At 33.6% G+C, this 57671-nt stretch carries 60 protein-coding genes and 3 tRNA genes (1 of these 63 only partly in view); 35 read left to right on the top strand and 28 right to left on the bottom strand.

All coding sequences use genetic code 11. The features are described from left to right. Positions 1-39: 39 nt before the first annotated feature. From GR162_RS01890 to GR162_RS01870, 5 genes are all read left to right on the top strand, one after another. Entirely contained in the window at positions 40-1248 is a 1209-nt protein-coding gene (locus GR162_RS01890; protein ID WP_160780782.1) for an NAD(P)/FAD-dependent oxidoreductase, read from the top strand. 6 nt (positions 1249-1254) lie between these two features. Then, entirely contained in the window at positions 1255-1902 is a 648-nt protein-coding gene (locus tag GR162_RS01885; protein ID WP_160780781.1) for an HAD family hydrolase, read from the top strand. 3 nt (positions 1903-1905) lie between these two features. Beyond that, positions 1906-2478 carry a Crp/Fnr family transcriptional regulator gene (locus GR162_RS01880; protein WP_160780780.1) on the top strand — a complete coding sequence of 191 codons (573 nt, stop codon included), beginning with the start codon at positions 1906-1908 and terminating at the stop codon, positions 2476-2478. Between the two features lie 62 nt (positions 2479-2540). Next, complete coding sequence (locus GR162_RS01875; protein ID WP_160780779.1) at positions 2541-3215, top strand: MBL fold metallo-hydrolase; 675 nt, start codon at positions 2541-2543, stop codon at positions 3213-3215. A gap of 73 nt (positions 3216-3288) precedes the next feature. Beyond that, positions 3289-4029 (top strand): hypothetical protein, encoded by a 741-nt coding sequence (locus tag GR162_RS01870; protein WP_160780778.1) that lies wholly within the window; start codon positions 3289-3291, stop codon positions 4027-4029. Between the two features lie 17 nt (positions 4030-4046). On the opposite strand, the gene GR162_RS01865 is transcribed toward GR162_RS01870, so the two are convergent. Beyond that, positions 4047-4523, bottom strand: coding sequence for a TspO/MBR family protein (locus GR162_RS01865; protein WP_160780777.1), 477 nt, complete (start codon positions 4521-4523; stop codon positions 4047-4049). Positions 4524-4679: 156 nt separating this feature from the next. Between GR162_RS01865 and GR162_RS01860 the strand changes: the two genes are divergently transcribed. The 6 genes from GR162_RS01860 (at position 4680) to GR162_RS01840 (ending at position 9820) form a co-directional block, all read left to right on the top strand. Further along, the gene (locus GR162_RS01860) at positions 4680-5762 is read left to right on the top strand and encodes a diphosphomevalonate/mevalonate 3,5-bisphosphate decarboxylase family protein (protein ID WP_160780776.1); all 1083 of its coding nucleotides are present in this window, start codon (positions 4680-4682) and stop codon (positions 5760-5762) included. Between the two features lie 46 nt (positions 5763-5808). Continuing rightward, the gene (locus GR162_RS22100) at positions 5809-6024 is read left to right on the top strand and encodes a hypothetical protein (protein WP_202393901.1); all 216 of its coding nucleotides are present in this window, start codon (positions 5809-5811) and stop codon (positions 6022-6024) included. Positions 6025-6074: 50 nt separating this feature from the next. Next, the gene (locus GR162_RS01855; protein WP_008466414.1) at positions 6075-7013 is read left to right on the top strand and encodes a mevalonate kinase; all 939 of its coding nucleotides are present in this window, start codon (positions 6075-6077) and stop codon (positions 7011-7013) included. A gap of 65 nt (positions 7014-7078) precedes the next feature. Then, the gene (locus GR162_RS01850) at positions 7079-7669 is read left to right on the top strand and encodes a DUF502 domain-containing protein (RefSeq protein ID WP_160780775.1); all 591 of its coding nucleotides are present in this window, start codon (positions 7079-7081) and stop codon (positions 7667-7669) included. A gap of 59 nt (positions 7670-7728) precedes the next feature. After that, positions 7729-8685: a geranylgeranylglycerol-phosphate geranylgeranyltransferase gene (locus GR162_RS01845; RefSeq protein WP_160780774.1), complete on the top strand. Its 957-nt coding sequence runs from the start codon at positions 7729-7731 to the stop codon at positions 8683-8685. A gap of 226 nt (positions 8686-8911) precedes the next feature. After that, a complete protein-coding gene (locus GR162_RS01840; protein ID WP_160780773.1) occupies positions 8912-9820 on the top strand; it encodes a pseudouridine synthase in 909 nt (302 codons plus the stop codon). Positions 9821-9884: 64 nt separating this feature from the next. Here the strand turns inward: GR162_RS01840 and GR162_RS01835 are convergent, their stop codons facing one another. Both GR162_RS01835 and GR162_RS01830 read right to left on the bottom strand, forming a co-directional pair. Next, a complete protein-coding gene (locus GR162_RS01835) occupies positions 9885-10487 on the bottom strand; it encodes a DUF937 domain-containing protein (RefSeq protein WP_008466405.1) in 603 nt (200 codons plus the stop codon). Between the two features lie 284 nt (positions 10488-10771). After that, positions 10772-11272 carry a DUF456 domain-containing protein gene (locus GR162_RS01830; protein ID WP_160780772.1) on the bottom strand — a complete coding sequence of 167 codons (501 nt, stop codon included), beginning with the start codon at positions 11270-11272 and terminating at the stop codon, positions 10772-10774. Between the two features lie 153 nt (positions 11273-11425). Between GR162_RS01830 and GR162_RS01825 the strand changes: the two genes are divergently transcribed. Further along, a complete protein-coding gene (locus GR162_RS01825; protein WP_160780771.1) occupies positions 11426-11911 on the top strand; it encodes a hypothetical protein in 486 nt (161 codons plus the stop codon). Positions 11912-12019: 108 nt separating this feature from the next. Here the strand turns inward: GR162_RS01825 and GR162_RS01820 are convergent, their stop codons facing one another. After that, the gene (locus GR162_RS01820) at positions 12020-13123 is read right to left on the bottom strand and encodes a glycosyltransferase (RefSeq protein ID WP_160780770.1); all 1104 of its coding nucleotides are present in this window, start codon (positions 13121-13123) and stop codon (positions 12020-12022) included. Continuing rightward, positions 13120-14064 (bottom strand): lysylphosphatidylglycerol synthase domain-containing protein, encoded by a 945-nt coding sequence (locus tag GR162_RS01815; protein WP_160780769.1) that lies wholly within the window; start codon positions 14062-14064, stop codon positions 13120-13122. The genes GR162_RS01820 and GR162_RS01815 overlap by 4 nt, the downstream gene beginning before the upstream one ends. A 138-nt stretch (positions 14065-14202) precedes the next feature. Between GR162_RS01815 and GR162_RS01810 the strand changes: the two genes are divergently transcribed. The 8 genes from GR162_RS01810 to GR162_RS01775 all read left to right on the top strand — a co-directional run bounded on the left by GR162_RS01810 (position 14203) and on the right by GR162_RS01775 (position 20627). Then, positions 14203-15945: a WG repeat-containing protein gene (locus GR162_RS01810; RefSeq protein ID WP_160780768.1), complete on the top strand. Its 1743-nt coding sequence runs from the start codon at positions 14203-14205 to the stop codon at positions 15943-15945. 5 nt (positions 15946-15950) lie between these two features. Beyond that, on the top strand, positions 15951-16505 hold the full coding sequence (gene ruvC, locus GR162_RS01805) for a crossover junction endodeoxyribonuclease RuvC (protein WP_008466394.1): 555 nt from the start codon (positions 15951-15953) through the stop codon (positions 16503-16505). Positions 16506-16577: 72 nt separating this feature from the next. Beyond that, positions 16578-17723 carry a radical SAM family heme chaperone HemW gene (gene hemW / locus GR162_RS01800; RefSeq protein WP_160780767.1) on the top strand — a complete coding sequence of 382 codons (1146 nt, stop codon included), beginning with the start codon at positions 16578-16580 and terminating at the stop codon, positions 17721-17723. 79 nt (positions 17724-17802) lie between these two features. Continuing rightward, positions 17803-18552: a cyclase family protein gene (locus GR162_RS01795; protein WP_160780766.1), complete on the top strand. Its 750-nt coding sequence runs from the start codon at positions 17803-17805 to the stop codon at positions 18550-18552. A 168-nt stretch (positions 18553-18720) separates the two neighbouring features. Next, positions 18721-19122, top strand: a complete 402-nt coding sequence (locus tag GR162_RS01790; protein WP_129746074.1) for a GNAT family N-acetyltransferase — start codon at positions 18721-18723, stop codon at positions 19120-19122. Further along, positions 19119-19469, top strand: a complete 351-nt coding sequence (locus tag GR162_RS01785) for a DUF4260 domain-containing protein (protein WP_119789099.1) — start codon at positions 19119-19121, stop codon at positions 19467-19469. Before GR162_RS01790 ends, GR162_RS01785 begins: the two co-directional genes overlap by 4 nt. Positions 19470-19475: 6 nt before the next feature. Next, on the top strand, positions 19476-19835 hold the full coding sequence (locus GR162_RS01780) for an MmcQ/YjbR family DNA-binding protein (RefSeq protein ID WP_008466385.1): 360 nt from the start codon (positions 19476-19478) through the stop codon (positions 19833-19835). Between the two features lie 81 nt (positions 19836-19916). Then, the gene (locus GR162_RS01775) at positions 19917-20627 is read left to right on the top strand and encodes a PH domain-containing protein (protein ID WP_160780765.1); all 711 of its coding nucleotides are present in this window, start codon (positions 19917-19919) and stop codon (positions 20625-20627) included. Between the two features lie 137 nt (positions 20628-20764). On the opposite strand, the gene GR162_RS01770 is transcribed toward GR162_RS01775, so the two are convergent. Beyond that, positions 20765-21865, bottom strand: coding sequence for a DUF4407 domain-containing protein (locus tag GR162_RS01770; RefSeq protein WP_091128499.1), 1101 nt, complete (start codon positions 21863-21865; stop codon positions 20765-20767). A gap of 239 nt (positions 21866-22104) precedes the next feature. On the opposite strand from GR162_RS01770, the gene GR162_RS01765 reads away from it, so the two are divergent. Both GR162_RS01765 and GR162_RS01760 read left to right on the top strand, forming a co-directional pair. Further along, on the top strand, positions 22105-24915 hold the full coding sequence (locus GR162_RS01765; RefSeq protein WP_160780764.1) for a TonB-dependent receptor: 2811 nt from the start codon (positions 22105-22107) through the stop codon (positions 24913-24915). A gap of 75 nt (positions 24916-24990) precedes the next feature. After that, positions 24991-26049, top strand: a complete 1059-nt coding sequence (locus tag GR162_RS01760; protein WP_160780763.1) for a phytase — start codon at positions 24991-24993, stop codon at positions 26047-26049. Positions 26050-26175: 126 nt separating this feature from the next. On the opposite strand, the gene pckA is transcribed toward GR162_RS01760, so the two are convergent. Continuing rightward, positions 26176-27780, bottom strand: coding sequence for a phosphoenolpyruvate carboxykinase (ATP) (gene pckA / locus GR162_RS01755; protein ID WP_066032973.1), 1605 nt, complete (start codon positions 27778-27780; stop codon positions 26176-26178). Positions 27781-28081: 301 nt separating this feature from the next. Continuing rightward, a complete protein-coding gene (locus GR162_RS01750) occupies positions 28082-28468 on the bottom strand; it encodes a DUF423 domain-containing protein (RefSeq protein WP_008466361.1) in 387 nt (128 codons plus the stop codon). Positions 28469-28655: 187 nt separating this feature from the next. Here GR162_RS01750 and GR162_RS01745 point away from each other — a divergent pair, with 187 nt between their 5' ends. Next, a complete protein-coding gene (locus tag GR162_RS01745) occupies positions 28656-30020 on the top strand; it encodes a saccharopine dehydrogenase family protein (protein WP_160780762.1) in 1365 nt (454 codons plus the stop codon). A 110-nt stretch (positions 30021-30130) separates the two neighbouring features. Here the strand turns inward: GR162_RS01745 and GR162_RS01740 are convergent, their stop codons facing one another. The 7 genes from GR162_RS01740 to GR162_RS01715 all read right to left on the bottom strand — a co-directional run bounded on the left by GR162_RS01740 (position 30131) and on the right by GR162_RS01715 (position 35404). Beyond that, complete coding sequence (locus GR162_RS01740) at positions 30131-31354, bottom strand: energy transducer TonB (RefSeq protein WP_237421271.1); 1224 nt, start codon at positions 31352-31354, stop codon at positions 30131-30133. Continuing rightward, the gene (locus GR162_RS01735) at positions 31351-31725 is read right to left on the bottom strand and encodes a BlaI/MecI/CopY family transcriptional regulator (RefSeq protein ID WP_008466353.1); all 375 of its coding nucleotides are present in this window, start codon (positions 31723-31725) and stop codon (positions 31351-31353) included. Before GR162_RS01735 ends, GR162_RS01740 begins: the two co-directional genes overlap by 4 nt. Beyond that, positions 31722-32684, bottom strand: coding sequence for a DUF6624 domain-containing protein (locus tag GR162_RS01730; RefSeq protein ID WP_160780761.1), 963 nt, complete (start codon positions 32682-32684; stop codon positions 31722-31724). Before GR162_RS01730 ends, GR162_RS01735 begins: the two co-directional genes overlap by 4 nt. Before the next feature lie 19 nt (positions 32685-32703). Next, on the bottom strand, positions 32704-32895 hold the full coding sequence (locus GR162_RS22210) for a hypothetical protein (protein WP_370516226.1): 192 nt from the start codon (positions 32893-32895) through the stop codon (positions 32704-32706). Beyond that, complete coding sequence (locus tag GR162_RS22200; protein ID WP_237421270.1) at positions 32883-33134, bottom strand: hypothetical protein; 252 nt, start codon at positions 33132-33134, stop codon at positions 32883-32885. The genes GR162_RS22210 and GR162_RS22200 overlap by 13 nt, the downstream gene beginning before the upstream one ends. Before the next feature lie 192 nt (positions 33135-33326). Next, a complete protein-coding gene (locus GR162_RS01720) occupies positions 33327-33782 on the bottom strand; it encodes an energy transducer TonB (protein WP_160780760.1) in 456 nt (151 codons plus the stop codon). Positions 33783-34015: 233 nt separating this feature from the next. After that, entirely contained in the window at positions 34016-35404 is a 1389-nt protein-coding gene (locus GR162_RS01715; RefSeq protein ID WP_008466344.1) for a dipeptidase, read from the bottom strand. 110 nt (positions 35405-35514) lie between these two features. On the opposite strand from GR162_RS01715, the gene GR162_RS01710 reads away from it, so the two are divergent. After that, positions 35515-35596: transfer RNA gene (locus GR162_RS01710), tRNA-Leu, on the top strand. A 75-nt stretch (positions 35597-35671) separates the two neighbouring features. On the opposite strand, the gene GR162_RS01705 is transcribed toward GR162_RS01710, so the two are convergent. The 3 genes from GR162_RS01705 to GR162_RS01695 form a co-directional block, all read right to left on the bottom strand. Next, positions 35672-36616 (bottom strand): helix-turn-helix domain-containing protein, encoded by a 945-nt coding sequence (locus GR162_RS01705; RefSeq protein WP_160780759.1) that lies wholly within the window; start codon positions 36614-36616, stop codon positions 35672-35674. Between the two features lie 127 nt (positions 36617-36743). Beyond that, entirely contained in the window at positions 36744-37319 is a 576-nt protein-coding gene (locus GR162_RS01700) for a DUF4468 domain-containing protein (RefSeq protein ID WP_160780758.1), read from the bottom strand. Between the two features lie 251 nt (positions 37320-37570). Further along, a complete protein-coding gene (locus tag GR162_RS01695; protein ID WP_160780757.1) occupies positions 37571-37804 on the bottom strand; it encodes a hypothetical protein in 234 nt (77 codons plus the stop codon). An 87-nt stretch (positions 37805-37891) separates the two neighbouring features. Here GR162_RS01695 and GR162_RS01690 point away from each other — a divergent pair, with 87 nt between their 5' ends. From GR162_RS01690 to GR162_RS01680, 3 genes are all read left to right on the top strand, one after another. Beyond that, a complete protein-coding gene (locus tag GR162_RS01690) occupies positions 37892-38122 on the top strand; it encodes a helix-turn-helix domain-containing protein (protein ID WP_160780756.1) in 231 nt (76 codons plus the stop codon). A gap of 24 nt (positions 38123-38146) precedes the next feature. Further along, entirely contained in the window at positions 38147-38620 is a 474-nt protein-coding gene (locus GR162_RS01685) for a YcxB family protein (RefSeq protein ID WP_160780755.1), read from the top strand. A gap of 314 nt (positions 38621-38934) precedes the next feature. Further along, positions 38935-39726, top strand: a complete 792-nt coding sequence (locus tag GR162_RS01680) for a hypothetical protein (RefSeq protein WP_160780754.1) — start codon at positions 38935-38937, stop codon at positions 39724-39726. 108 nt (positions 39727-39834) lie between these two features. Here the strand turns inward: GR162_RS01680 and GR162_RS01675 are convergent, their stop codons facing one another. Then, entirely contained in the window at positions 39835-40497 is a 663-nt protein-coding gene (locus tag GR162_RS01675; RefSeq protein WP_160780753.1) for an HAD family phosphatase, read from the bottom strand. A 129-nt stretch (positions 40498-40626) separates the two neighbouring features. Between GR162_RS01675 and GR162_RS01670 the strand changes: the two genes are divergently transcribed. After that, positions 40627-41247 (top strand): hypothetical protein, encoded by a 621-nt coding sequence (locus tag GR162_RS01670; RefSeq protein WP_160780752.1) that lies wholly within the window; start codon positions 40627-40629, stop codon positions 41245-41247. A 304-nt stretch (positions 41248-41551) separates the two neighbouring features. On the opposite strand, the gene GR162_RS01665 is transcribed toward GR162_RS01670, so the two are convergent. From GR162_RS01665 to GR162_RS01645, 5 genes are all read right to left on the bottom strand, one after another. Then, a complete protein-coding gene (locus GR162_RS01665; protein ID WP_160780751.1) occupies positions 41552-43135 on the bottom strand; it encodes an MFS transporter in 1584 nt (527 codons plus the stop codon). Between the two features lies 1 nt (position 43136). After that, on the bottom strand, positions 43137-44186 hold the full coding sequence (locus GR162_RS01660; RefSeq protein ID WP_160780750.1) for an HlyD family secretion protein: 1050 nt from the start codon (positions 44184-44186) through the stop codon (positions 43137-43139). Positions 44187-44307: 121 nt separating this feature from the next. Further along, positions 44308-45600: a TolC family protein gene (locus GR162_RS01655; protein WP_237421269.1), complete on the bottom strand. Its 1293-nt coding sequence runs from the start codon at positions 45598-45600 to the stop codon at positions 44308-44310. Positions 45601-46108: 508 nt separating this feature from the next. Beyond that, positions 46109-46933 carry an AraC family transcriptional regulator gene (locus GR162_RS01650; protein ID WP_160780748.1) on the bottom strand — a complete coding sequence of 275 codons (825 nt, stop codon included), beginning with the start codon at positions 46931-46933 and terminating at the stop codon, positions 46109-46111. A 133-nt stretch (positions 46934-47066) separates the two neighbouring features. Continuing rightward, complete coding sequence (locus tag GR162_RS01645; protein ID WP_160780747.1) at positions 47067-48008, bottom strand: helix-turn-helix domain-containing protein; 942 nt, start codon at positions 48006-48008, stop codon at positions 47067-47069. 274 nt (positions 48009-48282) lie between these two features. Here GR162_RS01645 and GR162_RS01640 point away from each other — a divergent pair, with 274 nt between their 5' ends. The 3 genes from GR162_RS01640 to GR162_RS01630 all read left to right on the top strand — a co-directional run bounded on the left by GR162_RS01640 (position 48283) and on the right by GR162_RS01630 (position 49843). Then, on the top strand, positions 48283-48741 hold the full coding sequence (locus GR162_RS01640; protein WP_160780746.1) for a hypothetical protein: 459 nt from the start codon (positions 48283-48285) through the stop codon (positions 48739-48741). Between the two features lie 97 nt (positions 48742-48838). Then, positions 48839-49438: an HdeD family acid-resistance protein gene (locus GR162_RS01635; protein WP_160780745.1), complete on the top strand. Its 600-nt coding sequence runs from the start codon at positions 48839-48841 to the stop codon at positions 49436-49438. A gap of 75 nt (positions 49439-49513) precedes the next feature. Next, complete coding sequence (locus tag GR162_RS01630) at positions 49514-49843, top strand: hypothetical protein (RefSeq protein ID WP_160780744.1); 330 nt, start codon at positions 49514-49516, stop codon at positions 49841-49843. A gap of 182 nt (positions 49844-50025) precedes the next feature. Here the strand turns inward: GR162_RS01630 and GR162_RS01625 are convergent. The 4 genes from GR162_RS01625 to GR162_RS01610 form a co-directional block, all read right to left on the bottom strand. Continuing rightward, a tRNA-Asp gene (locus tag GR162_RS01625) sits at positions 50026-50099 on the bottom strand. 627 nt (positions 50100-50726) lie between these two features. Continuing rightward, positions 50727-50800 (bottom strand) — tRNA-Asp (locus tag GR162_RS01620). A gap of 86 nt (positions 50801-50886) precedes the next feature. After that, positions 50887-51813, bottom strand: a complete 927-nt coding sequence (locus GR162_RS01615) for a DUF58 domain-containing protein (protein ID WP_160780743.1) — start codon at positions 51811-51813, stop codon at positions 50887-50889. Next, entirely contained in the window at positions 51810-54377 is a 2568-nt protein-coding gene (locus GR162_RS01610) for a M1 family aminopeptidase (RefSeq protein ID WP_160780742.1), read from the bottom strand. Before GR162_RS01610 ends, GR162_RS01615 begins: the two co-directional genes overlap by 4 nt. A gap of 152 nt (positions 54378-54529) precedes the next feature. Between GR162_RS01610 and GR162_RS01605 the strand changes: the two genes are divergently transcribed. The 4 genes from GR162_RS01605 to GR162_RS01590 all read left to right on the top strand — a co-directional run. After that, entirely contained in the window at positions 54530-54880 is a 351-nt protein-coding gene (locus GR162_RS01605) for a hypothetical protein (protein ID WP_160780741.1), read from the top strand. Between the two features lie 450 nt (positions 54881-55330). Beyond that, positions 55331-55762, top strand: coding sequence for a DUF4625 domain-containing protein (locus GR162_RS01600; RefSeq protein ID WP_160780740.1), 432 nt, complete (start codon positions 55331-55333; stop codon positions 55760-55762). After that, positions 55759-56229 carry a DUF4625 domain-containing protein gene (locus GR162_RS01595; protein WP_160780739.1) on the top strand — a complete coding sequence of 157 codons (471 nt, stop codon included), beginning with the start codon at positions 55759-55761 and terminating at the stop codon, positions 56227-56229. The genes GR162_RS01600 and GR162_RS01595 overlap by 4 nt, the downstream gene beginning before the upstream one ends. A 10-nt stretch (positions 56230-56239) precedes the next feature. Next, a protein-coding gene (locus GR162_RS01590; RefSeq protein ID WP_237421268.1) for a TonB-dependent receptor crosses the window boundary here: on the top strand, positions 56240-57671 show its 5' portion. It continues 776 nt past the right edge of the window; 1432 of the gene's 2208 nt are visible here — the first part of the coding sequence; it begins with the start codon at positions 56240-56242; the stop codon falls past the right edge of the window.

Raw genomic sequence — 57671 nt, 5'->3', positions numbered from 1 at the left:
TAGTGCCAATTCGTGAAATTAGTGGCAGAAAAACAAAATATGATTAAAAATTTAGACATCATCATCGTTGGCGGAGGCGCTGCCGGTTTTTTTACCGCAATTAATATTGCAGAGAAAAATCCGAAACTGAAAATCGCTATTTTAGAAAGAGGAAAAGAAGTACTTTCTAAAGTCCGCATTTCTGGTGGCGGACGATGCAACGTGACACACGCTTGTTTTGAACCCAACGAATTAGTGAAATTTTATCCAAGAGGCGAAAAAGAACTTCGTGGGCCTTTTCACCAATTTTGTTCTGGCGATACAATTGAATGGTTTGAAAAACACGGTGTTGAATTAAAAATCGAAGAAGATGGCAGAATGTTTCCTGTTTCCAATTCGTCGCAAACTATAATCGATTGTTTTTTAAAAGCAACAGAAAAATTAGGCATAAAAGTACTTACAGGACAAAGCGTTCAATCGATTTTCAAAAAAGAAAACCACTGGAAAATTGATACGCAAACTGATAATTATGCTGCCGAAAAATTAATTATGGCAACAGGAAGCAATCCAAAAATATGGGAAATGCTTCAGGAACATGGACACGCAATAATAAGTCCTGTCCCTTCCCTATTTACTTTCAACATCAAAGATCCAAGAATTAAAGAATTACCTGGTGTGGCAGCTCAAGTTACTGTCAACGTAAAAGATACTAAATTGGAATCTACAGGACCTTTGTTGATTACTCATTGGGGAATGAGTGGACCCGCCATTTTGAAACTTTCGGCTTGGGGCGCACGTATTCTGCACGATAAAAATTATCAGTTTAGCATTTTTGTAAATTGGTTAAATGATGTCGATTATGAAGATGCTGAAAAAATCCTAAAAGACTTAAAACAGGAACATGCTAAAAAAGCCGTTTCCAAAAAATCTCCTTTTGACTTCCCAAATCGTTTATGGGAAAGTTTGGTTTTGGCTTCGGGAATTGATTCCGAGACTAAATGGGCTGATTTGTCTAAAAACCAATTGCAGAATTTGGCTTCACAACTCACAAAAGCCGAATTTAAAGTCAACGGAAAAAGCACTTTTAAAGAAGAATTTGTAACGGCGGGCGGAATCGATTTAAAAGAAATCAATTTTAAAACCATGGAAAGCAAAATTCACGAAAACCTTTATTTTGCTGGCGAAATTGTCAATATCGATGCCATAACAGGAGGATTTAATTTTCAGAATGCTTGGACAAGCGGGTTTATTCTGGCTCAAAATATTTAATGCAACATGAAATTTAAAGGAATTATTTTCGATTTAGACGGAACTTTGGTCAACTCATTGCACGACATTTCAGATGCGATGAATAAAGTACTTACCGCTTTAAATTATCCTACACATACTTACGACACCTATCAATATTTTATAGGGAGCGGTTTACGAAATCTGGTTAGCCAAGCTTTACCCGCTACTAATAGTTCTGATGATGAAATCGAAAGTTGTTTTGAATGTATGGTTGATGAATATACTAAAATCTGTACGCTTAAAACAAAACCTTATGATGGAATTGTGGAGTTGTTAGAAAACCTGACTTCGCAAAACATTAAAATGGCAGTTTTCTCTAATAAAGCCGATGAATTGACGAAGAAAATAGCCTCAGAAATATTTCCAAATCATTTTGATACAGCGGTTGGTTTGAGTACAGAAGAACTTAAAAAACCAAATCCGTTTGAAGCAATCGAAATAAGCAAAAAATGGAATTTAAAACCCGAAGAAATTCTTTTTGTCGGCGATTCTGATATTGATATGAAAACCGCAGTAAATGCGAATATGTTTCCTGTTGGCGTTACTTGGGGTTATAGAACTGAAGAAGAATTGAAATATAGTGGAGCAAAAGTGGTAATTAATAATGCTTCTGAGTTAATCGAGATATTATAAATCGTGAATTCGTCATTACAAAAACAAATACTCGCAATCGCTTCGTTTTCTGAAAATGAAATCGGAATAATTGATTCTTTTTTTGAATATGAAAAGTTTACGGCTAAGGAATTCCTTTCTGAAATGGGAAAAATCAGCAATAAAATCTTTTTTATTGTTGAAGGTTTAGCGCGAGTTTATTATCTGAAAGATGGAAAAGAAATCACGACGTATCTAAGCTGTGATGAAGGTTTTATTGCTTCGTATTCCAGTTTTATCAATCAGACGCCATCTTTCGAAAATATTCAATGTATTGAAGATTGCGAAGTGCTTTCAATCACTTCCGAAAAAATGCAGTTTTTGTATAGTGAAATTCCAAATTGGGAACGTGTCGGAAGAATTCTCGCCGAGCAGAATTACCTATGTATGGCAGATCGCGTTTTAAAATTGCAGATGATTCCTGCCAAAGAAAAATACCAGACTTTTTTAGCTTCGGCTCCAGCCAAAATAATCCAGCGAACGCCTTTAATTTATATCGCTTCATTTCTCGGAATTACTCCAGAATCGCTTAGCAGAATCCGTCAGGATATTTCTTAACATTTATCAAGTGAGTTGAGAAACGGAATTCAAATCTTTGCCAAAAATAAAATTTGAAAAAGATGAAGAATATTGCCAAAGACGTTTACCAAATTCCATTATTTCCTAGAAATTCTATCAATTGTTATTTGATTGAAGATGTTTTAATTGACGCAGGAATCAGAACTTCTGCAAGTAAAATATTTAAAGCAATTAAAGACAAAACCGTAACCAAACATGCACTTACGCATGCACACGCCGATCATCAAGGAAGCTCCAAAGAAATCTGCGAAACCCTGAATATTCCGCTTTTATGCAGTGAACTTGATAAAGAATTTGCTGAAAACGGAAATGTAACTACAGAATACCAGAATCCGAATCATATTATTTCAAAACTTCAGAAAAAATTTTGGGCAGGAAGAGGACATTCTGTTTCTCAAACTTTAAAAGAAGGCGATCAAATTGGCGGGTTTACGGTTATTGAAACTCCTGGACATTCAAGAGGCCATTTGTCGTTTTTCAGAGAAAAAGATGGTGTTTTGATTGTGGGCGATGCCATGTTAAATATGGATTTGCTTACTACAAAGGTCGGCTTGCATGAACCTCCTCACCTATTCACAACAGATCAAGAAATCAATAGAAAATCGATACTAAAATTGACGTCATTACAACCTAAAATATTATGTTTTGGACATGGTCCTGTTTTATTTAATAATGGTGAATTAGAAAAATTCAAAAACTCGATTTTGTTTAATTAACAAGAATTTACAGATTCCGTAAGTTTTCGTTAAGACTATTCTAATAATTTTACTCTCAACTAATTAATCCTATATGAGAGTAAAATTACTTACTACAATTTCTATTTTCACTTACCAGATCAGCATTTCTCAAACCGAAAAAGTATTGAACGGAAAAGTGCTTTCGCAGAATATTCCGCTTAATAAAGTAGAAGTAATTAACAAGACAGCTCAAACCAGCACCAGAACAAATGAGCTTGGCGAATTTTCGATTCTGGTTCGTCCAAAAGACAGCCTGTTGTTTTTCTCAAAAGATTACTTTTTTAAAAGGCTTAAAATTTCTCAGGAAAATATAGATCAGAACAACATTGTGATAAATATGATTCTGAAACCTGAAGAATTGGATGAAGTTTTAATTACAAGTATAAAATTTCCAAAAATTAATACTCCCCAAGAAGTTTCAGACTCAATTGCGTTATTGAAAGCTTCTCAAAGTTTAGAAAAATATACTGGTGTATATGACGGATCTATTGCTAATGGAATGAATTTTATGGCAATGGGGAAAGGTCTTGTAGGCTTATTTAAGAAAGAAGATGCCACAAATAAAAAATCCAAAAAGAAAACTCCTGAATTAGACTTCAAAACATTTGCGGAATCAACTTGTCCATTAGATTTTTTTACCAAAGACTTAAAATTAACTCCTGATGAAAAAGCACTTTTTCTAGATTTCTGTGAGGCAGATCCGCAATCAAAAATTATTTTAAAACAGAAAAATTTACTTTATACAATGGACTTTTTAATTGCTAAAAACGAAGAATTTAAGAAGCTGAAATAGAAGTCTTGAAACAAAATCTATTTATTCAGCCACCAAATACTGGCATTTAAAACTGTCGCAAACCCAACCCAAGCTAGGTATGGAATAAGCAAATAACCTGCTGTTTTATTGATTTTGATAAATTTCAAATACGTTTCGTAAATCATCAGCCATAATAGGATAATTTCAATTAAAGCCAGCATCGGATTTTTTAATCCAAAGAATAAATATGACCAGATTGAATTTAAAATCAATTGAATAATAAAGAAAAGTAAAGCTTTTTTTACTTCTTCCGTATTTTCTTTTATTCTATCCCAAACCAAAGCAGCTGCAATTGCCATAAAAATATAAAGAACGGTCCAAACTGGCATGAAAATCCAATTTGGCGGATTAAAAACTGGTTTTTCTAAAGTTACATACCAAGTCTCAATACTTGGTCTTGTAACCAAACTTGCAGAATATCCTACTGTTAAACAAATTACTAAAGCTATAGCGATTTTTACGAACTTATTCATGATGTCAAATTTTGTAGTCAAAAATAAGTAAAAGAAAATTAAACCATATAAGTTCATTTTAGCAACACCTCCTTATAATTTCTTATATGACTTATATGGTGAAAAAATTATCCCTTTCAGGGTGAAAAAACTATCTTTGCCAAAATTTTATAATTCATGTTAACAGCAGCTGATTTTATACCAAATCCATATACTTCAACAATCGAGAACGGAAACTTTGAATGGAGCGCTCCAAGCAACATTGCCTTAGTAAAATACTGGGGAAAAAAAGACAACCAAATTCCGGCAAATCCTTCTGTTAGTTTTACGCTTAATAACTGTAAAACAATTACGAAATTGGCTTTTTCTAAAAATGAAAATCAAGGAAACTTTTCTTTTGATTTGCTTTTTGAAGGAAAACCAAAAGAAGATTTCAAGCCAAAGATTCAGAAGTTTTTAGAAAGAGTTGAGGTTTATCTGCCGTTTTTAAAGGATTATCATTTTACGATTGATACTCAGAATACATTTCCGCACAGTTCTGGAATTGCTTCTTCTGCATCTGGAATGGCGGCTTTGGCTATGAATTTTATGAGTCTGGAAAAATTGCTGAATCCAGAAATGACAGAAGATTATTTCTATCAAAAAGCTTCATTTTTGGCTCGTTTAGGTTCAGGAAGTGCCTGCCGAAGCGTAAAAGGAGATGTGGTCGTTTGGGGAAATCAAGCCAATATCAAAGGAAGCACTGATTTATTTGGTGTTGAATTTCCGTATACGATTCACGAAAATTTCAAGAATTATCAAGATACTATTCTATTAGTTGATAAAGGCGAAAAACAAGTTTCGAGTACGGTCGGGCACGATTTAATGCACAATCACCCATACGCTGAAAGACGTTTTGCACAAGCACACGAAAATCTGGATAAATTAATCGCCATTTTTGAAAGTGGAGACTTAGACGAATTCATCAAAGTTGTAGAAAGTGAAGCCTTGACTTTACATGCTATGATGATGACATCAATGCCGTATTTTATTTTGATGAAACCAAATACGCTGCAAATCATTAACGCAATCTGGAAATTCAGAAATGAAACCCAGATTCCAGTTTGTTTTACACTAGATGCTGGAGCAAACGTTCATGTACTTTATCCTGAAAACGTTGCAACGAAAGTACTCGAATTTATTCAAGACGAATTAGTTGTATTTTGTCAGAATAGTCAATACATTTGCGACAAAATTGGAGATGGTGCAATTGCATTGTAATTTTGCTTATCTTTATATTATAATACATATTTTTTTAAGTCAGAACATGAATACTGCAGCTATAAAACTTTACGATTTATTTAGAAAAGAACTTAATCTTGATGAAAGTAAGGCTAAGGAATTTGTTGACAGAACTATCAGCGAGGAAATTAGACAAGACAAAAATGAAATTGTAGATGCAAAAAATGACATGATAAAATGGTTAGTTGGCTTATTTTTTGCTTTAGCCATGATGATTATTGGATTATATATTAAAGGTTAAAAAACAACAAAAAAACTTCTGGTTAAATAAAAAAAGACATAAAATAAATCATGAAAGGACCCTTATTTTACTCAAAAATATTACTCTTTGGAGAATACGGAATCATCCGCGACTCTAAAGGACTTTCTATTCCTTATAATTTTTATAATGGTGCTTTGAAAAAAAGCGAAGAACCTACAGAAGAAGCTATTGCTTCTAACAGAAGTTTAAGAAGTTTTGCGGCTTATCTTGAAGTGCTGCATACACAACAGCCAGAATTGGTTACTTTCGATTTAGAAACTTTAAAAAATGATGTTGAAACTGGAATGTATTTCGATTCTAGCATTCCACAAGGATATGGCGTTGGAAGCAGCGGCGCTCTTGTTGCTGCTATTTATGACAAATATGCTACAAACAAAATCACTGTACTAGAAAATCTGACTCGCGAAAAATTATTACACCTAAAAAATATATTCTCTCAAATGGAAAGCTTTTTCCACGGAAAAAGTTCTGGTTTAGACCCTTTAAACAGCTATTTGAGCATTCCTATCCTAATCAATTCAAAAGATAATATTGAAGCAACTGGAATTCCAACTCAAAGTTTTGATGGAAAAGGCGCTGTATTTTTGTTAGACTCAGGAATTGTTGGAGAAACTGCTCCAATGGTTAGCATTTTTATGGAAAACTTAAAAGATAAAGGTTTCCGCGCGATGCTTAAAAATCAGTTTGTAAAATATACTGATGCCTGCGTTGAAAACTTCCTGCATGGCGATATGAAGTCTTTGTTTACCAATACCAAAAAGCTTTCTAAAGTGGTTCTGAATCACTTTAAACCCATGATTCCTGAACAATTTCATGGAATCTGGCAACACGGAATTGACTCTAACGATTATTATCTAAAACTTTGCGGTTCTGGAGGCGGTGGCTATATTCTTGGTTTTACTGAAGATTTAGAACGCGCAAAAGCAGCCTTGAAAGACTATAAATTAGAAGTCGTTTACCAGTTTTAATGCTTTAAAACCAGAAATTATTTGAGTAGATTTCCATAAGTTTTCATCCTAAAAAGTTATTTATTATGAAAAGTATTTTTAAAATAATGAAAGCAACTTTTTTAGGAGGAATTCTCTTTTTAGCACCATTGGTTGTACTGCTTATTATTCTGGAAAAAGGTTATGGCATTATTCAAAAAATCACGCTTCCGTTGGCAAAGCATCTTCCTAGAATACATGTTTTAGGAATTGCGCTTCAGGAGCTTGTTGGAATCATAATTATAATTGTAATTTGCTTTTTAGCTGGCTTATTGGCTAAATCTGCTCAAGCAAAAAAACTCATTCAGAGATTAGAAGATGGCATTTTAAGCTTTGTCCCAGGATATTCATTTATGAAAAATATGAATGAAAGCATTATGGGTCTTGAATCTAAGGATGATCTAAAAGTAATCTTGGTTCCAACAGATGCTGGATTGCAATTTGCTTTTTTAATTGAAGAGATAAACGAAGACAAATTTGCTGTTTTTATTCCAGATGCACCAAACCCATGGAGCGGATCTGTAGTTTTCGTTGAAAAGAAAGACATTACAGATATTGATATTTCTCAAAAACAAGCTTTGGCCTGCATTAGGAAATTAGGATTCGGTTCTAAAATTTTATTAAAAAATAAGCTTTAATTCTTCTAGAAAAAATAATAGCCTTAAATTACCACTCTAAAAACTATAACCCATAAGAAATGCTGAGCAGACAAAATAAACTTTTAATAATGAAAATTGTTAGTTTGTTCTCTGTCGTTAGAGGTTATAACATTCCAATAATCGTTTTAGCACAATACTTGTCGGCAATTTTTATACTGGCACCAGAAATTAGAGCACTAGATATTCTGTTGGATTTTTATTTGTTTTTAATTGTTTTTGCTTCAGCTATCACAATTGCATCGGGTTATATTATCAATAATTTTTACGACAGCCAGAAAGACTTAATAAACAGACCCAACAAATCTATGCTGGATCGTTTAGTGAGTCAGAAAACAAAACTGAATGTTTATTTTGGATTGAATTTCTTGGCAGTTTTAATGGCAGGAATTGTTTCTTGGCGTGCTTTTTTATTCTTTTCTGCGTATATTTTCATGATTTGGTTTTATTCGCATAAAATTAAAAAGTACCCAATTATCGGAAATCTAATGTCGGCATTGCTGGCTGTCACTCCATTTTTTGCCATTTTGCTGTACTTCTACAATAAAATTTCGTTTGAAGAAATTGAAAATCACATGAGTCATTTTGTTGTGATTTCTGCACATGCTGTTTTCTTATTTCTGCTTTTATTGATTCGCGAAATGATAAAAGATCTTGAAAACCTGAAAGGCGATTTAGTGACCGATTACAGAACCATTCCTGTTTTGTATGGCGAAAAAATTTCTAAACAAATTATTACGGCTTTGACTTTTTTAACCATTGTGCCAGTGTATGTTTTGGTTAATATACATGACGTGGGTTATATGGATATTTATTTTTATGTCTGTTTTGGAGTTTTACTTTTTTTCCTGATTTATTTATGGAAGTCCAATTCTAAAGAGCAGTTTCTAAAGCTTCATAATGTTTTAAAATTCCTTATTGTTTCGGGTGTTTTCTGCATTGTCCTAATTAATCCTAGTGTTTTATGGCACGGAAAGGAATTGATTTCTAATTACTAAGTTTTTTATTCCGCAGCGATATGCGAAGATTTCTCACAGAGACACACCAAGATCTTTGCGATACTTTGTGCCAACTTTGTGAATCTCTGCGAAATAACTAAAGCTATAAAAAGAAATCAATCGTATTGCTTCTAATCTATCTAAAAATCAGTGCTATTAATCTAAGAACATTGAACTTAAGATTTATTAGCAGGAAAAAACTATCTTTGCACAAATTAATGATTCTATGAACAATAAGGAAGGCAATAATAAAAGAGGCGGATCGAGACCAAACAGCTCACGATCAAACTCTAACAAGCCAAAACCTGCTTTACCAAAACGCGCGCAGGGACCGAAAAAAGTAAAACCTGAAGTAAAAGCAGCTCAAGAAGCAGCCGCTGAAAAATTCAGAAAACAAAATCAGCCGGCAAAGAGACAAAAAGCTTCAGATGAAATTCGTCTGAACAAATACATTTCTAATTCTGGTGTTTGTTCACGTCGTGATGCCGATATTTACATTCAGTCTGGAAATGTAAAAGTTAATGGTAAGGTGGTTACTGAAATGGGATATTTGGTAAAATTGAATGATGTTGTAAACTTTGACGGCCTTACTCTAACTCCAGAAAAGAAAGAATATATCTTATTGAATAAGCCTAAAAACTTTACGACTGCGCTTGACGAAGGTCAGGAATATCGTAACGTTCTAGAGCTAGTTCGCGGCGCTACAAACGCAAAAATTGCTCCTATCGGAAGAATGGACAAGAACACAACCGGTTTGTTATTATTTACAAATGACACCGATATGATTCGTAAATTTACTTTGCCGAATCAAAAATCGTCTAAGATTTACCAAGTCTCTTTAGACAAAAACTTAAAATTTGAAGATTTAGAAAAAATCAGCAAAGGTCTTGTTCTTGACGGACACCGCGTTTTTGTTGAAGAAGTAAGCTATATCGATAATGAGCCAAAAAGCGAAGTTGGCCTTAAATTGCGTACTGCTAACGTAAAGGTGGTGCGTGCTATTTTTGAATCGTTTGATTATAATGTATTACGAATTGACCGTGTTTCATTTGCCGGACTGACCAAAAAGAATCTTCCTCGTGGAAATTGGCGCTTTTTGACCGATCAAGAAATTATCAATTTGAAAAACATGTAATTGTTTTTCAAATTAAATCATAAATGAATCCTGTTTTCCTTCTTGAAAATGGGATTTTTTATTTTTAAAAACTAAAAAAATTATGTCCGAAAAGGGTAAAAATAGATCTTCCGATAGATTGGTTTTTGTCTTCTACTGTTTCGTAATTTGAAAAACCTAGGATGATTTTGATTCCGGGAGGAATGCTGTTTAAAATATCTCTTTTTTGATCTTCCAAAAGGAGTTTTAAACTTTCTATTAATTGAAGATTGTATCTTAAGTAAGACATTACAAGTAATGCTGAAAAGTTAAGTATTTCTCGGGCTGTTTCGCTTTTTATACCCACTTCGTTAGAAACCATTTCTGAAATTCTGCCTTTTTTATTAGAAAACAATTCTTTCAGCAATACATTTCCTTCTAAACGGTAGCAGTCGTCGACTGATAAAATTCTGCCTGCATTAAAATCTACTTCTTGGTAAAAAGTGGAATCTTCTTGGATTAGCGAGACAATTTCGGAGTAAAAATCAGATTCTTCTGCTTTGTTGTAGAGTCCCATTAGAATTGTGCCGATCGAGACATCTATTCCCTTGATTAAAAGTGCATCATTTTCAAAATAAAACTTGTTTAACTTGGAGACAACATTAGAAGAAATAAAGCGTCTAAGTTCAATTTGTAGGTTTGGGGTCATACTCATAACTTAAAAAATGATTATTTATACTTATTTAAAATAACCGATAAAGTGAGGCTTTTCATCGATTATCGTGATAAAAATATAAAATATTTTAACATTTCCAAAAATTAAGTTAAAAATTTAGGTAGTCGATTTTCAAGCATTTAGCCCTAAAAAACAAGGAAATGAGGAAATATAAAGCTTGACGTAACGTATAAGATATAAAAAATATTTTTAAAATTTTAAGAGTTTTTTTCAAAAAACCAAAAATATAAGAAAAAGCTTAAAGTCAAAATTACCATTTAGAAAATAAGCAGCCTATTTTGCCAAAGTATAGTCAGAAAAATCCCGAGATAAATTACTGAAAAAAAGAAATTCACAAAACTCGAAGCCAAGAATCCTAGAACAGAACCTGTAGCCGCTTTTAGCGCTCGTTTGTGATTTTGAGAATCGTATAATAATTCGCCAACAAGCGCCCCTACAAACGGGCCAATAATAATTCCAAACGGAATTGGTGCTAGAATGCCGACAATCAATCCAATATTTGTTCCCCAGATTCCATAAGAACTGCCTCCAAACTTTTTGGTTCCCTTAGATGGAATCACGTAATCTAAAATGGTAATCGTTACCATCAAAACAAAAGTGATTCCCAGAACCCAATAATTGTTTTCTACCGCTTTGGTTAGATACAGCAATAATAGTCCTACCCAACAGCTTGACAATCCTGGTAAAACAGGAAGAAAACTCCCAAAAACGCCAACAATTACACATATAAACCCTAAGAGAACTAAAAGTAAATCCATATCTTTTTTATCAATTTATTTTTACAAATTACTACTTTATTTTTTTTCGTACAAACCTTAAAATATGTATCTTTAAAGTATGAAGATGCCATAAACCTCGGCAAGCTTCACAAAAAAAATTGTATTTTTGTTCATTCATTCAATTTTAAAACTTTGAGGCAGTTTTTCCCTTTTTTTATTTGTATTCTTTTCCATTCTTGTCAATATTTTGAGAAGCAGGTTCCGTCTGAAAAAGAATTACTTCAAAAAGAGTTAAAATCAATCAACTGGAAAGAAGTTGATGAATATCCTTCTGTTCCTAACTGCGAAAAAATTGCCGATAAAAAACTTCGTCAGCAATGTTTTTTTGAAGTCATGTCAAGCCTTATCCAAGAAAAATTAAACGTAGATACTCTATCTATATTATACCCAGAATTGGACACGATCGAAGTAAAAGTAACTGTTTTTCCAAATTCAACCATGAAGTTTGAACCTCAGTTTCCTAAAGATTCTGTAGCGTATGACACCATAAAAATCGACAGCATTCTGCATGCTCGCTTAGTCGATTTCCCAAAAGTAAATCCAGCTATAAAGCGTGGAATTCCAGTAAAAACACAATTTATTTTACCTGTTATTCTAAAAGCAAAAGACGATAAATAGTTTTATAAGGAGCTAATTCCTGCTGTCCGCTATATCTTTCGCTTTTTAAAGAAAAAAGCAAAAGGATGTCGCTCCCATCAGGGCTAGGGCACTCTATTTCAAAAGAAATTATTTTTTAAACTGACGATCTTTCCATTCATAAGAACCAAACAAACTATAAAGGGCAACAGTCGAACTAAAAAACGGATACAGCAAACTACTCAATAAAAGGCTTTTTATTCTGGTTTTAGTCAAAAATTGATTGGTTATTGAAAGTAAAACATAATCAATTGCAAACTTTAAAAAAGCAAAAAGCACAAAAATCGGATAAGACCAAATTCCTAAAAGAAGAAAGAAAAATCCAAAAACAAAACTCAAATTTCCGAAGAAAACAATCAGACCTAAGAATTTACCAAAAGTGCTTTTATATGAGGTTGTTTTGGCCGCCCAGCGCACTCTTTGATGAAATAATGCTTTCCAATTTTCGGTTGGTTTTGTAACGACAATTGCTTCGTCAGCTTTTAGATACTGAACTTCTTTTGGAAATTTTTCAATTGCTTTCTGCAGTAAAAAAACATCATCTCCGCTAGCGATTTTTTCATTTCCATCAAAGCCATTCAGTCTATCAAACAGTGATTTTGTGTACGCCAAATTGGCTCCGTTACACATAAAACCTTTATTCAAACCAAAACTTCCAATGGTTGCGCCTTGCAAACTTGTCAAGTCTAATTGCTGAAAATGATCTAAAAAAGAATTTTCACATTGATACCTTACAGCACCAGCTAACATCGAAACTTTGTTCTCCTGAATGTAATTATCAAAGGCCAAAAGCCAATTTTTCAGAACAATGCAATCAGCATCTGTGGTAATAACCCAATCGGTTTTTACATGTTGCATTGCCGTTGTAATCGCGTCCTTTTTTGGAGAATTTGAAATCCGAATATTATCGATTATCGAAACTTGAAACCTGAAACTTGAAACCTGAAACTTTTCATTTGAAGAATCATCAACCAAAATCACTTCAAATAAATCTCTCGGATAATTTAAGTTTGAAAAACTCTCTAAAAGTATAGGTAGATTTTCTTTTTCATTTCGAAACGGAACTATAATCGTAAAACTAGTTTGCGGTTTTAAATCCGTTATTTGATATTTCTTCACTTTAAAAAAACCATAAATCAGCAAAGAAATGCTACTAATATAAATGGTTAATATTGCGAACAATCCAAAAATCATTCTGCTGTTTTGGTTTTAAAATTCAGTACAAAATAACTTCCTAAAACTACTGGCAACACGACATTTAAAAACCACATTAAAGTGCTGATGAAAATTACAATCCATTCGTTTACACCCAAAATTCCAAAGAAATAAATCGCAACACTTCCTTTCACCGCAAAATCTAAAAACTGAAAAGTTGGCAATGACGAAGCCAAAAAGTAAACCGAAGTTATCGCAGCCATTAAAGTCAAGTAAGGCAAATCGACATCAAAACCTAAAAACAAAAAGTAATATTGATGCGAAAAAACCAAATAACGGCAGATTCCCAAAAAGAGATTTTTCTGATGAACCGATTTCGGAATTTCGTTGATTTTATGAATCAGTTTTTCTATCGAATATCCTTTAACTTTTATTTTTTTAATGGAGAATAACAGAATCAAAATCAGCATAAATCCGCCAAAGAGAATAAGAACTGCTTTGGTTGTAATTACATCAAATTCAGCGTTAAAATACAATAATCCGAAAATTCCAAAAATGATGGTTAGAATCATTTGGATTCCGTTGCAAATCAGGTTTAAAAAAACAACTCTCTTGGCTTCAGATTTTGCATAATACAATGCTTTTCCAGCATACTCACCTACTCCATTTGGCGTAAAAATTCCAGCTGTCAATGCCGCTAAAACCTGTTTTGTGGCTTCGTAAACTGATATTTTATGAATAACCTGCGCAAGATTCTGCCACTTTAAAATTTCGAAATAACGATTCAAAACGCTCAAAAGTAAAATAAACGAAATCCCTAAAACCGACTGATTTTTCTTGAACAAGACAATAAACTTCTGCCAGTCTAATTTGTCGTTGTTAGCCAGCTGATTGTAAATAAAATAAAATGCGCCGCCAACAATCAAAAGTTTGGCCAGAAGAACTAGGAATTGCTTAGCTTTGTGAGGAATTGAAATCATGCCGCAAAAGTAATCAATTTGAAAATGTGGCAATTTGAAAATGAGAAAATGAATTGTTTGATTTTCAAAAAACTTGAAACTTCAAACCTGAAACAAAAAAAATTGACACAAGAACGCATCATATTTGTTTTTTTATTAATGCTACTGATCTCATGTAGCAAAATTGATAATAATACGCCAAAACAATATGTTAGAATTATGGGCAAAGGTTCTTGGGGATATAATGATGAAAAAGGAAATGTTATTATTCCTTTAGGAAAATATAAATTTCTCAATCCATTGGATGAGAAAGGAATGATATTAGCCGAATTAAATAACAAACATGGTTACATTGACATTCATGAAAATATAATTGTTCCTTTTGATTATGACGATATTAATCTGTTTAGTCAAGATTTAGCTTGTGTAAAAAAGGATAATAAATATGGTTTTGTTGATCGAAATGGAAAAATTGTAATTCCCATTCAATTTGAAGATGAAACCTATTTTCAAAAAACAGGATTAGCTCTGGTCGAGAAAAATAAACTCTATGGTTTTATAAATAAACAAGGAAAAGAAATAATTCCTATCATTTATCAAAATGCAAACGAAGGTACTGTAGACAGTTTAGTCTCTTTGAATAAAAAAGGAAAATGGGCCATTTTTGATTCGTTTGGAAAGCAAAAATCTGATTTTATTTATGATGAAATTGCTTTAACTAATATTAATATTGACGGAGAAAGCGAAAGTACATTTTGGAAGAATGGATTAATTTTAGTTCGAAAAAACAAACAAATTGCTTATTTGGACAAAAATTTAAAAGAAGTGATTCCTTTCGGAAAATACAACAATGGGGAAAGGTTCAATACTAACAGAATTGCCATTGTTTCTAAAAATCATAAATACGGAATCATTGATGAATTTGGAAAAGAGCGAGTAAAACTAGAATATGATACCATAGAACATCCTGAAGAATCCTATCATGAATCTGAAATTTTTGTTGCTAAAAAGGGCAGCAATCTCGTTTTACTCGATGAACATGGGAAGAAAATCTATGATAAGATAAAAGACTTCTCTTTTGATTACTGTCGTATTAATAAGAAAATTGAAAAAATCTATCACGTTCAGGATTTGAATGGAAAATATGGTGCGGTTGACACAAAAGGAAAATTGATAATTCCTGTTATTTATGATGAATTTCAAGATTTTGAAAGTAATTATAATGCGATTGTAAAGTATAAAGGAAAATTTGGGTTAATCAATTCTGATAACAGAACAACTTACCCAATTGAAAATGAATCAATTTATTCAGTCAACAGAAAAGATTTAGATTATTATGTTATAAAAAGAAACAACAAGTATGGAGTGATTGACAAAAATCTAAAACCAATTTTAAATTTTGATTTTCAGGATTTATCTCCTTGCTTTTACGATACAAAAAATAGATTTATTGCTAAACAAAACGATAAATTTGGCGTTATAGACAGAGCAGGAAAAATAATTATCCCTTTTGAATATAGTGAAATGTCTAATTGGGTTGAATATGGTCCTGGTGAAAATTATCATTTCGTAACAAAAGATAGCAAACATGGTTTAATTACTAGAGAAGGAAAAACAGTTATCCCAGTAATCTATAACAGTCTTTTTTATGATAGCGATAAAATAATTATTCTGTCTAAAAATGGTAAGTACGGTGTTGTTACGATTCAAAACAAACAAATAATTCCTTTTGCGTACGAAAAAATTTATTTGGAGCCGAGTCTCTTTTCAAAGAAAAAAGAAACTGAATTTTATGTTTTGAAGAATGGAAAATATTCAATCATAAATGATAAAAATGAAGTAATTAAATCGGATATTTCCAAAAATGAAGTAGAAAATAAATTCTCTTATTATTACAATTAAAAAAATTGACACAAGAACGCATCATATTAGGTATTGACCCAGGAACCACAATTATGGGTTTCGGATTGATTAAAGTAATCAATAAAAAAATGGAATTTCTGCAGTTAAACGAATTGCAGCTTTCCAAATACGATAATCATTACCAAAAACTAAGAATCATTTTTGAGCGAACTATCGAACTAATCGAAACGCATTGTCCGGACGAAATTGCGATTGAAGCACCTTTCTTCGGAAAAAACGTGCAATCTATGCTGAAATTAGGTCGCGCGCAAGGCGTTGCCATGGCTGCGGGACTTTCAAGAGGCATTCCTATTACAGAGTATGAGCCTAAAAAAATAAAAATGGCGATTACCGGAAACGGAAATGCAAGTAAAGAACAAGTTGCCAAAATGCTCCAACAGCTTTTAGGTTTAAAAGAATTGCCAAAAAATCTCGATTCAACAGACGGTTTGGCAGCTGCAGTTTGCCATCACTTCAATTCTGGAAAAGTCGTTGCTGGGAAAAGTTATTCGGGTTGGGATGCTTTTGTGAAACAAAACGAAGATCGAATTAAAAAGTAGTTTTCAGTCACAGTTACAGTTTACAGCTGAGACTGAGACTGAGACCGAAAACTGAGACTGAAAACTAAAAAAATGAGCGGCATCTACATCCATATTCCTTTTTGCAAACAAGCTTGCCATTACTGCGACTTTCATTTTTCGACTTCGATGAAAAAGAAAGACGAGATGGTTTTGGCTTTGGCTAAAGAAATTGGTATGCGAAAACCCTTCGACTCCGCTCAGAATGACAATATCATTGAAACGATATACTTTGGCGGGGGAACGCCTTCTGTTTTAAATAATGACGAAATCAACTTTTTAATTTCAGAAGTTTATAAAAATTATAAAGTTGTCGAAAATCCCGAAATTACGCTTGAAGCCAATCCTGATGATTTGTCGGCGGAACGAATTTTGGAATTATCCAAAAGTCCGATAAACCGATTAAGCATTGGAATTCAGTCTTTTTATGAAGAGGATTTGAAAATGATGAATCGTGCTCATAATTCGGCGGAAGCCAAAAAATGTTTGGAAGAAGCGACAAAATATTTTGATAATATTTCACTCGATTTGATATATGGAATTCCTGGAATGAGTGACGAAATGTGGAGACAGAATATCCAAACCGCTTTAGATTTTGGTATTCCGCATATTTCTAGTTATGCTTTGACGGTTGAACCGAAAACAGCTTTAAGCAAATTAATTCAGACTGGAAAAATTGCTGAACCTCAAGATGAAGTAGCTTCAAATCATTTTATGATTTTGGTTGAAATGCTCCAAAAAAATGGTTTTATCCATTATGAATTATCCAATTTCGGAAAAGAGAATTATTTCTCCAAAAACAATTCGGCTTACTGGCTAGGTAAAAAATACATCGGAATAGGACCTTCGGCGCATAGTTATGACGGCGAAAAAAGAGGCTGGAATATTGCTAATAATTCTTTGTATTTAAAAGCAATTCAAAATGATGAACTTCCTATTGAAACAGAAGTCTTAACTATTTCAGATCGTTATAATGAATATATTATGACAGGATTGCGAACGATTTGGGGCGTTTCTTTAGATCGAATTGAAAAGGAATATGGTTCAGAATATTTGAATTATTTATTAGAACAATCTCAAAAATTCTTAAATGATGATTTGCTTTCGATTGAAAACAATATTTTAAAACCAACTCTTAAAGGAAAATTTTTAACGGATGGAATTGCTTCAGATTTATTTTATCTAAATTTGGAAGAATAAAATTAGCCACGAAGGCACAAAGGCTCAAAATTATTAAACTTTGTGACTTAGCGTCTTTGCGGCATAAAAACCCAAATTTGTGTTAGCAAAAATCAACAACTTCGAAATAGACTTATCAAAACCCATTGATATCTCCATCCCATTAACAAATACTGACGAAAACCCAATTGCTTGGTACATCGAAAAGCCTTTAATTGAACCCGTCATTTTTGGCGATTGGATTGGGAAAGTTTCAGAAGGAAAATCATCTACGAATTTCAATAATATTTTCTTTAATCCGCATGGACATGGAACGCATACGGAATGTTTAGGACATATTACAAATGATTTTTACAGCATCAATCAATCCTTAAAACAGTTTTTCTTTTTTGTTAAATTGATTACGATTGAACCTGAAAAATTTGGAGAAGATTTTGTGATTACGAAAGAGCAAATTGCGAGTTTAATCACTGAAAAAACGGAAGCATTAATTATCAGAACGCTTCCAAATCAGCTGGAAAAAAAATCAAGAAAATATTCGAATACGAATCCGCCGTATTTGTCTGAAGATGCTGCGATTTTCATCCGCGAAAGCGAAATTCAGCATTTATTGATCGATTTGCCAAGTGTTGATAGAGAACATGACGAAGGGAAATTATTGGCTCACAAAGCGTTTTGGAATGTTAAAGACACTCATAATCTAAATCCTGATGCAAGATTTAATGCCACAATCACCGAAATGATTTATGTTTCAGATGAAATTGAAGATGGAAATTATATACTAAATCTTCAAATCGCTTCGTTTGAAAATGACGCTAGTCCATCGAAACCAATACTATACAAAATTTAAAATCAACCACAAATTACACAAATTTTCGCGAATTTCTTTTTTTATTTTGCCACTCCCAATAGCTATCGGGATAAAAAAGATTTATACAGATTTAATCATTTGTAAACTTTAATCTTAAAAAATAATTTGTGAAAATTTGTGTAATTTGTGGTTAAAAAACATCCCTTAATGATAACAGTATCAACTGACAAAACAAAACTCGATGTTCCATTTATACAGAACTTTCTAAAAGACATTTATTGGGCTGCGGGGCGAACTATAGAAGAAGTTCAACGCACGATTGATGCTTCGGTTTGTTTCGGAATTTATTTGGATGACAAACAAATTGGTTTTGCACGTGTCATTACCGATTATGTTGTTTTTGCTTATTTAATGGATGTTTTTATTGATGAAAAATACCGCGGAAAAGGATATTCTTCCATATTAATTGACGCAATGATGAATGAGCCTCAATTGCAAGAAGTTAAAATCTGGCGTCTGGCAACCACTGACGCGCACTTTTTATACGAGAAATTCGGATTTACAAAACTGAATCATCCTGAAAAGATGATGGAAAAAATAGTCAAATGAAAACAGTCTTAAAACTCGAAGAAGCCGCTTTATTTATTCTCGGAATATTTCTTTTTAACCGCTTAAGCTATGAATGGTGGTGGTTTCTGGTTTTGATTTTGGCTCCTGATTTATCGATGATTGGATATGTTTTCGGAAACAAAATTGGTGCTTTTGCTTATAATATCTTTCATCATAAAGGAATCGCACTTTTAATTTATGCCATTGGATGTTATTTAAGTATTGAAAGCATTCAATTAACAGGAATTATTCTATTTTCGCATTCGGCTATGGATCGTGTTTTTGGTTATGGCCTTAAATATGAAACAGGCTTTAAATACACTCATTTGGGTGAAATTGGTAAATAAACAGTTATGAATTTAGAAACGTTTTACGAATATTGTCTTTCCAAGAAAGGTGTCAGTGAACATTTTCCTTTTGATGAAGATACATTGGTTTTTAAAGTCGGCGGAAAAATGTTTGCTTTGTCTTCGCTTTCTCAATGGGAAAAAAACGAACAATCTGTCAATTTAAAATGCGATCCAGACCGCGCGCAGGAACTCAGAGCTGAATATGATGAAATTCAACCTGGATATCACATGAGCAAAGTGCATTGGAATACGATAGCCCTAAATGGAAACTTAGCAGATAAATTTGTAAAAGAGCTCATAGACCATTCGTATGAATTAGTTTTCAAAAGCTTAACAAAGAAAATTCAGAGCGAAATTATCTAATTATAAAATTAGGCATTACATTTGTAGCATCAGTGAAAAACTCAGCGACTTAGTAGCTTAGCAACTTAGAACCTTAAAAAAATGAAAGAACAATTTAAAAAATTTCTAAACGAAGAACAAGATCCAAAAGCGATTGAAAAAATCACTTCGAAACTTAACGATTTATTGATGAAAGGCGAAGAAGTTGGATACATCGCAGTGCAAAAAAAACCTGCTATTACTGTTTTTCCAGACAGCATTGTATTAACTAACAAGCGTATTATTATCTGTAAGCCTAAAAATTTAGGTCTTTCTATGGATTTTACCGATTATACTTGGGATGATATTGCGAGTACTTTTGTAAAAGAGAACATTTTAGGTTCTGAATTTTCATTTGGCACTAAAACAGATTTAGCTGTTTCTATTGATTATATTCCGAAAATTCAGGCTAGAAAAATTTATACTTATGCTAAAGAACAATTGGATTTATTGAAAAATCCTGTTCAAACAGCAACTCCAATTCAGGAAACTGCTGAACCTGTTTTTGAAGAAGAAGCAGAGGAAATTGAAGAAGTTGAAACAGAAGAAGTAACAAGCTTTGCAGAAATTTTACCTGCTGCTCCAGCTGTTACAGAAACTTATGAACCGCTTCCGACTCAGCCAACTCAACCTGCTGGAGAGCGTAAATTAAGTGATTTATCTAAGGAAGAACTTTTCGATAAATTACAGAATTACAAAAAACTTCTTGACAATGGTTTAATCATTCAAGGAGAATATGATGCTTACAAAAAAGAGATTTTAAGTTATATGTAGTTTAAAAGTACAAAGTTCTGAGTACAAAGTACAAAGATTATTGACTTTATCTAAAATAAAAAAGGCCCGAAATAGAGATTCTATTTCGGGCTTTGTATTTAAACTTTGCACTTAGAAACTTTGCACTTTGTACTCATTTACAAAGTCGCCTTCTGTTTTTCTACAAATTTATGCGATTGCAGTTCCAGCAATTCTTTTGCATTTTTTCGCTGTAAATCAAATAATCCTTTGTCTTCTGAGATGTCAGCGTAAACTTTATCGTGCATTTCGGCACTGGTTTTCACTAATAAATCGCGTTGGTATTTATTTTGTGCCAAAGTAGCTTTCATTGCAGTTTCGGCTTCTTCTTGTTTGAAATCGAATTCTCCTTTTGGCGCCAATAATTTGGCAATAATTGGTGAAGTTTCGATTGCCAAAAACAACAGCATAATGAAAAATGAAGGCAGCCAAGGCAGTTTATTCAAAGCATTAATTCGCGCCATTAATCCATCGAAACCTTCAATGATGGGTTGGGTTTGCGAAACTTTTTTGTCTAAATCGGCTTGAAGCTGTACGCCTGCTTTTTCTTTTTCAGCAATTTTAGCTTCGTTTGTCTTTTTTAAAGTTTCAAACTCTTTAAGAGCGGCATCGTGTTTTTCACGTTTTTCTTTATAAACTGGACCTTTTCCTAATTTTTTAGTTCCAGCAGTTCCCTCTGCTTCTGTAATGTAAGTTGAATATAAATCGTTTACTTCTTTTTCTTTCTTTACAATATCAGCTTTTAAAGCAGCTATTTCGGCTTTATTTTTATCTAAATCTGTTTTGAAATAAGTTCCAATTTGTTTTTTATTAGCCAATTCCATTTCATTTTTTTCTTTCAATAAAACGGTATTGATTTCTTTTTCAAAGATTTTAATCTCCAAAGGCTTCGAAATTACAATCGCAATAATAATAGCCAAAGCAATACGCGGAGTTGCCTGCAGGAATTCATCCAAAAAACGATCTCTTTTTTTAATCGTAGAAACAATAAAACGATCCAGATTAAAAATCAGCAAACTCCATACAAATCCAAAAATCAGAGCGGGATAAATAGAATCAAAAACGGTAAAAAGTGCATACGCACTGGCCAAGAAAGCCATAACTGCTGTAAAGAAAACTGTGGCACCAATACCAACATATTTGGTTTGTTCGCCTTCTGAACAGTCTTTCAAGAGGTCTCTATCGACTCCTGAACATAGGATAAAAAATTGTTTTAACATGATTGATGATTTTTGATTGTGATTGATACGGCAAATTTAACGCCAAATTTTCAAATACAGTCAAATTATTCTTTTTCTTTTTAATTGTGAATCAATTATTTGTCAGCTTTAGTGTTATTTAAACATTAATAAATTTCAAATTTCAATGGACAATCATAACACTATGTTAATTTTTTTTCAAGGCTTTAGTAATACAGGGGTTTTAGCTTCGCAATCGAAAATCAAACTAAACACACACAATGAAGAAATTTTATCTATTAACCGCATTCTTTTTATTCGCCTTTACAGGTTTTGCTCAGAAAGCGATTATATCTGGAAAGATATTAGACGCCGATGACAAACTGCCTCTTCCTGGAGCTATGGTTCAAATTGTAGGCGAGAAAAAATATACTGTTTCTGACTATAACGGTCGTTTCGAGTTATTAAATATTAATGAAGGAATTTACAAAGTTGAAGTAAAATATATTGGATATACTGCTTTAACTCAAGAAATAAAAGTGGAGCAAGGAAAGAATAATGTAATTGACTTTGCGCTTAAAGCTTCTCAAAACGAACTAAAAGAAGTTGTTGTTGGAGACATCTTAAAAGGTCAGGCAAAAGCATTGAACCAACAGAAAAACAACAAAAATATCGGAAACGTAATTTCTTCTGATCAAATGGGACGTTTTCCAGATGCTAACGTGGGAGATGCTTTAAAACGTGTTCCAGGTATCACAATGCAGAATGACCAAGGTGAAGCTCGTAACATCATTATTAGAGGTTTGGCTCCGTCTTTGAACTCTGTTACTTTAAATGGTGACCGTATTCCGTCTGCTGAAGGAGACAACAGAAACGTACAAATGGACTTAATTCCATCTGATATGATTTCAACTATCGAAGTAAATAAAACATTGACTTCAGACATGGATGCTGATGCGATTGGAGGTTCTGTAAACTTAATTACAAGAGCAACTCCAAACGGAGAAAGAATTTCAGCAACAATGGCTGGAGGATATTTGCCAATTCGTGACCACGCTTCTTATACTGCTGGTTTAGTTTATGGAAATCGCTTTTTCGATAATAAATTAGGAGCTGTTTTCAGTGGATCTTACAATAATGTAGATTATGGTTCTGATAATATCGAAAACGAATGGGTAAAAGATGATTTTGGAAATGAGTATTTACAAGCATCTGAAATTAGAAAATATGACGTACAGCGTATCCGTCGCAGTGCTTCTGTTGCTTTAGATTACAAATTCAATGACAATAACACGATTTTTGCCAACGCAATTTACAATTGGAGAGATGATAGAGAAAACCGTTTTAGAACTACTTACGATGATATCGAACCGCTTTATAACGGTGAAGAAATTGTTGGTTTTGAAGGCCGTGTAAAACGCCAAACAAAAGGTGGTTTAGACAACAACCGAAACAAAAACAGAAGATTAGAAGATCAGAGAGTACAAAACTATTCTATTCGCGGAGAGCATTTAATCAACTCAACATTAGATTTGGACTGGTCTGCTAACTATGCAAAAGCAAGTGAATATCGTCCAGGTGAACGTTATATTGAATACCGTCAGAAAGGTCTAGAAATGTTTGAAGATTTATCAGATATTAGATTTCCGCTAATTACTACGGTTGGTGAATCTGTTGATAAATTTAAATTTAATTCTGTTACCGAAAACACAGATGAAACAAGCGAAAGCGAATTTGGCGCAAAAGTAAATATCCGTTTCCCATTCTCTGTTATTGCAGGTGAAAAAGGAAGATTAAGAACGGGGCTTAGACTTCGTTTGAAAGAAAAAGAAAGAAACAATAATTTCTATTCTTATACTCCGCTTAATGATGATATGGAATTATTATCTCAAGTTCCAACGTCTTATTTTGATGGAAAAGATTTTAATCCAGGAAATAAATATGTGCCAGGAACTTTTGCTTCAGCTTCTTTCTTAGGAAGTTTAGACTTAAACAATGCAACTTTATTTGAAAAAGAAGCTGATCCAGCAGAATATTTAGCGGTAAACTATAATGCTAAAGAAAGAATTACTGCTGCTTATGTAAGATGGGATCAGGATTTTAACGATAAACTTTCAATGGTTTTAGGTTTCCGTGTAGAGAATACTCATATTGATTACACAGGAAATCGTGTCCTAGATGAGGAAGAATTAGAAAGCAAAATCAACAACACCAACTCTTACACTAATTTATTGCCAAGTATTTCATTGCAATACAATGCAACAAAAGATCTAGTTTTAAGAGCTGCCGTTACAACAGCTTTAGCAAGGCCAAACTATTACGCATTGGCTCCTTATGTAAACAACATTGCTGCCGATAAAGAAATCACAGCCGGAAATCCGGATCTTAACGCCACGTATTCGTACAATTATGATTTCATGGCCGAGAACTATTTTAAATCGGTTGGTTTGATTTCTGGAGGTGTTTTCTACAAAAGATTAAACGATTTTATTTACAACTACAGCGATAATCAATATACTGCTGAAAAATTTGCTGCAGATTTCCCTAATCAAGCAAACCCAATTCCAGCGGGAGAAAACTGGTCATTTTTACAATCAAGAAATGGGGAGAATGTTGATGTTTACGGGTTTGAAGTTGCTTTTCAGCGTCAGTTAGATTTCCTTCCTGGTAAATTCTTAAAAGGATTTGGTATCTATTTAAACTATACTTACACAAAATCTAAAGCAAGCGGAATTGCTGACGAAGACGGAAATGAAAGAAAAAACATCAGTCTTCCAGGGACAACGCCTCATATGTTTAACGGATCTTTATCTTGGGAAAACAAACGTTTTTCTGCAAGAATCTCAACTAACTTTACATCTGATTATTTAGATGAATTAGGTTCTGAGTCTTACAAAGACAGCTACTATGACAAGCAGTTTTTCTTAGATGCCAATGCTTCTTATAAAATTACTCCAAAACTTCGCTTTTTTGCAGAAGCAAATAACCTAACAAATCAGCCGTTACGTTACTACCAAGGAGTTGCGGCACATACCAAACAAGCTGAATATTACCAGCCACGTTACAATTTCGGATTGAAACTAGACTTGTAATCTGCACTTTTTTAAAATTCTTAAATTAGACAGAGTTTAGCGCTCTGTCTAATTGCATTAAAATATACAACACAAATGAAAAATAAATCTTTAATTGCTTTTTTACTTTTAAGCTTATCATTTACAGCTTGCAAAAAAGATACTTTAGCTCCAATTCAGCCAAATGCCGTAAAACCAACAGCGGTTACAGAAGTTTTACCTCACGATACGGATGATCCTTCAATCTGGATTAATCCAACTGATGCTTCAAAAAGTATTATTGTCGGAACAGACAAAGACACAGACGGAGGTTTGTATGCTTTTGATTTGAATGGAAAAATCCTTAAAAAATCAATTCCGCTAAAACGTCCAAACAATGTTGATATCGCTTACGGATTGATTATTGACGGAAAAAAAGTTGATGTAGCCGTTACGACAGAACGCGAAGAAAACAAAATCAGAATTTTCAGTTTACCTGATTTAGAGCCAATTGACAATGGCGGAATTCCAGTTTTTGAAGGAGAAGCAGAGCGCGATCCAATGGGAGTTGCTTTATATACTCGTAAAACTGACGGAAAGATTTTTGCTATTGTGGGAAGAAAAACTGGCCCATCTGGAAGTTATTTATGGCAATATGAACTTTCTGGAAACGGAAAATTTGCTGCAGCAAAAGTGGTTCGCAAATTCGGAACGTACAGCGGTAAAAAAGAAATTGAAGCAATTGCTGTCGATAACGAATTGGGTTTTGTATACTATTGCGACGAACAGGCTGGAATTAGAAAATACAAAGCAGATCCTGCTTTAAATGATAATAAGCAACTGGCTTTCTTTGGTCAGAAAGATTTCAAAGCCGATCATGAAGGAATTGCGATTTACAAAAAGACAGATTCTACAGGATATATTTTAGTATCAAACCAACAAGCCAATACTTTTATGGTTTATCCAAGAGAAGGTGCAAATGGAAATCCGAATAATCATCCTTTATTAGCTGAAGTGCCAACTTCTACAATTGAATGTGATGGCGCAGATGTTACGAGCATAAACTTAGGCCCTAAATACAAAAACGGACTTTTTGTAGCCATGAGCAACGGAATGACTTTCCATTATTATGCTTGGGATTTAATCCAGAAACGTATAGACGAAGCTAAAAAATAAAAGTTTCAAGGTTTTCAGTCGCAGTCCCGTGTTCAGTGTCTATTTTTTTTACTGCGATTGGAAACCAACTAAAAAAAAGCTGTTCATTTCTGAACAGCTTTTTTATTTTGAATCAAATAATTCCTTTTATTCTGTAATTGGTGCGCCTGCTAAGATTTCAGCATTGGCAAACTCTTCAAATTTGGCAAAATTAGCTTTAAATTTGTGAGCTAATTCTAGCGCTTTTTTATCGTATAAATCTTTGTCTTCCCAAGTATTTCTAGGATTCAAAATCTCGTTTGGAACATTTGGACAATCTTGAGGAATTTCAATTCCAAATACTTCATGATTTTTAAACGCTACATCATTCAATTCTCCTTTTAATGCAGCAGTAATCATAGCACGAGTATATTTCAACTTCATACGGCTTCCTGTTCCGTAAGCTCCACCAGTCCATCCTGTGTTAATTAACCAAACTTTTACTCCCGCATCTTTCATTTTCTTGCTTAACATTTCAGCATAGCGAGTTGGGTGCAAAGGCATAAATGGCGCTCCAAAACAAGCAGAGAAGTTTGGTTGAGGCTCAGTTACACCCGCTTCTGTTCCAGCAACTTTTGCTGTATATCCAGAAATAAAGTGGTAAGCCGCCTGACCTGGAGTCAATCTTGAGATTGGAGGCAAAATTCCGAAAGAATCAGCCGTTAAGAAAAATATATTTTTTGGATTGTGTCCAACCAAACCTGGCTGTACATTATCAATATGCGTAATTGGGTAACTTACACGAGTGTTTTGTGTGATAGAAACATCATCAAAATCAACAACGTTTGTTCCTGCTTTGAAAACCACATTTTCTAAAAGCGCTCCTTTTTTGATTGCTCTAAAAATGTCTGGTTCATTTTCTTCTGTTAAATTAATCACTTTTGCATAGCATCCGCCTTCAAAATTGAAAACAGTGTTTTCATTTGTCCAGCCGTGCTCATCGTCTCCGATTAATTTACGTTCTGGATCTGCAGATAAAGTTGTTTTTCCTGTACCAGACAATCCGAAGAAGATTGCTGTGTCTCCTGCTTCACCAACATTGGCGCTACAGTGCATTGGAAGTGTATTTTTGAAAACTGGAAGAATAAAGTTTAATGCAGAAAAAATTCCTTTTTTCATTTCTCCTGTATAACCTGTTCCACCAATTAAAGCAATTTTTTTAGTAAAATCTAAAATAGCAAAATTAGACTGGCGTGTTCCGTCTACAGCAGGATCTGCCATAAAACTTGGAGCACAAACTACTGTCCATTCTGGAGTAAAGTTTGCCAGTTCTGAAGCTTCTGGGCGTAAGAACATATTGTAGCAAAACAAATTTGACCAAGCTGTTTCTGTTACAACACGAACATTCAATCTATAATTTGGATCAGAGCACACATAAGAATCGCGAACAAAAACTTCTTTGTTTGATAAAAATGCTGTTACCTTATTATAAAGCTTTTCAAAAGCTTGGGGCTCAAATGGGATATTTACATTTCCCCACCAAACTTGATCTTTAGTAATATCGTCTTTTACGATAAAACGATCTTGTGGAGAACGACCTGTAAATTCACCTGTATTAATCGCTAACGCTCCGGTAGAATTCTCAACACCTTGACCTGACTGCAAAGTAATCGCATGTAATTCATCTGCAGATAGTTGATAACGAACTTTTGCATTTTCAATTCCTAACTCTTTTAACGAAATCGATTGCGCGAAAACTGTATTAGTGTCCATAAATTTTTAAGTTGTGTGTGATTTTTTGTTTAAAGCAAAATTACAGATTAATTTTTATTTCTTTCAAAATACTTAAATTTCACTTTGATTTATACGAAAAAAGAGAAATTTCACTTTAAAAATTACAAAAAGAAAAAAATAACCGCTTCTAATTTGTTTAATTACAACCTATTAAGTGATTTTGTTATATTATTTTTGTTTAACAAGAGAAAATACAAAAAAGTCACACAAATAAAGTTATATGTTATTTATGTGACAAAATTAAAGATTAATTCTTAGACAGAATTTTTTTTTCGGGATTTTATGATTTTCTCTTCAAAATCGTAAAGAATAATAGCGTCCAAGCAATAATTAATAAGAAACCACCCAAAGGTGTTGCGAATACGATAATTTTAGATTCGAACAAAGTGTAGTCTTTTGTTGCCAATAAATAGATTGAACCGCTGAAAAGCAAAACGCCAGCCACTACTAAATTATAGATCGTTTTTAAGGTCTTTTCTGCAAGGTCTTTTTGCGTTGATAAAAAAAGAAGAAAAAGAGCATGGTACATTTGGTAACGAACACCAACTTCAAAAGTATTTAATTGGTCAACCGACAGATATTTTTTCAATAAATGAGCACCAAAAGCACCCAAAATAATAGCCAACATACCAATAAAAGCTCCAGTTAAAATGATTCTTCTTTTCATAATATATCTCTTTTGAAATTTCAAACAAAAATACTTCAAACGAACTGAAAAACCGTCTTTGTTTCTAGATTATTTAGAACAAAATCAGATTATTTTTTGGGTTTTGCGAAAAAAATAATTTTATTTTCTTTAATTTGAATTGTTATATTTATAACATTTAAATATATTTGTGTTAAATATTTAAGACATGAGAAACATTTTAATATTTGGAGCAGGAAGATCTGCATCTTCTTTGATTCGCTATTTATTATCAAAATCTAATGAAGAAAAACTGCATTTAACGGTGGCCGACCTTTCATCGAATCTTGCGAAAGCAAAAACACAAGATCATCCAAATGCCACTCCGCTTGCCTTAGATATTTTTAATGCCGACGAAAGAAAAAAAGCTATTGCAAATGCATCAATAGTTATTTCGATGCTTCCTGCGCATCTGCATATTGAAATTGCGAAAGATTGCCTTGAATTTAAAAAACACCTTGTTACAGCATCTTATATTAGTGACGCTATGCAGGCTTTAAACGAAGAAGCCATCAAAAACAATCTGATTCTCATGAATGAAATTGGTCTTGATCCAGGAATCGATCATATGAGCGCCATGAAAGTCATTGACGAAATCAGATCGAAAGGCGGTAAAATGCTTTTGTTTGAATCTTTCTGCGGCGGACTTGTAGCTCCTGAATCTGACAATAATTTATGGAACTACAAATTTACTTGGGCGCCAAGAAATGTAGTTTTGGCGGGTCAAGGCGGTGCTGCAAAGTTTATTCAAGAAGGGACTTATAAATATATTCCGTATAGCGCTTTGTTTCGCAGAACCGAATTTCTAGAAGTAGAAGGTTACGGAAAGTTTGAAGCGTATTCTAACCGCGATTCTCTTAAATATCGTTCGGTTTATGGTTTAGATGATATTCTTACCTTATATAGAGGTACAATTAGAAGAGTGGGTTATTCTCGCGCTTGGAATATGTTTGTACAGCTTGGAATGACTGATGATAGCTATATTTTAGAGGGGTCAGAAAATATGAGTTATCGTCAGTTTATCAATTCTTTCCTTCCGTATCATCCGACGGATTCTGTCGAAATTAAAACTCGATTGATTTTAAAAATCGATCAGGACGATATTATGTGGGACAAGCTTTTGGAACTGGATTTATTTAACCCAAACAAAAAAGTAAATCTGCCAAATGCTACTCCAGCACAAATCTTAGAAAAAATCTTAACCGACAGTTGGGCTCTTGAACCTGAGGACAAAGATATGATTGTAATGTATCATAAATTTGGCTATGAGTTGAATGGGGAAAAGAAACAAATCGATTCTAAAATGGTTTGCATTGGCGAAGACCAAACGTATACTGCAATGGCAAAAACTGTTGGGCTTCCGGTTGCGATTGCTACTTTATTAATCTTAAACGGAAAAATCACAACTCCAGGCGTTCAGCTTCCGATCAAAAAGGAAGTTTACGAACCAATTTTGAAGGAGTTAGAAGAATATGGGGTCATTTTTAACGAACAAAATGTACCTTATTTTGGATACAATCCAGATTTGTTCTAGTCTGGATCTGCATGTTTATTTTAGAATTTTTTTTAATTAGTTTTTAATTTTATCCGCTTCTCCCATCAAGAAGCGGATTTTTTTTAAGCAACAAAGGAGCAACGACTTTCTTATTTGGGTGCCTGAATCGTAATTGGTAAATTATAAGTAACTCTGACTGGTTTTCCGTTTTCAGTTGCGGGAATCCATTTTGGAGAAAGCTTTAAAACTCTTATAGCCTCATCTCCAACCCCATAACCTAAATCTTTCACTATTTTAAATTCAGACAGACTTCCATCCTTTTCCACCATAAACTCCATAAAAATTTTCCCCTCCATCTTTTGTTTCGCAAATTCTGTAGGCATTTTAAAGTTTTGGCCAACAAACATGTAAAATTTTTCTATTCCTCCCGGAAATTGTGGTTCTTTTACACTTGTAGTGTCGTAACTTATTTTATAATCATTTTGATTTTTTGCATTAATACTGGATTGTGCAATTACTTCGGTATTAAATACAAATAGCAACAGAACATAGACAGTGGTTACAGAACCTACTTTCAAAATCATTCTAATCGGAGACTTTTCTTTAGCCATCATAAGCAAACGTTTTTTGGTTATTAAATAATTGAGATTACTCGCCAACGGAAGAGTATTTTTATGAGAGACAAAATCTAAAAGCAGATTCTGATAATTTCGGACTTCTCCAAATCTTTTATTCACCGCTTCATCCGCTAAAAATTCATGATTGAGTTTTATTGCTTTTTCATACAATAGATATAAAGGATTAAACCAAAACACAATTTTCAAAACCTCGACAAAAAGAATATCAACCGTATGTTTTTGTTTTAGATGTGCTTTTTCATGAACAATTAATTCTACCGGAATCATATCATTTTCAAAATCTTCCTGATTAATAAAAATGATGTTCCAAAATGAATGAGGCAATACTTTTTCTTTTGTCAAAACCACTTTTTCTCCTTTTACAATTTCCACCTTACTCTTTTTCATTCTGAAATAAAAGGAGAATAAATTTCGAATAAACCGAACAACCAAAATCGTTGTAACTACTCCATAAACTACAGCTAAAAAATAAATCAGAATTTGACTGTAATTTATCTTATCTAAAACCGCTTTACTGGTTACAATCATAATTTGATTTAATTGAATCTTTTGGTTTCCGTTTGAAAAAACAGATCCAAGTGAAAACAATTGCAACGGAATTGTCAAACTAAAAACTATACTCGCGAGAAGATAAATACGATTAAAATGAAACATTTTTTCGTTTTCCAAAAGAATTTTATAAACAATATAAAATACAGCAAGCAGCAAACCCGATTTTAAAAGATACGCTATCATTTTTTCTTTTTTTGAATTTCTGAATCGATTATTTTTTTAAGATCTTCCAATTCTGAAGCCGATAAATTGGTTTCGGTTGTAAAAAACGAAGCAAATTGCGAAGCCGAATTATTAAAGAAATTACTAATTAGTCCTTTCACATGTTTGGCAAAATAGTCTGTTTTCTTTACCAGCGGATAATATTCTCTCGAATTTCCAAATTCGTTATACGCCACAAACTTCTTGTCAATCATCCTTTTCAATAAAGTTGCAACCGTTGTTGTGGCCGGTTTTGGTTCTGGATACGATTCTAGTAAATCTTTCATAAAAGCTTTTTCAAGCTTCCATAAATGTTCCATTAACTGTTCTTCTGCATTTGATAATTGTATCATGGTTTCGTGTTTTCAAGTTTTTCTGTTTCAGCCAATTCCTTTTTATATTCCTCCAAATTCCATTCAATATTCAATTTTGTCGCATATTCGGCCATTGTGCCAAGTCCGACCTCTGCACGTCTTTTGTCTACATTATCTGGATCTATCATTGGCGCTATGCATATTTTACCAGTCTTTTTATTCTTCGAACTCTGACTGCCATAAATTTGTTTTTTTCCCTCTCTCAAAGCTACTCGATCTTCTAAATACGCTAGATTTCCTGGATTGGCATTGCCATTTTTAACGGCCTCTCTCATCATAGGCAGATATTTTTGCTGATATTGTAAATCGGCATGCTGAATAACCAGAAACAAAGTCTGATTTCCCTGTGTTCCTACCACATTTTTTCCCAACCAGCCTCTTTCGTCCAGTATTTTCATCACCTTAATGAGGTTGATACTGTCTTTTCTTTCCATAATCTTTCCAATGCTGTCAATTTTCTTTTTATCAGGTTTTGAAGCTCTGTAAACATTCATAAACTCTCCACGAATTTCCTGATCTTCGGTATAAATTTCTGCAAGTTGTTTTTCTAGCGCCTTATCATAATTTGCGCCAATAACATCCAATTTCTTTTGCAGTTTTTCAATTGTTTTATTCCACTGTTTTTCTGAGTGCAAGTGCTTTAAATCTTCATCAATTTTTATATGCGCCATATTCTCATATCCGTTATCAATAGAGAGATTCAGCCATTTAAATGCTTTTTTATGCTGCCCAGCCATAGAAGCCGAACAGCTAGCATTATATAAATCAGACCAAGATTTCTGTTCTATCTTAAACGCTTTTTCATAATACGAAACAGACAACTCATAATTTTTTGCCGTGTAGCAAGAATCCGCCTTATGAACCCACTCTTTAAACGTTTGAGCTTGCATGAAAAGACAGCGCAGCATGATAAAGGAAAGCGTGATTATTTTTTTCATGGTTTAGAGGTTGGTTAGTTTATTTAATATTTTGTTCCGAAATCAATTGTCCTTGATCGTAATTTTTGATTTCCTTTAATTTTCCTTTGTCCGAATAAAACTTCCATTCTCCAAAATAAAACCAATGCGTTTCAACCGAATTCGTTTCTAATTTTGTTTTCCCTTTCGATTCCAGTTTTCCGTTTTCGTAATAACTTTTTACGACACAGATTCCGTTTTTATATTTTTCTGTTTTGTAGATTTTTCCGTTAATGTACGTTCTCCATTTTTAACCGGAAGATCATTTTTATAATATTCATACGATTTGTAATTCGTTCCATCTTGCGAATAACTATCAATCCAAACACCTTCTTTTTTCTTGTCAATTTTCTGATTGATCGGTTTGCTTTTACAGCTCAAAAGCATTAATCCGCAAAACAATAGTAAAAAAAGGGTTTTCAAATTCTTCATTGTTCTACAATTATAGATTCGTTTCTACAAATGTAGAATTAAATTTTAAATGTGCAAGAAAAAGAAGTCTTTTTTTTTAGTTACAAAGGTTCAGAGAGACAAAGTGACAAAGGTTTTTCTTTTGAATCTTAAAATATGGGAAACAAAAAAATCCGTTCATTTCTGAACGGATTCTAAATTGACTTATCTATATTACTTCTTTTCAAAATAAATGCGCTTACTTTCTTCATTTTCTGTATCAATATAAATTGAAAAGGTTTTTAAACTTTTAACTTTTTTTCCATTTAAAGAAGCATATTTCCATTTTGGCGAAAGCTGAACAACACGCAAAGCTTCTTCATCTAAACCAAAACCCAGATTCTTCACAACTTTGATATCTGACAAAGAGCCATCTTTTTCCACTACAAACTGTATCGGAATTTCTCCCTTCACTTTTTTTCTCACAGCCTTTTTAGGAATCTTAAAATTGGTTTTTACAAAATCACGAAATCTATAAATTCCGCCTGGGTAATCAGCTTCGATATGAACAGCAACAAAAATATCATCATTTGACTGATCGCTCTTTTGTGATGTAAGATCCTGAGCCATACTTTTGGCGCTAAACAAAATCATTATCAATATAAAACCCCGACTTAGTATTTTTTTCATATCTGTAATTTCTGTCTTTTGCAGACAAATATAATTTTTTAGTTCAATTTAAATTGTTCTGATATTATCCTGTCGAAAAATCTCAGCGTATAATTTAACCGCAAAGAACGCAAGTATTTTATTTAAGGTAACGCTTATAAACACAAAGTTCGCAAAGCTACGAGATGAAGCTTTGCGAACTTTTATAATCTTATTTTTAAAGAACCTTTGCGCTCTTTGCGGTTAAAAAAAACTTATTTAGAAAGCTCCACAAAATACTTGTAAAATAACGGAATAGTCTCAATACCTTTCAAGTAATTAAAGATTCCGAAATGCTCATTTGGCGAGTGAATAGCATCGCTATCCAAACCAAATCCCATTAAGATGGTTTTACTTTTTAATTCTTTTTCAAACAAAGCCACAATCGGAATACTTCCTCCAGAACGAACTGGAATTGCAGGAACTCCAAACGTCTCTGTATACGCTTTATTTGCTGCCTGATAACCAATGCTGTCAATTGGTGTAACATAACCTTGACCTCCGTGGTGAGGCGTTACTTTTACTGTAACTCCAGCCGGAGCAAGACTTGTAAAATGTTTTGTGAAAAGTTCTGTAATCTCTTCCCAATCCTGATTTGGAACCAAACGCATCGAGATTTTAGCGAAAGCTTTACTCGCAATAACCGTTTTAGCGCCTTCACCAGTATAACCGCCCCAGATTCCGTTTACGTCTAAAGTCGGACGGATAGAGTTTCTTTCGTTCGTTACATATCCTTTTTCGCCGTAAACATCAGCAATGTTTAAAGCATTTTTATATTTTTCTAAGCTGAAAGGCGCTTTTGCCATTTCTGCTCTTTCTTCTGCAGATAATTCTTCTACTTTATCGTAGAAACCTGGAATGGTAATATGATTGTTTTCGTCGTGAAGCGAAGCAATCATTTTTGCCAGAATATTAATTGGGTTTGCCACAGCTCCACCGTATAAACCTGAATGCAAATCGCGGTTCGGACCAGTAACTTCTACTTCAACATAACTCAAACCTCTTAAACCTGTCGTGATAGACGGCTGTTGGTTAGAGATCATTCCTGTATCTGAAATCAAGATTACGTCGTTTTTCAGTTTTTCCTGATTACGCTCTACGAACCAAGCCAAACTTGCAGAACCAACTTCTTCTTCGCCTTCGATCATGAATTTTACGTTACAAGGCAACGTATTGCTTTGCACCATTAACTCAAGCGCTTTTACGTGCATGTACATCTGACCTTTGTCGTCACATGCTCCACGCGCGAAGATTGCGCCTTCTGGGTGAATATCTGTAGTTTTAATAACCGGTTCAAAAGGTGGTGAAGTCCATAATTCTAATGGATCTGGCGGTTGTACGTCGTAGTGGCCGTAAACTAAAACCGTTGGAAGATTTGGATCTATGATTTTCTCTCCGTAGATAATTGGGTAACCTGGAGTGTCGCAAGTTTCAACATAATCGCACCCTGCTTTTGATAAACTTTCTTTTACAGCCTCTGCTGTGTCAATAACATCTTGAGAATATGCAGTGTCGGCAGAAACCGACGGAATCTTTAATAATTCGATCAATTCGTTGATAAACCGATCTTTATGTTGTTGAACGTAGGACTTAATATTTTCCATTTAAATTATTTTTATAGAAAACCAAAAGTACGAAAAAGAGAATTAAAAAAAATTTTCAAAAAATGCTTTGATAATTCAAAAGTATGCCTATCTTTGCACCCACAATTACCGCGGATATGGCGAAATTGGTAGACGTGCCAGACTTAGGATCTGGTGCCGCAAGGCGTGTAGGTTCGAGTCCTATTATCCGCACTAAAAAAAGCTTCTGAAGATTTTTCAGAAGCTTTTTTGTTTATACTACAATAATTCTCTACAAAATTTAGCATGCTAATTTTCAATGTTTTGAATTCGCTTTAATTCTTCTTGCAACAACATTCCATCTTTAAGTGTTGCTTCTGTAACTATCTTTTTTTCACTTGGACGGTATGTGAAAAACTTAAAGTCAAAATCTACATCTCTACACCAAAAAGCAACAAAAATCACATAATCCCTATTAAAGTGTCTAATATCAAACTTTATAGGTATACCAATAACTTGAACTAATACTTGTGGTACTTGATTGCTTAAACTAAATTTTTTCCCCAGAGAATCGTCAAAAACTAAAATTTTATGATCCGAATAAATATTCTCAACGTTATAAACCTCAATCATAAATGATACTTTTTCAGCTGGGACAGAAGATTCATTTTTTATTGTTATTGTAATTGCATCTACATAATTTTTAATATCTCTAACTTTAATATCAGCATTTAAAGAAGGAACTCTTCTTTTATTAAATAAGGCTTGAACAATCCCATGAGGCGCAGGTTTTGCGTCTCGTTCAAGCCTTAAATAATACTTTCCATCTGAAGAACATTGATGCGGAGGATTTAAGCTTTGAGAAATGTCAATTAAAAAAACATTTCCTTTTTCAGTTAAAAACTCTTCAATTTTCAAATCTGTTGGTGTAGGAACAATATTAGACGCTATTTTTTGATATAACCAATCCTTATTTTTAAAATTCGAATAGATTAATTCACCTTGACATACTTTAACAACATTCTTACCTATTGTATGTTTCGTTTCTCTTGGCGCACCAATAATCAACAAACCACCTTCAGTATTTAAAAATGCAGCTATTTCTTTAAAAATATCATTAATCTCAACTTCTCCACTTTTAAATTCGACGACAGAAGATTCTTCTTGTGGAGTTGAAAAATAATCTTTCACATCATCTAAAATAACTTCGTCTCTTTTTTTACGAAATATTTTTTCTATATAATTTGAATTCATATTTAACCTGAAATTAAAATAATATCAATATTCTTATTCTAGCACCCTTCGTTTTTTACCCCAAATTTCATTTTCAAATTTTCTTTTCTGCTTTTTTAGCTAAGTAAAAGATCTTATGATTAAAGAGTTACCAATTATCATTTTTTCTAGCTCCAGATTCAATACTTGACAAAAGAGATTTATTTAGTTCATTAAAATACGATGGAACTTCGGGAATATATTTCCACAAACTCTTTAAACTTCCATCTTTTTTATAATATGTATCCAACCCTTCCTTTGTATTTGAATTAAAAATTACATTATTTGTCCAACCTCCTGCTGAATACTTATTTCCAGTGTAATAATTTTGCATACTGATTAAGTCAAATTTATACTTGTTATCTTTTACAGAAATTTCGATTTGATATTTTGTCGGATAATATGTTTTTCCCAGCATAGGAATATGATTTGCAAATAAAGCTTCTGAACTTCCCTCAAACCTTATGTATTCATTTTCAATTGTAGACAAAATAACTTTATCAGGATTCTTATAAGTTGTTTTTATCCACTCAATAACCTTTTTATAAATTTCTTGAGCACTTTTTCCTTCAACAGGTGTAACCACATAATCAGTCATCCCTTTATTATTGTCAAATGTAAATTCAGATTCTTGAGCATTTACAATTCCAGAAACAAATAATATTAAAAATATGATTTTTTTCATTTTAGTTTTTTAATTAATATTTATCAAATGTAAATAGATAGATTATAAGCACCTTACGGTTTTCCGTAAACTTTTTCAAATATATTTAAACAAAAGCTACATATACAAACTATATACTAATCCATCTTGACGAAAGGAGCTTTTCAGCATCACCAACAGTTTGTACACTATGAAAAAAATTGCGGAAATCACTCTGGAATTTTTGTCGGTTTTGCTTTTTGTTTCTCCTTTCGTCGAGATGAATTGTTTCTTTAATCAATCTCTAAATAAGGATCAAGAGCTTCTGCCAATCTATTGAGCCAATAAAAACTATCATCGATGTTCTTGACTTCAGATTCTATGGTTTCACATCCTCGCAACGAACACAACGAAAGCACATAATTTACTTCTCTAATTGCTTTCGCCATATCTTTTGTATCAATAACATCAATAAAAAAATCTTTTAGTCTTTTTTCTGTTTCTTCTGAGAGATCATTTGTAGCCATTGTCTTATTTTTTAGATGGGACAAATATAATATTTTTGGTCACATAAATGTGACCTAGCCAAAAATAAATCTTAGGAATTTTGAAATATGGATATTTCAGAAGAAATCTTTATTGCAAATCTTGGGACTCACATAAGACAATTACGTGAAAAAAAAGGCTTATCACAGCAAGCTTTGGCTGATGATTGCGACATCAAAAAAACTCAGATCGGCAGAATTGAAAGAGCTGAAATAAATACTACGGTAAAAACTCTCATAAAAATTGCCAATGCTTTAGATATTGAACCTAAAGAGTTGCTTGATTTTCCTTTGAAATAAACTCAAAACTTTCCTTAACCTCAAATGATTAAAACCAAAAAATTTCAACTTACCAAAAAAGAATATCTCTCATTTATTATTAGAGTTTTATTAAAAAAGCGATGGTGGTTGTTTGCTTTCATGTGGTTTCTGACGATTGCAGTTCTTTTTAAAGACAAAAAAGATTCTTCAGACACTTTTCTAATTGTATTTAGCATTTTATATCCTTTAATTATATTATTTCAATATTGGAGATTTGCAAATTCAAAAGAAAACAGAGCCTTTTTTGCAGAAATGCAACATGAAGTTTTTACAGATAAAATTATTTATACAATCGGAGAAACATCTGAAAGCACAATTGCTATGCAGAATTTTATTAAAGTTCTAGAATTAAAAGATCTCTACCTTTTATACGTTTCAAAAAGTCAGTGCCTTTACTTTCCAAAAAGAGTTTTCGAATCCAAGGAAGATGAAAATTGGTTTAGAAATGAAGTATTTCTAAAGATTAAAAACAAATAATATTTGGCTAAAGCCTTTTCTTCTTTAAACATAAAAAAACCTCCAGCTAAAGCAGGAGGCAATTCATCTAGTTTTGTGATTTCGCCGTTAAAAAAAATCCTTTTTAATCCTAATAATCTGTGGCTAAAAAAATTTTGCGACTCTGATCCCAATAGCTATCGGGATTGCGAGATTAAAACACGCCAAAATTTAAAATTCAGAAATTTCTTTAATTATTTTACACTTTAGTATTTAAATATTCTTACTTTTAAAAAACCAAAAACCTAATTCTCAAAATTTCACTTGTTTTTAAATCTCAAAAAACATTTAGACACATGAGAAAATACAGATTACTAGTCCTTTTTTTAGCAATTATTGCTGTCTTTTATTTTGCAAGAACAGTTCGAAGTTTTACCGTTCAACACGAAACCCGAACTCTTAAATCAGAACATTTTATCGTTTCCTATACCGGAATTTATAAAAGCGAAGCTGAAAAAGTCAGCAAACATCTTGAGGAAAACTATTCTAAAATAAGAGAAAATCTAAAAGACGTAGAACACGAGCCAATAAAGGTTTTTGTTTACGGTTCGCAATTTAAGTTTAATGAAGCGACAGGTTTAACAGAAAACACAAAAGGCACAAGCCGCGGTCCAAACGAATTTCATTTTATATGGACGAATTGGTTTAATTCTATTTTTCCAGATGATCCTCTCAAAACGGCTTTGCATGAGTTTACGCATTGCGTTCAGCTCAACATATTAATTTATAAAGCAAAAGACACGATTATCACCCAAGACCGACTGACTTTTGAAAAGGAATTTGATAAAAAGTTTAAAGCCGAATATCCGCGCTGGCTCTGGGAATCGATTAGTATTTTTGAAGCAGGAGAAGTTAATTCGCTAAGCGTGAAATACGCCAAAAGCAAAAACCTGACTTTAGAAGATCTTAATCACGGCAATCAGATTTACAACATTGGCTACACGATAATCGAATATATGACTAAAAAATGGGGAAAAGATATTCTGCCCAAACTGATTGCTTCTTTCGGTAACATCGAAAAAACATTGAACGTAACGCAAGAGGAATTTGAAAAAGGATGGATGGCTTTTTTGGAGGAGAAGTATTAAAAAAGCTTTGCGACTTCGCGACTTTGCGAGAGATTCATAAGTTTAATACTTAAAAATTAATCTCGCAAAGACGCAGAGTCGCAAAGTTTATATTTTACTTTTTATAAATTAGTTTTTGCCTAAAATCTCAAGGATTTTATCCACATTCACTTCACTATAATCATTTATATAAAAATCGCATGGCGGAAGTTCTTCTTTTTTATGCGTGCTTAAAACGCCAACGACTTTCATTCCGGCATTTAATCCTGCTGTAATTCCCGAAAAAGAATCTTCGAAAACCACACAATCTGACGGAGAAACACCAACACGTTCTGCCGATTTTAGATATACTTCAGGATTTGGTTTATGAAACGTAACGTCTTCTGATGACATCATCGAATCCATTTTTTCGCCTAGTTTCAAGAAATTGGCAATTAAATCCAGATTCGCACGCGGCGCCGATGTAGCAACTGCAGTTTTAAAACCACGGGATTTTAATTCGTTTAAAAAATCCATATAATGCGGAATCGTTTCGACTTTGTCTTTGTAAATTTCACGAAACATTCCTTCTTTTTCGTCTTCCAGTTTTATCAATTCTTCTCCCGCAATCGGACGTTTGAAGAAATGCGTCATGATATAACTATTGTGTTTTCCGTACATATGTTCTTCAAATTCTTCCTGAGTGTACGGAATATTATATTTATCGAAAAATTTTTCAAAAGCGATCACATGATGCGGATTTGTATGCGAAATCACGCCGTCCATATCAAAAATTACACATTGCTGGCTCATAATTTTATTTGTTTTTTAAACGGGTGCAAGATACGACCATTTATACGGTTTGTGAAATTTAAGCGTTTAAGAAATTAAGATATTTTGAAAACCTTTTTATAACTTCGTTTGCACAAATTGTAAATTATCATGGAAAAAATAAAATACAAAGACAAAAATGTTATTTGGGAAAGTAAAACCAAACAAATCATTTTGATTGTTATCTGTTTCTTATTCACTTTCATGGTTTTATGGACAGGAAAAGTGAATGAAATTCGTTTCTGGTTTCCATTACTTTTATTTGGAGGCGGAGGTTTTTTTATACTTATTAGATTTTTGAATCCAAAAAACTTGTTTGTTTCTCCAAATTCAACATTAGGAAAAGAAATAATTTCTTTGCAAACAGCAGAAAATCAAAACGATTTAGGAATTTTCACATACACCGAAGATAGTTTTACCATCACTAATGAAAATCATTATCAAACCTACAAATGGGACGAAATTAAAACCGTTTTTGCTTATAAAATAGATTTAATAACCGAAGACGAAATTTGCATTGACGTTTATACTCAAGATTCAAATAAATTCACCATTTCCGAATCGACTTGGGGATGGTTTCAATTTATCAGCAGATTAAGCGAAAACATTAAATCTATCGAAATAGATTGGTATCTAAAAATCATAAATCCTGCTTTTGAAAAAAACCTTACCCTACTTTACGATAAAGAAAACCGCAAAGCAGAAGAGATCATAAAACAGGATTTTAATTAATTACTACAAAAGAAATTCTCTAATCTGTGACGAATTACGCAGAGATTCGCTGAGTTTTTTTAGTCTCTCGCAAAGTCACATAGTCGCAAAGTTTTTTTTAAGATCGCACTAAGCGCACAGTTTGTCATTTCGACGTAAGGAGAAATCACACTAGAAATTCCGCAAAGCGAATCGCCAATCTGCGTCGAATCCCGCGTGTGATTTCTCGTTCCTCGAAATGACAAACTACACGGAATAACTTTGAACCTGGAACTTTAAACCTGACTCGAGAGCTATGCTCGAACAGGCGAAGCAAACAAAATCTTTAACCAATCCAAATTTTACTTTTCATCAAAGTCATTGTCTGTCTCAAATGCTGATTGCATGCAATAAGAATTATCAAAACCAAAAGACCGTAACCTACAATCGTATAAATTTCCATATCAGCTAAGAGAGTCGATTGTTTGGTAATGCTTCCGAAGATCTTTTTCATGGCTAAAACATTGGCATTATCTGCCGAATATCCTTTGGCAATAAAACTCTGCGTAGTACTGGCGATGGTTTGCTGTGCTTCGGGATTTTCGCCCGTTACGAATTGGCTTAGCTTTAAAAAGTGCTTTTTGTTTAAAAATACTGTTGCATTCTGCATGACGCAAAACCCAATCGTACTTCCCCAAAAACGTCCCGAAACGCCGACAATTCCCGAAGAAACCGCCATATTTGCAGGAACCGAAGATGTGGTAAAGAGAATTAACGGAACAAATAAAAACCCCACTCCGATACCCTGCAAAAAGTACGGAACAATAATATTTGATAAAGCCACATCGGGCACAAAAAGAAACGTAAACCAAAAATGATACAAGGCAATTAGCGAAAAACCAATCAGGAAAATAATTTTGGTAGAAACCGATTTCATGAGGAAATAAGCCGCCAAAATCAATCCGATTACATTTCCGAGTCCGTTAATGTACTGCACGCCCGCAACACGCGACGGATCCCAATTCCAAATCGAATACATAGCCGAATGGCAAAGACTCAACGTTGCTCTGCTGATGTAAAACAGGAAAAACAATAAGAACCCAATTCTAAGATTGGCATATTTAAAGACTTCAAAATCAAAAGTGGGCCTTTTAACCAAAAGCTCTTTAAAGATGAACAAACCTCCCGTAATAAGTGCCATAATAAGCATTAAAACCATTTGAGAAGATTCAAACCAATATTTCTTCTCGGCATACACAAAAAAGTAGGCACCGCAAAGAATCGCTGTTAAAACCAAAAAATAGCTCATCCAGTCGATTTGATACAACGGGATTTTCTTTGTGATTCGGTGCCCACGAAAAGTAACCAAGATTAAAAAGACATTTAAAACCTGCAATCCGCCCGAAACATACAGCATGTATTTCCAGTCGTAATGATCCAGAAACCAAACCGCAATATTCATAATAAAAGGCGTTGACAGCAGTAACGAACCATAATAAAAGGAAAATCCAATTATAATAGCATTTTTAGAATCAAACTGCTCAATAAGCAATTGTCTGATGGTAATTGCAGGAAGCGCCATTAAGATTCCTTCGGCAACCCTCAAAAGCAAGAAAACCGCAAAATTATCGACATAACCCGACGCCACAATCGTAACCCCAATTAAGGAATATACTCCTATGAGGTAATTTTTGGCGGGGAAAAAACTCGAAAATCGGCTTTCTATGAGAATTGTCGCCAGCAGAGTTCCGTATGTAACGCACATTGCAAACTGCAAATCTTCGGGCTCAATGTCCAGAAAACTTGCCGCATACGTTACGTTTGACGTATAAACTCCCAATAAAATCATGGAATGCAAGAGACAAACAAACAAAATTGTAATGATTGCCCATTTTGGAACCCATGATTTAAATATACTTTTATCTTCCATTTTAGTGTGCTGCGATCACAGTAATATTCATTCCCGCTCTTAAAAAGTCAGTTTGTTTGTCGCTGTCTTTCAACTGAATTCTAACCGGAATTCTTTGTTCGATTTTTACGAAGTTACCCGTTGCATTATCTGGAGGAAGCAATGAAAATCTTGCCCCGCTCGCTGGAGATAAAGAAGCTATTGTGCCAACAAAAGTTTTATCGCTCAACGCATCGGCTTTTATTTCAACATCTTGCCCAACGGTTAAATATTGCAATTGCGTTTCTTTAAAATTGGCTGTAATCCATTTTTCTTTACTTACAATAGAAAGCAAAGATTGTCCTTCTTTTACCAACTGTCCTGGCTGTAAAGTTCGTTTTCCAACCCAACCGTCATACGGTGCGGTAATAATCGTATACGAAAGAAATAAAGCCGCATTATCAGCCACAGCTTGTTTTGAAGCAATATTCGTCTGTGTCGTCGGAACATTGGCTTCGGCAACTGAAGTGCTCAAAGCCGAAGTATGAATTCTGTTTTTCATTTCCTGAAAATGCGCCTGCGCCGATTCATAATCCGCTTTTACTTTTTCTAATTGCTGAGAAGTTGCTGCCTCTTCGCTTACCAAAGCTTTATATCTTTCGTATTCTAATTTGGTTTTCCAAAGATTCGACTTTGCAGCTTCTAACTGCGCTTCGTTAATCGCTGTTGCGCTTGCCGTATTTATGGCATTTTTCTCAGCCACAACGCTATTTTGTTTCGCATTCTGAACATCGGCAAGAGCCACGTCCAGTTTCGATTTGTATTCTCTATTATCAATTACCACCAAAGTATCACCTTTATGCACAAACTGATTTTCGTTGAAACGAACTTCCTGCACATAACCCGTAATTCTAGACATAATTGGTGTTACATATTGCTCCACCTGGGCGTCATTCGTTTCTTCGTGATTTCGGTTGAAAACATAAAACCAAATTCCCAAAATAACTCCGCTTATCACAAGCGTACACGCAATAATCGTTATTAGTATATGAAACGTTTTATTTCTTCTAGTTTCATTTTTAATCTTAACCATATCTTTCTTTTTCTCTTTAACTTAGTTCTTTTCTAAAATGTCTTTTCTCTTGCTTCTTTCGTCTATCAAGTCTTTCTTCTTTCTTCTTGTCTCTCAAGACTTTAGCCCAGTCTTTCAACATCTAGCTCTGAGGCATCATTCCCGCCGTATGAAGCAGTTCGTAATGTTTTAAAACCGCATCCAATCGGGTAGAAATTTTGTTGTATTTCGCCTGAAGCAAAGCATTATCGGCATCGACCATTTCGGTAATTAACACCAACTGGTTTAAGTATTTCAGCTTCACGATTCGATAGTTTTCTTCAGCTAAATCCAAAGCTTTATCAACCACCACAAACTTTTCAAGGATTTCCTGATATTGCGTGTGTTCTTTATACAGCTTATCCTGAATTTCCTCTTTTACAATTTCATTCTGCATTTCCTGCCATTTGATTTTGGTATTGGCCTGCTCCATTTTGGTCTTGTTTTTATACAAAGACGAAAGGTCAAAAGTAGCTTCAATCCCCACTTGCCCTAAAGTGTACAAATACGGATTTGGCGGAAAGAATTTGTAGTTTGGATAATAAAAACCATAGTTTCCAAAGAAATGAACGCTTGGCAAGTAATTTCCTTTAACCAATTTCAATTCCGTTTTGCTGATGTTTAATTCTTGGCTTGCAATACGCATTTCTTCGTTTTGCAAAGCTTTTGTCATATAAAAATCATACGGATCTAGACCGTTCATTTCATCAAGACTTGAAGTTGTATCGATTACAATTTCTTCATTTTCTGGAATTTGGATCAGCGTTTTCAGATCGTGAAGTGCGATTTTAATGTTTTTGGAGTTAGTTAACGCATTCAATTCGCGATCTGAAAGCTGTAATTCGGCACGAATAACCTCGTTTTTCGTAACCGTTCCATGTTTTTGAAGCGATTGGACTTCTTTCAATCGACTTTTTTCTTCTTTGATATTTTCTTCAAAAATTTTCTGAAGCTCCATCATTTTATAAATCGCCAGATAATTGGCTACCACTTCAAGCTCGATATCATTTTCGGTCTTTTCTGTTTTTATTTTGGCGATTTCGTTTTCCTGATTCGCAATTTTGATAGCGTTATTAATCTTATTTCCCGCATAAATTGGCATTTTAAAAGTCGAATTGACCTCATAAATTTCAGGAATCGCTGGAGTTACTTCTTTGTCTTTTAAGAATCCGCTTCCTTTAAATTCGGTAATATTCGTAATGCGAGAATACATGCCGTTTAGCTGCACGTCTGGCAATCGAAGTTCTTTTCTTTCTTTAATGTTTTGCTCTGAGAGCGTGACCTCCAATTGAGATCTAAGGATTTTTTTGTTGTTTTCTTTAGCCAGTTTCATCGCATCTTTTAGCGAAACTGTGTGGACTTCCTGCGCTTGTAAGCCATTGAATGTTAACATCATTAAGATTAACAGCAGGACTCTGGGAAAACAATCGTCTGTAGAATTTGTTGTTTTAAGGAACATAAATACATTAATATTTGATGCTGCAAAGTTCCTTCATTTTTCTCGTGACTGATAATTCTAAAAAGCCAAGAACATATTCATTTCGGACAAATGTTAAAATTCCATTTCCCGAAAACGTTATATTAAAACATTGAAAAACAAATAGTTAAGAATTAAAGTTGTTTCACGCAGATTTAAAGTGATTTTGGCAAAGGACTCAGATTTTATTTTTCTCTCGCAGATTTGGCAGATTGAGCAGATTTTTAAGCATTTGAAAAAATCCCCAAAATCTGCTAGAGAAAATATTTAGCAAAAGATAAAGAATCTGTTGAATCAGCTTAAATCTGTATAAATCTGCGTGAAACAATCATTTAGCGCATTTCAAAAAATCCCTTAAATCTGCGGAATCTGCGAGAGAAAATTTTTAGCACAGAATAAAATATGTGTAAATCTGCGTGAAAAAAATCTATTTACCGCGCTCCAAAATCTCCTCTCCGTTTAAGTAATCAGAAGGTCTTTGGCCTAAAATCTTGAAGAATGTGTTACTGAAAGTCGGTACGCTATTGTAACCAACTTCTTCGGCTACCTCTTTTACAGAAAGCTTTCTTTCTAATAAAAGTTCGATTGCTTTTAAGATTCTTCTTATGGTATAATATTGAATAAAAGACATTTTGAGGTCTTTCTGAAACAAACGATACAAAGAGCGTTCGCTAAAACCAAATTCATGCGCTACATTGGCAAACAGAATGGTTTCTCCGAGATTATTTTCTATATAACGAAGGATTTTACCAAGACGTTTGTCTTTTGGCTGCGGTAATTCTAAAGGTAAATTATTGGTACAAATTTGCGGGAGAATCGCCTTTATAGCTTTGGCAATAGTAAAGTTTGGAGTTCCTTTTTTAAGATCACCATTCCATCGATTCGTAAAAAGCATCATTTGCAATAACAAATTGTTTACGGGATATATTCCTTCTACTTTATAAAAGTCATCTTCGTCTTTTTCAACAGGAAAATATAGATTTCGCATCGTCACACTTTCCGATTTCGGTTCAATACTATGTTCCACTCCACTCGGAATCCAAATAAAGTGTCTTGCAGGCAAAAAATAGGTTTTGGTTTCTGTAGTTACAAAAACAACATCGCCTTCGGCATAAAGTAATTGTGCTTTTTGGTGTCTGTGTGGCGGAATAAACAATTCACCCATCAAATCGTGGTGGCAGTAAATGCTTTTTTTATCAGCATCTACTTTCCTGATGTAATACTTATCTAATTTTTGACCGGAATATTCCATTGATGTTTAATAAAGGCCCTTTTTACGATATTAAATATACGCAAGAAATGAATAAATAAAAGTTGCCAAAATAAAAAAGAAAGTCTTTTTATGCAGAATACAACTAACTGAATACACAATTGTTAGTTTTTTATTATTCTAAACTGTTGATTAATAAACGCTGATTCTCGAAAAACTCTAATTGTTGCCTGTCTCCGCTCTGCGTTAATAATATCGAAAATCTTTTCAGTAAATCAATCCATTCTTTTTGTTTTTTAAAAAACTTGACATTATTAAAACATATTAAGTCCATATAAAAAGTTCCTTGAAAACACAGTTCCTCATTATCGTATTCTATATTATGGTAAATACCATCAATATTAATTTTAGATAAATAAATCATCATAGAATTTCCCGCATAAAAGCTTCCTGTTTCAACCACGAGCTCAATTAAAGAAACTAATTCCAATAACTCTTGTTTTAATTCCAGCATCTCCATTTTTGTTATTAATTGCTGCGAATAGAAAAAACGAATATCTCTTATTATGCATAAAAAAATATCTTCATCAATAACAATTGTTTTCATAGGCACTTTATTGCTTTCCTCTGCAAAATGCTTTTCAATTTTTATGATCTCATCTGGTAAAACCATACTTGAAAATGCAAAATTTGGTTTAGCCCCTCTCTTTAGATAATGCCATTTATAATGTCTAAATTGAGATAGCTTTTTGTACAGAAACAAAAAAGAGATAGGAATTGCATTGCTGGCAGTACTAATATTTGCTCTTTTTGCTGACTGCATCTTTTGAAAGATTGCTAAATACTCTTTTAACCGTTCGCAATACTGCTCAGTATAATTTTCGTATGTAACCAGTGTATCCAAATTTAATATAGCCCATTTACTGGTAATCTTTCCCGAAGCGATAATATCATCGATCGATATTCCGAAACGATTGGTTATTTTAATCATCTCATCCAATGTAAATTCTATTTCACCTCTCATCCTTCTATAAACAGACTCTTTGCCCAATGAAAGCAAATCCATTAATAAATGAGCTGCATTCGTTCCTTCTGGCAAAAATTCTTTAATTGCCAAAATCACTCTTTTGTTTATTGTATTATCCATCGTCTAATTTATTCTAAAGCAAACATACAGCTAAAAACAAGAAATAACTTACTTTTTAGATTCTCAAATGCATTTTGAAGGGCTAATAGTGTCTTATTTTTCTGAATTTAAAAATAGTGTCATTTTCTGACCATCATTAAACTAAAATGAACAAATTAGAAACTTTACGAAAACATCTTAATGCAGTATTATTCCTACATTTGATTTATTATTAAAACATTTTATAACCTTTAAAAAAATCATTATGAAAAAAGTAATTATTCCAATTTTATCATTAGCATTCTTTTTAAACTCTTGTGGCAATACACAGAAAAAAGACAAACAAAACGAAGAACGCAAGGCAGAACAAGCAGAAAAATCTATTGACAATGCTGCCATTGATCAGGAAATGAGCAATGAAAACGCAGCAAATGCTGTCGTTGAAAGCATTCAGGCAAATATAGATAAGGCAATGTCTAAAGTAGCTCTTCCTAAATTTAGCAAACTGAATGCTACCATTCTTGCAGAAGAATTTCACAAAGATCTTTCAGAATTAGTTAATACTAATAGCAATGAAAAGGCAAATAAATATGCAGATAAATTGGATAGCTTAAGAAAAACTTACGAAAAAAAAGTTACGGATAAAAAACTGGATCCAAAAGACAAAGCAACTCTTGACAAATATGTAAATGATCTTCTTACAGCAGTTCAAAACGCTGAATAAATTCATTAAAATTTATATCAAGCAAGATTCAAACAGAATGTAAACCGCTAAACATTTTGGCACAATCAAAAATTGTAAATCTTAAAAAATATGTAAAATGAAGGCATTATTTGTAGAAGAATTAAAAAATACAGTAAATAACTGGTGGATATCTCTTTTAGTTGGTATCCTTTTTATAGGCGTGGCCTTATTATTAATGTTTTATCCACTAGATGGCTACGCAGCTTTAAGCATTATGTTTAGCGTATGCATGTTTGTGTGTGGAATTGCAGAAATTGCATTTTCAGTTTCAAATAGAGAAAATCTATCTGGATGGGGATGGTACTTTACTGGCGGAATTATTGACTTCATAATGGGAGCATTTTTAATGTATTATCCAACAATGAGTATGGCCGTATTACCTGTATTTGTGGCATTTTGGTTAATGTTCAGAGGATTCTCTATGATTGGTTTTTCATTTGACCTTCAGGCTTATGGCTCAAAAGGCTGGGGCTGGCTATTGGCAAGCGGAATACTAATTGTTATTTCTTCTTTTGTTATTATTTGGTATCCTGTCTCAGGAGCTTTATCAGTTGTTTATCTAGTTGCTTTTACTTTTCTCTTTATTGGTATGGCACGTATCATGCTTTCATTCGATCTTAAAAAACTAAAGGATGATAACAAAAAATTACAACAATTAATCAACCGTAATGTTTAAAAATTTATTCTGAAAACTATAATATAAAAGGTTAATTCACTTCAGAAGCAATAATTAATTTAAAAACGACACAAAATGAAATTAGAAGAAATTAAATCGAAGATTTACGCAAAACTAGCAATGCATTCTCTAGAAAAAATTAGAGAAGACTTATCTAAAGCAAAAAAAGATTCTGCTCTAGTAATTGAAGACATCAAAAAAAGTCTTTCAAATGGTGGAGAAGCGGCATACGAAAATCTAGAAAAAAAGGCTCAAAAATTTTATGACAGTCTTCCAGAAGAATCAAAAAAACATTACCATGATTTACTATCAAAAATAGATGAGTTTAAATCTGAAGTTAAAAAAATGACCGAAGAGCAAATCAAACAAATAGAAAGTAAGTATAGCGAAAATATCAATTATTAAGATAGTACTTCATTAACTGCACAAGTAAAGAATGATGGGTTTTAAATAACTATCATTTTTTATTTAAATAACTAAATAAAATACTTTTTTTCTCTTTACAGATTCTCAATACTATTTGTTATGATTTGAGAATAGAGATAAAAAAAAGCTTCTCATTAAGAGAAGCTTTTTACAAACTTAGGCGGTCTGGACGGGACTCGAACCCGCGACCCCATGCGTGACAGGCATGTATTCTAACCAACTGAACTACCAAACCCTGCGTTATTGCGAGTGCAAAAATACAACAGAATTTCGTTTCTGCAAGCGTTTTTACGAATAAAATTTGAGAAATTTTTAATTGGTTAAATTCCAATATTTTAAAAATTCACTTTAAAAGTAAAAGAGAAGAAGTTTCTTTCTTTTTAATCGCAAGGCACACGAAGAATGCAACGTTTGAAATATTTATTCCCCTTTTATTCAACATAACCTGTGGTTGAAACCACGAGCTATGTTTTAATATATGATGGAAAATCTTTGTGGAATTACTTGCGAAGATTTCTCGTCCCTCGAAATGACAAACTGTTCGTTGAAATCAGAATTAAGCAAAAAAAAATCGCAAAACTTTCTCAATTGTAAGCTTTGCGAACTTTTCATTCTTTAAAAAATATCTTTGCGACCTTTGCGTAAATCTTTGCGCTCTTTGCGGTAAAATTTCATCGGATTTAAGCAAAACCAAAAGTGTCTTAAATCAAAAAAGCCATCCACAAAAGTGGAAAGCTTTTCATTGGTCTAACTACTAAACCAGCTACGAGTTACAAAGTCGTAGCAAAACAACACAACTAATCTTAGATACCGTTTTTGGGCAAAAAAGCCTTTCCGTTAAGAAAGGCTTCTCCCAATATTGCGGTCTGGACGGGACTCGAACCCGCGACCCCATGCGTGACAGGCATGTATTCTAACCAACTGAACTACCAAACCTCTGCGTTATTGCGGTTGCAAAGATATAACAGAATTTCATTTCTGCAAGCGTTTTTATAAAAAAAATGAAATTATTTTTTAAAATATTATCCAAAGTTTTGTTTTTCAACCAAATATGTAGTCAATATTTTTTCAAAATTATCGCCAACATTTACCGGAACGTACTTAATTTGGTTCTTTGCGCAGGTTAAAGCCAAATTTTTAAAGTACGCCTCCACCCTTTTTTCATATTCCTCTTTTACGTTATCTGCAAAAATCGAAACCTCTTCTCCCGATTCTAAATCAATGAATTTTCTTGGTGCGTTATCAAAATCAAACTTCAATTCGGTCTCATTATCAACTACATGAAACAAAACTACCTTGTGCTTATTGTGTTTTAAATGTTGTAATGCGTTAAATAATTTCTCGTCATCTTCGGTCTGAAACATATCGGTAAACAAAATAATCATCGAACGGCGATGCATTTTCTCCGCAATCTGATGCAGATATGTAATAGTATCGGTCGCTTTTTTGACTTTTGGCTGAACCAATAATTCTTCCAATTTATTCAAAAGCATTCGGTGATGGCGATCGCTTCCTTTCTCTGGAGCGTAATATTCGTATTTATCTGAGAAAACGCTTAACCCAACGGCATCACGCTGTTTCTTTAAAATATTCATTAAAACTGCTGAAGCCAAAACGGCAAATCCGATCTTCTTTTCGTAAAAAGGCTGATTCGATTTCAATTCTGGATAATGCATTGATGATGAATTATCTACAATCAAATGACAACGCAAATTGGTTTCTTCCTCAAAACGTTTCGTATACAAACGATCGGTTTTGGCGAATAATTTCCAGTCGATATGTTTGGTGCTTTCGCCTGCGTTATAGACTTTGTGCTCTGCAAATTCGGCCGAAAATCCATGAAACGGACTCTTATGCATTCCCGATATAAAACCTTCCACAACCTGATTCGCCAGCATTTCGAGGTGCTGAAAACTGGAGACTTTTTCTATTTCCGATTCAATTTTCATTCGGTTTCTTTTTTTATGTTTTGTGCTTTATAAAGCAAATCTGTCGCCTGAAACAATTTGCGTTTCAAGATCGGACTAAAATTAGGGTTTTCTTTTAAGAATTTTTGTACTTCATCAAAAGCAAATTTCGATGAATATCTTCCAACTGTATTGTCCAACCAATCTTTCGGAAAGAAAATATCTCCCGTACGCTGAATTTCATCAACCAAATCTAATGAAAATCTAATATACTTTTGCGCACTTTCCTGACGAAGCGGATGATGAATATTTGCCAAACCAACCGAAACCCATGATTCTTTTTCGCGATTTGCATCGTCTTTCAAAGATTCCATAAAGGCATTTCGAACTGATTCATCTTTTGATAATGATGGAAGCAGAAATTCAAAACGCTTTTGTTTGTCGGGATTCGTAAACGATGTTCTCGTTTTCTCCAAGATTTCATCTGCTAGCGGATGTTTAAAAATCGCTAGATTAATTGCTATATTCGTGTAATCGTCTTCGTTCAGTTTCAAATTGGGAATGGAAATTTCCCTGTTCCAAACCTTATATAATTTGCCTAACGCCAAGTCTGAATAAGCAACTGAGCTAAACAAACCAAATAAGGTTTTTTTAATATTAGAAGACAAGTCTGATGGCAAACGTGTAAACAAAGTATAAACTAGCATTTTTTGACTGACCTTCTGTTGCTTTTCTGTAAAAAATCTCCAGTATATAGCATTTATATTGTTTGTTATAATTCGTAAAACCAACTCATTTTCTTCTAATTGAATTCCTCTGAAATAACATCTAAATGCATCATCAGGCGAAATGTTTCCAATAAGCATATTTTCATAAAGATTACTGTAAGCCGAAGCTCTTGCCATTTCATCTTTTAAAGAGGTAATATAATTTAAATTAATCCCGTCAAGCGGAAAAACGCCGTATCCAAAACCGTTATAATTGTAAACCACAGCAATTGGTTTTTCAAGTCCTACAGCTTCTTTTACAACGGTATTTTTGTCATTAATATTAACTGACAAAACCTTTACTTCTTTGGCATAAACTAAACCAATCTGAAAAACCTGAGGCCAGATATTCTCTGATTTATCCTCGGCTTGTTGTTGAATTTCAAAACTTTTAATTCGGTTTTTAGAATCATATTCTATTTGATCCGTAAAAATGGCTCTCCCTGATTTATTAACCCAGACATCGCTCCATTTTTTCATATCAAGCGGAGTTTCAGCATCGAGAAGTTCTACCAAATTATTCCAATCGGCGTTATCATTGGCGTATTTCTGAATATATTTTTGAATTCCTTTCTGGAAAGGCTCTTTTCCCATCGAAGCTTCTAATTGGCGCATCATAATTGGCGCTTTGTTGTAAATAATAGCGCCGTAAAGCGAACCCGCATCTTTTAAATTTGCCAAATGCTGCTTGATCGGATGCGTCCCCAAAGATCGATCTTCCGCGAAAGCGCTAGGATAATGCGCGGTGAAAAACTGCAGATTATGATTGACTTTCGGGAAAATCGGATTCATGATTTTATCGGCCATGAAATTGGCGAAAACCTCTTTCATCCAAACGTCGTCGAACCATTTCATCGTAACCAAATCCCCAAACCACATGTGTGAGGTTTCGTGAGCTATCAATTTAGCACGGTTTAATTTCTCTGTATCAGTTGCGCTGTTGTCCAAAAACAAAGTCGATTCTCTGTATTGAATTGCGCCAACATGTTCCATTCCGCCGTACTGAAAAACAGGAATTGAAGCAAAATCCAGCTTTTGAAACGGAAATTTGTAATTGGTATATTTTTCCAAAAAATCTAAAGACTGCTGATGTAAATTGAAAATAGTATCTGCGCTTACGCGAAATTTCTCTGGACTGTTCTCACGATACAACATCGTCATTTCCAAACCGGGTTTCTGTGTCACGCTGTTGAATTTTCCTGCCACAAACGAAAACAGATACGTGCTCATTTTATCTGATTCTCCAAAAGTGTACGACGTAAAATCGCCTTTTTCCATTTTCTCTTTCACATCGGCTCCAGCCAAAACAGACCAATCTTTCGGCACAGAAAGACTCAATTTATAAGTCGCTTTTATATCAGGCTGATCAAAACAAGGAAATAAAGTACTCGCGCGATCAGGAACCAATAAAGTGTAGAGGAATTCATCGTTTCTGTTTAAAGATAAATTACCCGCAATAAAAGAAATCGCAACTGTGTTTTTTCCTGAAACTAAAGTTGAAACTGGAATTACGATATGCCCGTTTTCATGAACAATCGAAAACTTTTTTCCGTTTGCTTCAACCGCTTTTATGTTGGAAGTTTTCTCTTTAAAATCTAAAATTAAGGGCTGACTTAAATCAGATAAACTCAAATTTATCGTCAAATCAGAATTTATATTTTCGGCTTTCTGATTCGGAATTTCGAAAGACAAACTGTATTGAAGATCTGAGATCTGCTTTTTACGAAATTTCGCCAGCTGTTCTGAAACACCATTTTCTAATAATTCATTTTCTTTTACCTGAGAAAAACTATTGGAAATCAATATAAAAAAACAAAGAAGGCTGTAGAAAATTTTCATTTTTGACGATTATAAGATTGGCTAAAATTAGCAAAAGCATTAATTTTTCGCAAACAATTACTGCAACAACATTGCATTTAAAAATAAGATTTCTATATTTGCAACACTATTGCATTAATTCTGGTTTAAAATATCAGAAGTAATCTTAACGAATGAAAAAGAAACTTAAATTTATAAATCTCTTTATGCCTTTGATTGTATTGTTCGCAATACTTTTTCCGGCTGTCCATTCGTATGAGCATATTTTAGACACTCATAATTGCAAAGAGAAATTAGAATTTTCTATTTCCGAAAAACCACAATTCAAGGCCAAACTGCATTCGTTTCATAAATGTTCGATTTGCGATTTTAAGTTTAGCGCTGTTGGCACATTTGAATTTCATGCTTTTCAGTTTTTCAAGAATAATCCTGTTGTAAAACACATCAGTTTTTACAGCAAACCGCATTTTGTATTTTTTAAGGGTGCTCTTTTCTCACTTCGAGCCCCACCTTTTACACTTTAGTATTTTTTTGTGCACCCGATTTGCCTTCGCAATTCGGCTACTTAATGTTTTAAAATCTTAAAACATTAAAAAGCATTTCATTCATTTTAAGCAATTAAACAAATATTGGTATTGTCATTGATATTGGTATTGATATTGGTATTGTTTTCCGCTTTTTCCGCACAAAACCTCCCTTTTTATCGATTAACACATTCAAACTAAATCCCAATTCAGGTTTTAGTTATGGCTGTACCTTTTTAAGCATTTGTTTGTTCTCGCAAAGTCGCGAAGACGCAAAGTTTAGAGCAATTTTCTTTGCGTCTTCGCGACTTTGCGAGAACTAAATCAAAGAAAACCTTAAAGAAAAAATCTTAACCTAATGCCTTTAGCCATAAAAGCTTAAAAGCATTTACTATCTCTTTTATAACCCAAAATACCCTTTATAAAATGATCAAAATCAAATCAGAAAAAATGAAAACAACAAAACTTATTCTGGTTTCGCTCTTTGCTGCAATGGCTTTTACAAGTTGCAGCAATGACGATTCAGAAGAAAAACAGGCAATTCCAACTATTGAGAAAATCGAGCTGGGTCTTAACAACAACGAAACTGCAACTATTGGTGCAGATTTCCATTTTAATGCAGAAGTAACTGCCGCTGATAAAATCGAAAATGTACAGGTTAAGATTGTGCAAAAAAGTACCGAAACATATTCTAAAGTTTGGTCGCATGAAATTACCTGGACACAATATGCGGGTGCAAAAAATGCCACGGTTCACAAACATTTTGACATTCCAGTAGATGCCGCAGAAGGAAAATACGATTTCATCATTATCGTAAATGATCAAAACGGAAGCAAGCTAGAAGTGAAGAAAAACCTAACGATTATAACTCAAAAAATATGAAAAATTTAAAGCTTCTTTTAGGCATTTTGACTCTTGCCTTTATAACATCTTGTTCAAGCGATAATGCCGAAATAGACACCGAATATCCTGTAATTGACATCACTGGAACAAATGCTTTTCCTATTCAATGCAGCACAATTGAACGTGGAAAGACCTTTACTTTCAAAGCCACTTTTAATGACAATGCCGAATTGGGTTCTTACAGCTTAGACATTCACCACAATTTCGACCATCATACTCATAGTACAGAAGTTAATACCTGCGAAACCGAAGCTGTAAAAACTCCAGTAAAACCGATGCTTTTCATCAATAATTACACTATTCCAAACGGCGTGAAAACTTACGAAGCAACGGCTCAAATCATCATTCCTGCAGATGTAGATCCTGGAGATTATCATTTTATGATCCGCTTGACAGACAAGGAAGGCTGGCAGACGCTGAGAGGTTTAAGCATTAAAATTTTATAAGATCAGATTAATGAAGAATGCCCTATCCATGTATTGGAAATATTGTTTTTTAACCATCAGTTTATTGTTTTCAGCCGAAGCTTTTTCTCAAAATCAGCCTTCAGAAAATAAAGCAGAAATTAAGGAACTTGACGAAGTTTTAATCAGTAATAATACTGGTCAAAAACGCAAAAAAGAAGAGTCGCTGAATGTTGAAACGGTAAACAATAGTTTCATTCAGCGTAATCTTGGCGGAAGTTTAATGCAGTCTTTGCAGAAATTGCCAGGCGTTAAAACTATTTCGATTGGTTCTGGAGGTTCGAAACCGCTTATTCGAGGTTTGAGTTTCAATCAGGTTATTGTGGTCGAAAACGGCTTGAAACACGAAGGCCAGCAGTGGGGCGCCGATCACGGTTTGGAAATCGATCAATATGCTGTCAATCGGGTAGAAATTATAAAAGGCCCTTCTTCGTTTATCTACGGATCTGATGCTGTAGGCGGTGCGGTAAATATTAAACCGCTTCCGCTTCCGTTGCAAAATACTTTTGGCGGAAGCGTTGATCTTACCGGAAAAAGCAATAATGCTCAATTTGGAAGCTCCATTAATTTATTTGGAAGAAACAAAAACTGGTTCTTTGATTCCCGTGTCACCACAATGGATTATGGGGATTATCGCGTTCCGACCGATGTGGTTCATGTATACAGTTATGCTGTTCCGCTGTACAAAAATCATTTGCGAAATACGGCTGGACGCGAACTTGATTTTCATTTGAGTACGGGTTATTCTGGAGAGAATCTAAAATCTGTTTTTTATTTCAGTAATGTGCATACCAAAAGCGGATTTTTCGCGAATGCGCACGGACTCGAACCCCGAAATGTAGATCTGGAACTGCACGATAAATCAAGCCGTGATATTTTGATGCCGTATCAGCAAGTCAATCATTTAAAGGTTAGTAATACGACTTCTTTTCAATTGGGGAATCATGCTTTTGAGATGCAGATTGGTTTTCAAAATAATTTTAGAAGAGAATATAGTCATTACGTAAATCACGGTTATATGCCTCCAATTTATCCCGAAGACATGTACGCTCCAAAAGATTTGGAACGCCAATATGATAAAGATGTTTGGTCGTTTTCTGCTAAAGATGAATTCCGATTCAATCACCATCAGATTACTGTCGGAACCAATATTGCTGGACAGGAAAATGCCATTGGCGGATGGAGTTTCTTGATTCCATCTTTCACCCAATTCAACGCTGGCGTATTTGTTTATGACAAAATGGAACTGAATGAAAAATGGTTTCTTCATGGCGCTGTTCGTTACGATTACGGAAAAATCAAAATGAAATCGTATTACGATTGGTTTCAAAGTCCGGTTTCTGAAAACAATCAGACGCAGATGCAATACTTGCAGCGTTCTCAAGATTTAACCAAAACTTTTGACAGTTTCACATGGTCTGCCG

Origin of the sequence: Flavobacterium sp. HBTb2-11-1, assembly GCF_009826975.1 — a bacterium.
GTDB lineage: Bacteria > Bacteroidota > Bacteroidia > Flavobacteriales > Flavobacteriaceae > Flavobacterium.
Note: the sequence above shows the minus strand (reverse complement) of the source record. Positions and strands in the feature narration are given on the sequence as shown.

Coding starts and splice junctions, on each gene's coding strand:
- GR162_RS01890 (WP_160780782.1), top strand. CDS start 40: ATGATTAAAAATTTAGACATCATCATCGTTGGCGGAGGCGCTGCCGGT.
- GR162_RS01885 (WP_160780781.1), top strand. CDS start 1,255: ATGAAATTTAAAGGAATTATTTTCGATTTAGACGGAACTTTGGTCAAC.
- GR162_RS01875 (WP_160780779.1), top strand. CDS start 2,541: ATGAAGAATATTGCCAAAGACGTTTACCAAATTCCATTATTTCCTAGA.
- GR162_RS01870 (WP_160780778.1), top strand. CDS start 3,289: ATGAGAGTAAAATTACTTACTACAATTTCTATTTTCACTTACCAGATC.
- GR162_RS01865 (WP_160780777.1), bottom strand. CDS start 4,523: ATGAATAAGTTCGTAAAAATCGCTATAGCTTTAGTAATTTGTTTAACA.
- GR162_RS01860 (WP_160780776.1), top strand. CDS start 4,680: ATGTTAACAGCAGCTGATTTTATACCAAATCCATATACTTCAACAATC.
- GR162_RS22100 (WP_202393901.1), top strand. CDS start 5,809: ATGAATACTGCAGCTATAAAACTTTACGATTTATTTAGAAAAGAACTT.
- GR162_RS01855 (WP_008466414.1), top strand. CDS start 6,075: ATGAAAGGACCCTTATTTTACTCAAAAATATTACTCTTTGGAGAATAC.
- GR162_RS01850 (WP_160780775.1), top strand. CDS start 7,079: ATGAAAAGTATTTTTAAAATAATGAAAGCAACTTTTTTAGGAGGAATT.
- GR162_RS01845 (WP_160780774.1), top strand. CDS start 7,729: ATGCTGAGCAGACAAAATAAACTTTTAATAATGAAAATTGTTAGTTTG.
- GR162_RS01840 (WP_160780773.1), top strand. CDS start 8,912: ATGAACAATAAGGAAGGCAATAATAAAAGAGGCGGATCGAGACCAAAC.
- GR162_RS01835 (WP_008466405.1), bottom strand. CDS start 10,487: ATGACCCCAAACCTACAAATTGAACTTAGACGCTTTATTTCTTCTAAT.
- GR162_RS01830 (WP_160780772.1), bottom strand. CDS start 11,272: ATGGATTTACTTTTAGTTCTCTTAGGGTTTATATGTGTAATTGTTGGC.
- GR162_RS01820 (WP_160780770.1), bottom strand. CDS start 13,123: ATGATTTTTGGATTGTTCGCAATATTAACCATTTATATTAGTAGCATT.
- GR162_RS01815 (WP_160780769.1), bottom strand. CDS start 14,064: ATGATTTCAATTCCTCACAAAGCTAAGCAATTCCTAGTTCTTCTGGCC.
- GR162_RS01810 (WP_160780768.1), top strand. CDS start 14,203: ATGCTACTGATCTCATGTAGCAAAATTGATAATAATACGCCAAAACAA.
- hemW (WP_160780767.1), top strand. CDS start 16,578: ATGAGCGGCATCTACATCCATATTCCTTTTTGCAAACAAGCTTGCCAT.
- GR162_RS01790 (WP_129746074.1), top strand. CDS start 18,721: ATGATAACAGTATCAACTGACAAAACAAAACTCGATGTTCCATTTATA.
- GR162_RS01785 (WP_119789099.1), top strand. CDS start 19,119: ATGAAAACAGTCTTAAAACTCGAAGAAGCCGCTTTATTTATTCTCGGA.
- GR162_RS01780 (WP_008466385.1), top strand. CDS start 19,476: ATGAATTTAGAAACGTTTTACGAATATTGTCTTTCCAAGAAAGGTGTC.
- GR162_RS01775 (WP_160780765.1), top strand. CDS start 19,917: ATGAAAGAACAATTTAAAAAATTTCTAAACGAAGAACAAGATCCAAAA.
- GR162_RS01770 (WP_091128499.1), bottom strand. CDS start 21,865: ATGTTAAAACAATTTTTTATCCTATGTTCAGGAGTCGATAGAGACCTC.
- GR162_RS01765 (WP_160780764.1), top strand. CDS start 22,105: ATGAAGAAATTTTATCTATTAACCGCATTCTTTTTATTCGCCTTTACA.
- GR162_RS01760 (WP_160780763.1), top strand. CDS start 24,991: ATGAAAAATAAATCTTTAATTGCTTTTTTACTTTTAAGCTTATCATTT.
- pckA (WP_066032973.1), bottom strand. CDS start 27,780: ATGGACACTAATACAGTTTTCGCGCAATCGATTTCGTTAAAAGAGTTA.
- GR162_RS01750 (WP_008466361.1), bottom strand. CDS start 28,468: ATGAAAAGAAGAATCATTTTAACTGGAGCTTTTATTGGTATGTTGGCT.
- GR162_RS01745 (WP_160780762.1), top strand. CDS start 28,656: ATGAGAAACATTTTAATATTTGGAGCAGGAAGATCTGCATCTTCTTTG.
- GR162_RS01740 (WP_237421271.1), bottom strand. CDS start 31,354: ATGATAGCGTATCTTTTAAAATCGGGTTTGCTGCTTGCTGTATTTTAT.
- GR162_RS01735 (WP_008466353.1), bottom strand. CDS start 31,725: ATGATACAATTATCAAATGCAGAAGAACAGTTAATGGAACATTTATGG.
- GR162_RS01730 (WP_160780761.1), bottom strand. CDS start 32,684: ATGAAAAAAATAATCACGCTTTCCTTTATCATGCTGCGCTGTCTTTTC.
- GR162_RS22200 (WP_237421270.1), bottom strand. CDS start 33,134: ATGAAGAATTTGAAAACCCTTTTTTTACTATTGTTTTGCGGATTAATG.
- GR162_RS01720 (WP_160780760.1), bottom strand. CDS start 33,782: ATGAAAAAAATACTAAGTCGGGGTTTTATATTGATAATGATTTTGTTT.
- GR162_RS01715 (WP_008466344.1), bottom strand. CDS start 35,404: ATGGAAAATATTAAGTCCTACGTTCAACAACATAAAGATCGGTTTATC.
- GR162_RS01705 (WP_160780759.1), bottom strand. CDS start 36,616: ATGAATTCAAATTATATAGAAAAAATATTTCGTAAAAAAAGAGACGAA.
- GR162_RS01700 (WP_160780758.1), bottom strand. CDS start 37,319: ATGAAAAAAATCATATTTTTAATATTATTTGTTTCTGGAATTGTAAAT.
- GR162_RS01695 (WP_160780757.1), bottom strand. CDS start 37,804: ATGGCTACAAATGATCTCTCAGAAGAAACAGAAAAAAGACTAAAAGAT.
- GR162_RS01690 (WP_160780756.1), top strand. CDS start 37,892: ATGGATATTTCAGAAGAAATCTTTATTGCAAATCTTGGGACTCACATA.
- GR162_RS01685 (WP_160780755.1), top strand. CDS start 38,147: ATGATTAAAACCAAAAAATTTCAACTTACCAAAAAAGAATATCTCTCA.
- GR162_RS01680 (WP_160780754.1), top strand. CDS start 38,935: ATGAGAAAATACAGATTACTAGTCCTTTTTTTAGCAATTATTGCTGTC.
- GR162_RS01675 (WP_160780753.1), bottom strand. CDS start 40,497: ATGAGCCAGCAATGTGTAATTTTTGATATGGACGGCGTGATTTCGCAT.
- GR162_RS01670 (WP_160780752.1), top strand. CDS start 40,627: ATGGAAAAAATAAAATACAAAGACAAAAATGTTATTTGGGAAAGTAAA.
- GR162_RS01665 (WP_160780751.1), bottom strand. CDS start 43,135: ATGGAAGATAAAAGTATATTTAAATCATGGGTTCCAAAATGGGCAATC.
- GR162_RS01660 (WP_160780750.1), bottom strand. CDS start 44,186: ATGGTTAAGATTAAAAATGAAACTAGAAGAAATAAAACGTTTCATATA.
- GR162_RS01655 (WP_237421269.1), bottom strand. CDS start 45,600: ATGATGTTAACATTCAATGGCTTACAAGCGCAGGAAGTCCACACAGTT.
- GR162_RS01650 (WP_160780748.1), bottom strand. CDS start 46,933: ATGGAATATTCCGGTCAAAAATTAGATAAGTATTACATCAGGAAAGTA.
- GR162_RS01640 (WP_160780746.1), top strand. CDS start 48,283: ATGAAAAAAGTAATTATTCCAATTTTATCATTAGCATTCTTTTTAAAC.
- GR162_RS01635 (WP_160780745.1), top strand. CDS start 48,839: ATGAAGGCATTATTTGTAGAAGAATTAAAAAATACAGTAAATAACTGG.
- GR162_RS01630 (WP_160780744.1), top strand. CDS start 49,514: ATGAAATTAGAAGAAATTAAATCGAAGATTTACGCAAAACTAGCAATG.
- GR162_RS01615 (WP_160780743.1), bottom strand. CDS start 51,813: ATGAAAATTGAATCGGAAATAGAAAAAGTCTCCAGTTTTCAGCACCTC.
- GR162_RS01610 (WP_160780742.1), bottom strand. CDS start 54,377: ATGAAAATTTTCTACAGCCTTCTTTGTTTTTTTATATTGATTTCCAAT.
- GR162_RS01605 (WP_160780741.1), top strand. CDS start 54,530: ATGAAAAAGAAACTTAAATTTATAAATCTCTTTATGCCTTTGATTGTA.
- GR162_RS01600 (WP_160780740.1), top strand. CDS start 55,331: ATGAAAACAACAAAACTTATTCTGGTTTCGCTCTTTGCTGCAATGGCT.
- GR162_RS01595 (WP_160780739.1), top strand. CDS start 55,759: ATGAAAAATTTAAAGCTTCTTTTAGGCATTTTGACTCTTGCCTTTATA.